52 protein-coding genes, 5 tRNA genes, 1 other RNA gene and 1 riboswitch (2 of these 59 running past the window's edge) are annotated in these 55,170 nt (G+C 66.8%); of the genes, 22 read left to right on the forward strand and 36 right to left on the reverse strand.

Features of this window, described 5'->3' with window-relative positions; translation table 11 throughout:
- Positions 1-663 carry the 3' portion of a hypothetical protein gene (locus tag ACN8ZM_RS05070; protein ID WP_420210700.1) on the forward strand. It extends 222 nt beyond the left edge of the window, so 663 of the gene's 885 nt are visible here — the last part of the coding sequence; its start codon lies off the left edge, out of view; it ends in the stop codon at positions 661-663.
- 11 nt (positions 664-674) lie between these two features.
- On the forward strand, positions 675-983 hold the full coding sequence (locus ACN8ZM_RS05075) for a PAAR domain-containing protein (RefSeq protein ID WP_420210701.1): 309 nt from the start codon (positions 675-677) through the stop codon (positions 981-983).
- Positions 984-1,123: 140 nt separating this feature from the next.
- On the opposite strand, the gene ACN8ZM_RS05080 is transcribed toward ACN8ZM_RS05075, so the two are convergent.
- The 4 genes from ACN8ZM_RS05080 to rph form a co-directional block, all read right to left on the reverse strand.
- A tRNA-Ser gene (locus ACN8ZM_RS05080) sits at positions 1,124-1,211 on the reverse strand.
- Positions 1,212-1,255: 44 nt separating this feature from the next.
- The gene (hemW, locus tag ACN8ZM_RS05085) at positions 1,256-2,470 is read right to left on the reverse strand and encodes a radical SAM family heme chaperone HemW (protein WP_043181762.1); all 1,215 of its coding nucleotides are present in this window, start codon (positions 2,468-2,470) and stop codon (positions 1,256-1,258) included.
- Between the two features lie 34 nt (positions 2,471-2,504).
- Positions 2,505-3,131 carry an RdgB/HAM1 family non-canonical purine NTP pyrophosphatase gene (gene rdgB, locus ACN8ZM_RS05090; RefSeq protein ID WP_027788105.1) on the reverse strand — a complete coding sequence of 209 codons (627 nt, stop codon included), beginning with the start codon at positions 3,129-3,131 and terminating at the stop codon, positions 2,505-2,507.
- 1 nt (position 3,132) lies between these two features.
- Positions 3,133-3,864, reverse strand: a complete 732-nt coding sequence (gene rph / locus ACN8ZM_RS05095; RefSeq protein WP_420210702.1) for a ribonuclease PH — start codon at positions 3,862-3,864, stop codon at positions 3,133-3,135.
- Positions 3,865-4,037: 173 nt separating this feature from the next.
- Between rph and ACN8ZM_RS05100 the strand changes: the two genes are divergently transcribed.
- The 5 genes from ACN8ZM_RS05100 to ACN8ZM_RS05120 all read left to right on the forward strand — a co-directional run bounded on the left by ACN8ZM_RS05100 (position 4,038) and on the right by ACN8ZM_RS05120 (position 8,537).
- Positions 4,038-4,961 carry a YicC/YloC family endoribonuclease gene (locus tag ACN8ZM_RS05100; protein WP_043181767.1) on the forward strand — a complete coding sequence of 308 codons (924 nt, stop codon included), beginning with the start codon at positions 4,038-4,040 and terminating at the stop codon, positions 4,959-4,961.
- Positions 4,962-4,967: 6 nt separating this feature from the next.
- Entirely contained in the window at positions 4,968-5,651 is a 684-nt protein-coding gene (gene gmk, locus ACN8ZM_RS05105; RefSeq protein WP_043181770.1) for a guanylate kinase, read from the forward strand.
- Between the two features lie 58 nt (positions 5,652-5,709).
- Positions 5,710-5,913, forward strand: coding sequence for a DNA-directed RNA polymerase subunit omega (gene rpoZ, locus ACN8ZM_RS05110; RefSeq protein ID WP_006025620.1), 204 nt, complete (start codon positions 5,710-5,712; stop codon positions 5,911-5,913).
- Between the two features lie 63 nt (positions 5,914-5,976).
- Complete coding sequence (locus ACN8ZM_RS05115; RefSeq protein ID WP_043181772.1) at positions 5,977-8,343, forward strand: RelA/SpoT family protein; 2,367 nt, start codon at positions 5,977-5,979, stop codon at positions 8,341-8,343.
- An 11-nt stretch (positions 8,344-8,354) separates the two neighbouring features.
- A complete protein-coding gene (locus ACN8ZM_RS05120; protein WP_143330975.1) occupies positions 8,355-8,537 on the forward strand; it encodes a hypothetical protein in 183 nt (60 codons plus the stop codon).
- Positions 8,538-8,539: 2 nt separating this feature from the next.
- Here the strand turns inward: ACN8ZM_RS05120 and ACN8ZM_RS05125 are convergent.
- From ACN8ZM_RS05125 to ACN8ZM_RS05135, 3 genes are all read right to left on the reverse strand, one after another.
- Positions 8,540-8,616, reverse strand: a tRNA-Arg gene (locus ACN8ZM_RS05125).
- A gap of 61 nt (positions 8,617-8,677) precedes the next feature.
- A tRNA-Arg gene (locus tag ACN8ZM_RS05130) sits at positions 8,678-8,754 on the reverse strand.
- A 67-nt stretch (positions 8,755-8,821) separates the two neighbouring features.
- Positions 8,822-8,898: transfer RNA gene (locus ACN8ZM_RS05135), tRNA-Arg, on the reverse strand.
- 129 nt (positions 8,899-9,027) lie between these two features.
- Here ACN8ZM_RS05135 and greB point away from each other — a divergent pair.
- Positions 9,028-9,591 carry a transcription elongation factor GreB gene (gene greB / locus ACN8ZM_RS05140; protein ID WP_175026342.1) on the forward strand — a complete coding sequence of 188 codons (564 nt, stop codon included), beginning with the start codon at positions 9,028-9,030 and terminating at the stop codon, positions 9,589-9,591.
- Between the two features lie 85 nt (positions 9,592-9,676).
- Here greB and ACN8ZM_RS05145 read toward each other — a convergent pair whose 3' ends face one another.
- Entirely contained in the window at positions 9,677-10,828 is a 1,152-nt protein-coding gene (locus ACN8ZM_RS05145) for a porin (RefSeq protein ID WP_089450104.1), read from the reverse strand.
- Positions 10,829-11,329: 501 nt separating this feature from the next.
- Positions 11,330-11,596 (reverse strand): hypothetical protein, encoded by a 267-nt coding sequence (locus tag ACN8ZM_RS05150; RefSeq protein WP_420210703.1) that lies wholly within the window; start codon positions 11,594-11,596, stop codon positions 11,330-11,332.
- A gap of 393 nt (positions 11,597-11,989) precedes the next feature.
- Here ACN8ZM_RS05150 and ACN8ZM_RS05155 point away from each other — a divergent pair, with 393 nt between their 5' ends.
- Together ACN8ZM_RS05155 and ACN8ZM_RS05160 are read left to right on the forward strand one after the other, a co-directional pair.
- Complete coding sequence (locus ACN8ZM_RS05155; RefSeq protein WP_011351289.1) at positions 11,990-12,193, forward strand: cold-shock protein; 204 nt, start codon at positions 11,990-11,992, stop codon at positions 12,191-12,193.
- A gap of 141 nt (positions 12,194-12,334) precedes the next feature.
- Positions 12,335-13,471: an exonuclease domain-containing protein gene (locus tag ACN8ZM_RS05160; RefSeq protein WP_420210704.1), complete on the forward strand. Its 1,137-nt coding sequence runs from the start codon at positions 12,335-12,337 to the stop codon at positions 13,469-13,471.
- 34 nt (positions 13,472-13,505) lie between these two features.
- Here ACN8ZM_RS05160 and ACN8ZM_RS05165 read toward each other — a convergent pair whose 3' ends face one another.
- Positions 13,506-14,099, reverse strand: a complete 594-nt coding sequence (locus tag ACN8ZM_RS05165) for a chorismate mutase (protein WP_420210705.1) — start codon at positions 14,097-14,099, stop codon at positions 13,506-13,508.
- 223 nt (positions 14,100-14,322) lie between these two features.
- Positions 14,323-14,469 carry a hypothetical protein gene (locus ACN8ZM_RS05170; RefSeq protein WP_006756195.1) on the reverse strand — a complete coding sequence of 49 codons (147 nt, stop codon included), beginning with the start codon at positions 14,467-14,469 and terminating at the stop codon, positions 14,323-14,325.
- 198 nt (positions 14,470-14,667) lie between these two features.
- Between ACN8ZM_RS05170 and ACN8ZM_RS05175 the strand changes: the two genes are divergently transcribed.
- The 4 genes from ACN8ZM_RS05175 to ACN8ZM_RS05190 all read left to right on the forward strand — a co-directional run bounded on the left by ACN8ZM_RS05175 (position 14,668) and on the right by ACN8ZM_RS05190 (position 19,274).
- The gene (locus ACN8ZM_RS05175; RefSeq protein WP_420210706.1) at positions 14,668-15,057 is read left to right on the forward strand and encodes a DUF2946 domain-containing protein; all 390 of its coding nucleotides are present in this window, start codon (positions 14,668-14,670) and stop codon (positions 15,055-15,057) included.
- A gap of 127 nt (positions 15,058-15,184) precedes the next feature.
- Positions 15,185-17,539: a TonB-dependent receptor gene (locus ACN8ZM_RS05180; protein ID WP_420210707.1), complete on the forward strand. Its 2,355-nt coding sequence runs from the start codon at positions 15,185-15,187 to the stop codon at positions 17,537-17,539.
- On the forward strand, positions 17,527-18,795 hold the full coding sequence (locus tag ACN8ZM_RS05185; protein WP_420210708.1) for an exo-alpha-sialidase: 1,269 nt from the start codon (positions 17,527-17,529) through the stop codon (positions 18,793-18,795). The genes ACN8ZM_RS05180 and ACN8ZM_RS05185 overlap by 13 nt, the downstream gene beginning before the upstream one ends.
- Positions 18,792-19,274 (forward strand): TlpA family protein disulfide reductase, encoded by a 483-nt coding sequence (locus ACN8ZM_RS05190; protein ID WP_420210709.1) that lies wholly within the window; start codon positions 18,792-18,794, stop codon positions 19,272-19,274. The genes ACN8ZM_RS05185 and ACN8ZM_RS05190 overlap by 4 nt, the downstream gene beginning before the upstream one ends.
- A gap of 100 nt (positions 19,275-19,374) precedes the next feature.
- Here the strand turns inward: ACN8ZM_RS05190 and ACN8ZM_RS05195 are convergent, their stop codons facing one another.
- From ACN8ZM_RS05195 to pepN, 7 genes are all read right to left on the reverse strand, one after another.
- A complete protein-coding gene (locus tag ACN8ZM_RS05195; RefSeq protein ID WP_043181796.1) occupies positions 19,375-19,629 on the reverse strand; it encodes a GlsB/YeaQ/YmgE family stress response membrane protein in 255 nt (84 codons plus the stop codon).
- Between the two features lie 262 nt (positions 19,630-19,891).
- Entirely contained in the window at positions 19,892-20,104 is a 213-nt protein-coding gene (locus ACN8ZM_RS05200; protein WP_420210710.1) for a hypothetical protein, read from the reverse strand.
- On the reverse strand, positions 20,101-21,834 hold the full coding sequence (locus tag ACN8ZM_RS05205) for an FAD-dependent oxidoreductase (protein ID WP_420210711.1): 1,734 nt from the start codon (positions 21,832-21,834) through the stop codon (positions 20,101-20,103). The genes ACN8ZM_RS05200 and ACN8ZM_RS05205 overlap by 4 nt, the downstream gene beginning before the upstream one ends.
- A gap of 164 nt (positions 21,835-21,998) precedes the next feature.
- On the reverse strand, positions 21,999-22,808 hold the full coding sequence (locus tag ACN8ZM_RS05210; RefSeq protein ID WP_420210712.1) for a helix-turn-helix transcriptional regulator: 810 nt from the start codon (positions 22,806-22,808) through the stop codon (positions 21,999-22,001).
- Between the two features lie 167 nt (positions 22,809-22,975).
- A tRNA-Thr gene (locus tag ACN8ZM_RS05215) sits at positions 22,976-23,051 on the reverse strand.
- Positions 23,052-23,258: 207 nt separating this feature from the next.
- Positions 23,259-24,272: a class 1 fructose-bisphosphatase gene (locus ACN8ZM_RS05220; protein ID WP_043181801.1), complete on the reverse strand. Its 1,014-nt coding sequence runs from the start codon at positions 24,270-24,272 to the stop codon at positions 23,259-23,261.
- Positions 24,273-24,551: 279 nt separating this feature from the next.
- On the reverse strand, positions 24,552-27,245 hold the full coding sequence (gene pepN, locus ACN8ZM_RS05225) for an aminopeptidase N (RefSeq protein ID WP_420210713.1): 2,694 nt from the start codon (positions 27,243-27,245) through the stop codon (positions 24,552-24,554).
- 187 nt (positions 27,246-27,432) lie between these two features.
- Between pepN and ACN8ZM_RS05230 the strand changes: the two genes are divergently transcribed.
- Positions 27,433-28,143: a DUF4136 domain-containing protein gene (locus tag ACN8ZM_RS05230; protein ID WP_043181804.1), complete on the forward strand. Its 711-nt coding sequence runs from the start codon at positions 27,433-27,435 to the stop codon at positions 28,141-28,143.
- 54 nt (positions 28,144-28,197) lie between these two features.
- On the opposite strand, the gene ACN8ZM_RS05235 is transcribed toward ACN8ZM_RS05230, so the two are convergent.
- The 8 genes from ACN8ZM_RS05235 to ACN8ZM_RS05270 form a co-directional block, all read right to left on the reverse strand.
- Complete coding sequence (locus ACN8ZM_RS05235; RefSeq protein WP_043181806.1) at positions 28,198-28,770, reverse strand: TMEM165/GDT1 family protein; 573 nt, start codon at positions 28,768-28,770, stop codon at positions 28,198-28,200.
- 78 nt (positions 28,771-28,848) lie between these two features.
- Positions 28,849-28,986: riboswitch (yybP-ykoY riboswitch) on the reverse strand.
- 159 nt (positions 28,987-29,145) lie between these two features.
- A complete protein-coding gene (gene guaD, locus ACN8ZM_RS05240; protein WP_175026327.1) occupies positions 29,146-30,462 on the reverse strand; it encodes a guanine deaminase in 1,317 nt (438 codons plus the stop codon).
- Positions 30,459-30,806, reverse strand: a complete 348-nt coding sequence (locus ACN8ZM_RS05245; RefSeq protein WP_420210714.1) for a hypothetical protein — start codon at positions 30,804-30,806, stop codon at positions 30,459-30,461. Before ACN8ZM_RS05245 ends, guaD begins: the two co-directional genes overlap by 4 nt.
- Positions 30,807-30,833: 27 nt before the next feature.
- The gene (locus tag ACN8ZM_RS05250) at positions 30,834-31,859 is read right to left on the reverse strand and encodes an adenosine deaminase (RefSeq protein ID WP_089450118.1); all 1,026 of its coding nucleotides are present in this window, start codon (positions 31,857-31,859) and stop codon (positions 30,834-30,836) included.
- Positions 31,860-31,877: 18 nt separating this feature from the next.
- Positions 31,878-32,888 carry a xanthine dehydrogenase accessory protein XdhC gene (gene xdhC, locus ACN8ZM_RS05255; RefSeq protein ID WP_089450119.1) on the reverse strand — a complete coding sequence of 337 codons (1,011 nt, stop codon included), beginning with the start codon at positions 32,886-32,888 and terminating at the stop codon, positions 31,878-31,880.
- Positions 32,889-33,559: 671 nt separating this feature from the next.
- Positions 33,560-34,072, reverse strand: coding sequence for a disulfide bond formation protein B (locus ACN8ZM_RS05260; RefSeq protein ID WP_043181818.1), 513 nt, complete (start codon positions 34,070-34,072; stop codon positions 33,560-33,562).
- 139 nt (positions 34,073-34,211) lie between these two features.
- Positions 34,212-35,588: an amidase gene (locus ACN8ZM_RS05265; RefSeq protein ID WP_205821114.1), complete on the reverse strand. Its 1,377-nt coding sequence runs from the start codon at positions 35,586-35,588 to the stop codon at positions 34,212-34,214.
- A 6-nt stretch (positions 35,589-35,594) separates the two neighbouring features.
- Complete coding sequence (locus ACN8ZM_RS05270) at positions 35,595-36,275, reverse strand: GntR family transcriptional regulator (protein WP_205821113.1); 681 nt, start codon at positions 36,273-36,275, stop codon at positions 35,595-35,597.
- A 280-nt stretch (positions 36,276-36,555) separates the two neighbouring features.
- Here ACN8ZM_RS05270 and ACN8ZM_RS05275 point away from each other — a divergent pair, with 280 nt between their 5' ends.
- Together ACN8ZM_RS05275 and ACN8ZM_RS05280 are read left to right on the forward strand one after the other, a co-directional pair.
- Positions 36,556-37,746 (forward strand): gamma-glutamyl-gamma-aminobutyrate hydrolase family protein, encoded by a 1,191-nt coding sequence (locus ACN8ZM_RS05275; RefSeq protein ID WP_420210715.1) that lies wholly within the window; start codon positions 36,556-36,558, stop codon positions 37,744-37,746.
- A gap of 115 nt (positions 37,747-37,861) precedes the next feature.
- Positions 37,862-38,554, forward strand: coding sequence for a DUF2968 domain-containing protein (locus ACN8ZM_RS05280; RefSeq protein WP_043181828.1), 693 nt, complete (start codon positions 37,862-37,864; stop codon positions 38,552-38,554).
- A 78-nt stretch (positions 38,555-38,632) separates the two neighbouring features.
- On the opposite strand, the gene ACN8ZM_RS05285 is transcribed toward ACN8ZM_RS05280, so the two are convergent.
- On the reverse strand, positions 38,633-39,577 hold the full coding sequence (locus tag ACN8ZM_RS05285) for a hypothetical protein (protein ID WP_420210716.1): 945 nt from the start codon (positions 39,575-39,577) through the stop codon (positions 38,633-38,635).
- 350 nt (positions 39,578-39,927) lie between these two features.
- Here ACN8ZM_RS05285 and ACN8ZM_RS05290 point away from each other — a divergent pair, with 350 nt between their 5' ends.
- Entirely contained in the window at positions 39,928-41,223 is a 1,296-nt protein-coding gene (locus tag ACN8ZM_RS05290) for an MFS transporter (protein ID WP_205821110.1), read from the forward strand.
- Positions 41,224-41,307: 84 nt separating this feature from the next.
- Here the strand turns inward: ACN8ZM_RS05290 and ACN8ZM_RS05295 are convergent, their stop codons facing one another.
- On the reverse strand, positions 41,308-43,149 hold the full coding sequence (locus ACN8ZM_RS05295) for a tetratricopeptide repeat protein (RefSeq protein WP_420210717.1): 1,842 nt from the start codon (positions 43,147-43,149) through the stop codon (positions 41,308-41,310).
- Positions 43,150-43,279: 130 nt separating this feature from the next.
- On the opposite strand from ACN8ZM_RS05295, the gene ACN8ZM_RS05300 reads away from it, so the two are divergent.
- Complete coding sequence (locus ACN8ZM_RS05300; protein ID WP_420210718.1) at positions 43,280-44,923, forward strand: FAD-dependent monooxygenase; 1,644 nt, start codon at positions 43,280-43,282, stop codon at positions 44,921-44,923.
- A gap of 8 nt (positions 44,924-44,931) precedes the next feature.
- On the opposite strand, the gene ACN8ZM_RS05305 is transcribed toward ACN8ZM_RS05300, so the two are convergent.
- The 4 genes from ACN8ZM_RS05305 to ACN8ZM_RS05320 are packed head-to-tail and all read right to left on the reverse strand — an operon-like array spanning position 44,932 to position 50,237.
- On the reverse strand, positions 44,932-45,183 hold the full coding sequence (locus ACN8ZM_RS05305) for a formate dehydrogenase subunit delta (protein ID WP_043181836.1): 252 nt from the start codon (positions 45,181-45,183) through the stop codon (positions 44,932-44,934).
- Positions 45,184-45,190: 7 nt separating this feature from the next.
- The gene (gene fdhF, locus ACN8ZM_RS05310; protein WP_043181838.1) at positions 45,191-48,142 is read right to left on the reverse strand and encodes a formate dehydrogenase subunit alpha; all 2,952 of its coding nucleotides are present in this window, start codon (positions 48,140-48,142) and stop codon (positions 45,191-45,193) included.
- Between the two features lie 17 nt (positions 48,143-48,159).
- Positions 48,160-49,740 (reverse strand): formate dehydrogenase beta subunit, encoded by a 1,581-nt coding sequence (locus ACN8ZM_RS05315; protein WP_420210719.1) that lies wholly within the window; start codon positions 49,738-49,740, stop codon positions 48,160-48,162.
- A complete protein-coding gene (locus ACN8ZM_RS05320) occupies positions 49,737-50,237 on the reverse strand; it encodes an NAD(P)H-dependent oxidoreductase subunit E (protein ID WP_420210720.1) in 501 nt (166 codons plus the stop codon). Before ACN8ZM_RS05320 ends, ACN8ZM_RS05315 begins: the two co-directional genes overlap by 4 nt.
- A gap of 131 nt (positions 50,238-50,368) precedes the next feature.
- Between ACN8ZM_RS05320 and ACN8ZM_RS05325 the strand changes: the two genes are divergently transcribed.
- The 3 genes from ACN8ZM_RS05325 to ACN8ZM_RS05335 all read left to right on the forward strand — a co-directional run bounded on the left by ACN8ZM_RS05325 (position 50,369) and on the right by ACN8ZM_RS05335 (position 52,578).
- Entirely contained in the window at positions 50,369-51,475 is a 1,107-nt protein-coding gene (locus ACN8ZM_RS05325; protein WP_420210721.1) for a substrate-binding domain-containing protein, read from the forward strand.
- Between the two features lie 101 nt (positions 51,476-51,576).
- On the forward strand, positions 51,577-51,846 hold the full coding sequence (locus tag ACN8ZM_RS05330; RefSeq protein ID WP_043181843.1) for a hypothetical protein: 270 nt from the start codon (positions 51,577-51,579) through the stop codon (positions 51,844-51,846).
- Positions 51,847-52,224: 378 nt separating this feature from the next.
- Positions 52,225-52,578: a DUF4148 domain-containing protein gene (locus tag ACN8ZM_RS05335; RefSeq protein WP_043181844.1), complete on the forward strand. Its 354-nt coding sequence runs from the start codon at positions 52,225-52,227 to the stop codon at positions 52,576-52,578.
- A 275-nt stretch (positions 52,579-52,853) separates the two neighbouring features.
- On the opposite strand, the gene ssrA is transcribed toward ACN8ZM_RS05335, so the two are convergent.
- The 4 genes from ssrA to ompA all read right to left on the reverse strand — a co-directional run.
- Positions 52,854-53,223: a transfer-messenger RNA gene (gene ssrA / locus ACN8ZM_RS05340) on the reverse strand.
- 17 nt (positions 53,224-53,240) lie between these two features.
- Positions 53,241-53,957: a phosphoglycolate phosphatase gene (gene gph, locus ACN8ZM_RS05345; protein ID WP_043181845.1), complete on the reverse strand. Its 717-nt coding sequence runs from the start codon at positions 53,955-53,957 to the stop codon at positions 53,241-53,243.
- Positions 53,958-53,970: 13 nt separating this feature from the next.
- Complete coding sequence (ubiG, locus tag ACN8ZM_RS05350) at positions 53,971-54,669, reverse strand: bifunctional 2-polyprenyl-6-hydroxyphenol methylase/3-demethylubiquinol 3-O-methyltransferase UbiG (protein WP_205821105.1); 699 nt, start codon at positions 54,667-54,669, stop codon at positions 53,971-53,973.
- Positions 54,670-54,823: 154 nt separating this feature from the next.
- Positions 54,824-55,170 carry the 3' portion of an outer membrane protein OmpA gene (gene ompA, locus ACN8ZM_RS05355; protein ID WP_006476579.1) on the reverse strand. Its footprint extends 322 nt past the window's final position, so the window shows 347 of its 669 coding nt (coding positions 323-669); its start codon lies beyond the right edge, outside the window; it ends in the stop codon at positions 54,824-54,826.

Here is a 55,170-nt window from a genome sequence, read left to right on the forward strand (position 1 = left end):
TGGATGCGCGGCAATCCCGGCTCGGTGAAGTTCATGCAGGGGACGCATGGCTTCGTGCTGGACAACGTGCTGTCCGCGGTGGGTTCAGCGGACAAGGATGTGCCGGGCGGCATCTACACATGGAATATCAATTTTGGCGTCAGCCCCGAGCAGGCCGACACGCACGAGGCCGCATTGGCGCGCATGACGAAACTGTTTCAGGATCTGCGCGCGAACGGCTGGGTCCGGTACATCGACGTCAGCAATCCGCGCCTGACCGGCAAGCAGGCGTGGGACTACATGAAGACTTATTCGATTTATTCCCTCGATTCCGGTTACACCCCGACGATCGAGGAGTGGAAGGCCGCCGTGAAGGAAATGCCGAGATGGGTGTTTTATGCAGATGGCGCCTATCTGGAGATTTCGCTGTCGGAGAAGAACATGGGCGGCTTTGTCGGGAAGACGACCTATCTTCTGACGGCTCGCATCAGGAACGAGTATGCGTTCTACGGGCTGGGGTATTTCCCCGGGAACGCCGAAAAAATTCGCAACTGGAAGACGCTGTTGCCCGCGGAACTGCAGAAGTACCACGCGAAGCGCATCGCTACCGAGGCCGCCCTGAAGGGGCAGGGCTATACGATCGACACGGCCTACCAGGATCCGCCTATCCAGGCGTTGAAGTGACGTGTCCGCCCATGCGTGACGAGGTGATGCAGGTGATGCGAGCAACAGCAGGCGGGAAGGCGCAGATCGTGGTGGGCGACGCGACCAGTCATGGCGGGCGGGTGATTTCCGGCAGCCCTTCTTCGACATGGGGGCGCGAGGCGATTCCGAGCGCGCGCAAACGCGGCAAGGTGACCTGTCCGATTGGCGCACCTCATGTCTTCGAGATCGCGGAGGGTTGTGCGAACAGTCTGGATTTCGGTGCGCCGGTTGCGCTGGAAGGGCACACGACGACGTGCGGCGCGGTGCTGCTGGCCCAGCCCGGCAGTGCCGAGTCGTGAACGGCCCCGTCGATTGCGCTTGACCACGTACACGAATCGTGTCGACGATGCACCTTGAGCAGCGCAGGCGGATGTCCGTGAACGCCTGATCGCCGTCGGAAATGAAAAACGGGCCGAGCGGCCCGTTTTCTTTGAAGCTCTGGCGGAAGCGGTGAGATTCGAACTCACGGACAGTTTCCCGTCGCCGGTTTTCAAGACCGGTGCCTTAAACCGCTCGGCCACGCTTCCACACGAGGCGGCATTGTAACCGAAATGCCGCCAGGTTCATGCCTTCAATCGTCGCGCAGGAACAATTCCTGCAGGTCGTTGAGGAAACGCTGGCCGAGCGGCGTCGGCGCGATCTGCGCGAAATCGCGCGCGATCAGCCCGCGCCGTTCCGCTTCCTGCAGTGCCGGTTCGATCGTGCTCATCGGCAGGCCCGTGCGTTCGGCGAAGCTGTGCACGGGGAAGCCCTCGACGAGCCGCAGCGTGTTCAGCATGAACTCGAACGGCAGGTCGCGCGCACCGACTTCGCGCTCTTCCTGCACGGCCGTGCCGGCCATCGCCTGCTCGATGAAAGTGGCCGGATGCTTGTAGCGTGCCTGCCGCAGGATCCGGTTCGGGAACGACAGCTTCGTGTGCGCACCCGCACCGATCCCGAGATAGTCGCCGAAGCGCCAGTAGTTCAGGTTGTGCTTGCACTGATGATTCGGCTTCGCATACGCGGACACTTCGTAGCGCCCGTAACCGGCCTCGGCCGTGCGCGCGTGGATCCATTCCTGCATGTCGGCCGATGCGTCGTCGTCGGGCACGACCGGCGGGAACTTCGCGAACAGCGTATTCGGCTCGAGCGTCAGGTGATACAGCGACAGATGCGGCGGCGCGTACGACAGCGCAGTCTCGATGTCGGTACGGCATTCATCGAGCGTCTGGTTCGGCAGCGCGAACATCAGGTCGAGGTTGAAGTTGTCGAAGTTCTTCGCGGCGATCTCGACCGCGGCGCGTGCCTGCGTGGTGTCGTGAATCCGGCCGAGCGCCTTCAGGTGCGTTTCGTTGAAGCTCTGGATGCCGACCGACAGGCGATTCACGCCGCTCGCGCGGAACTGCGCGAACTTCGCGGCCTCGAACGTGCCGGGATTCGCCTCGAGCGTGATCTCGGCATCGGCGTCGAGCGGCAGCAGCGCGCGCACGTCGGACAGCATCCGGTCGAGGCCGGCTGCCGACAGCAGGCTCGGCGTGCCGCCGCCGATGAACACCGTATGCACCTGCCGGCCCCACACGAGCGGCAGCGCCTGCTCGAGATCGGCGCGCAACGCATCGAGATACTCGGTTTCCGGAAACCGTTCGCCCTTCCACTCATGCGAGTTGAAATCGCAGTACGGGCACTTGCGCACGCACCACGGAAAATGCACGTACAGCGCGAGCGGCGGCAGCGACGTGAGCCGCACCTGGCCGGGCGACGTGAAGGTCGCGACGACGCGCGCGCCGGTTTCCGCAGCCTGGCTCATGCGGCCTCCGTGGGCGAACGGGTATCGGGCATGCTCATGCTTCCTCCGCGAGCCGCGCCAGCAGCGCCTTCAGCGCCAGCGCGCGATGGCTGTGCGTGTTCTTCACGGCCGGCTCGAGTTCGGCGGCCGTCGCGCCGAGCGACGGCAGGTAGAAATACGGGTCGTAGCCGAATCCGTGCTCGCCGCGCGGTGTGTCGACGATCTCGCCCGCCCAGCGCCCTTCGGCGAACAGCGGCTCGGGGTCGTCCGCATGGCGCACGAGCGCGAGCACGCAGCAGTAGTATGCGCGCCGGTCGTCGACGCCACGCAACTGCTCGACGAGATATGCGTTGTTCGCTGCGTCACCCTTGTCGCGGCCCGCGCGCTGCGCGTAGCGGGCCGAATAGACGCCCGGCGCACCGCGCAGCACGCGCACGCACAGGCCCGAATCGTCGGCGATCGCCGGCAGCCCGGTGAGCCGCGATGCGTGGCGCGCTTTCGTCAGCGCATTCTCGATGAAGGTGCCGAACGGCTCTTCCGCCTCGGGCACTGCGAGGTCGCCCTGCGGGACGATCTCGATGCCGACCGTCGAGAACAGCGCGGTGAATTCGCGCAGCTTGCCGGCGTTGTTCGACGCGAGAACGATGCGCGACAGCGGCGCGATGGTGTGATCGTCCGGCATGTCAGGCGCCCAGCACGTCTTTCTGGAGCTGCACGAGCTCGGCGATCCCGCCTTGCGCGAGGTCGAGCAGCGCGTTCATCTCGGCGCGCGAGAACGGCGCGCCTTCGGCCGTGCCCTGGACTTCGACGAAGCCGCCGGCGCCCGTCATCACGACGTTCATGTCGGTGTCGCACTGCGAATCTTCCGCGTAATCGAGGTCGAGCACGGGCGCGCCTTCGTACACGCCGACCGAGATCGCGGCGATGTGGTCGGTGATCGGCGAGCGCGTGAGCTTGCCGGCCGCGAGCAGTTTCGACACGGCGTCGTGTGCGGCGACGAACGCGCCGGTGATGCTGGCCGTGCGGGTGCCGCCGTCGGCCTGGATCACGTCGCAGTCGATATGGATCGTGCGCGGGCCGAGCGCCTCGAGGTCGAACACCGCGCGCAGCGCGCGCCCGATCAGGCGCTGAATTTCCTGCGTGCGGCCGGTCTGCTTGCCGCGCGCGGCTTCGCGGTCGCTGCGCGTGTGCGTCGCGCGGGGCAGCATCCCGTACTCGGCGGTCAGCCAGCCTTGCCCGCGGTCGCGCAGGAAGTCGGGCACGCGTTCGGACACGCTGGCGGTGCAGAGCACCTTGGTGTCGCCGAATTCGACCAGTACCGAGCCTTCGGCATGTTTCGTGTAGTGGCGCGTGAGGGCGACCTTGCGCAGTTCGTCGGCGCGGCGGCCGCTCGGGCGGGAAACGGAGGACGTCATGTGGGATTCGCGAAACGGGAGGAAACCCCGATTTTAGCGCTGAACGGCGGGCTTGCCCGGCGGGGTGGTCCGCAAAAATGGGATAATGCGCGCTTCCCGCCCCGCGCTTTCCGATGCGCCGGGCGCCTCGACATATCCCCGCCCGCGAGGGCACCCAGACGGCGAGACGAACCATGATCTACAGCATGACGGGCTACGCGAGCGCAACGCGCGAACTCGCGACGGCCACCGGCAACGGCGGCACCAGCGTGTCGGTCGAACTGCGCACCGTGAACTCGCGCTTCCTCGACCTCAATTTCCGGATGCCGGACGACGTGCGCGCGTGCGAACCCGCGCTGCGCGAAATGCTGATGAACAAGCTGTCGCGCGGCAAGGTCGACATCCGCATCAACCTGCAGCGCGGCGAGCAGAGCATCGGCGCGGGCGCGCTGAACCAGTCGGCGCTCGGCCAGCTCGCCGAGCTCGAGCGTTCGGTGCTCGACACGTTCCCGGGCGTCGGCCGCCTGCGCGCGGGCGAGATCCTGCGCTGGCCCGGCGTGATCGCCGAGAGCGGCGTGTCGGCGGACGCGATCCGCGAGGCGGTGCTCGCGTGCGGCAAGGAAGCGATCGGCGAGCTGGTCGTCGTGCGTTCGCGCGAAGGCGCGCAACTGGCGACGATGCTGCTGTCGAACGTCACCGAGATGGAAGCGATCGTCGCGCGCATCACGCCGCTCGTGCCGGAGCTGATCGCGAAGCACCAGCAGAAGATCGTCGAACGGCTGCAGGAGGCGCTCGGCATCGCGGCGCCTGAAGGCAGCTCGACGATCGTCACGCGCGAGGAAGCCGCGGAGCGCATTCGTCAGGAAGTGACGATGTACGGGATCCGGATCGACATCGCGGAAGAGCTGTCGCGGCTCACCGCGCACCTGAACGAAACGCGTCACGTGATCGAGAAGGGCGGCCGTGTCGGTAAGCGCCTCGACTTCATGATGCAGGAACTGAATCGCGAAGCGAACACGCTCGGCTCGAAGGCGGCGGCGAAGGAACTCGCCGACGCATCGATGGCACTCAAGCTGTTGATCGAGCAGATGCGCGAGCAAGTGCAAAACCTGGAGTAAAGCAACATGACGGAATCTCATCGCGACGCCCACGCGTCGCATTCGCTGCACGGCGGCGTCTATCCCGGCAACCTGTTCATGGTCGTCGCGCCGTCGGGCGCCGGCAAGTCGACGCTCGTGAATGCGTTGCTGTCGAAGGACAACGACATCTGCCTGTCGATCTCGTACACGACACGCAAGCCGCGCCCGGGCGAGCAGGACGGCCGGCACTATCACTTCACGACGGTCGAGGATTTCCGCACGCGTCACGCGACGCACGAATTCCTCGAGAGCGCGGAAGTGCACGGCAACTACTACGGCACGTCGCGCGTCTGGATCGAAGAGCAGATGAAGAACGGCCACGACGTGCTGCTCGAGATCGACTGGCAGGGCGCGCTGCAGGTGAAGAAGCAGTTCCGCAACGCGGTCGGCATCTTCATCCTGCCGCCGTCGCTCGACGCGCTCGAAGAGCGTCTGAAGAAGCGCGGCCAGGACGAACCGAACGTGATCACGCGCCGCCTGCTTGCCGCCGGCAGCGAGATCGCACACGCGTCGGAAGCGGAATACGTGGTGATCAACGAGAATTTCGAGCGTGCGCTTGCCGAGCTCGAATGCATCGTCGCGGCCACGCGCCTGCGCTTTGCTTCGCAGTACGCGCGACACACGGAGCTGTTCATCGAGCTCGGCATCCATCTGCCCCACGCGGAATGACGCGGGGGACGAGGGACATAAGGTAGAATAAGGACTATATTCAGAAGGAATTACCAACATGGCTCGCATTACCGTCGAAGACTGCCTGAAGCAAATCCCGAACCGCTTCGAACTGGCGCTCGCCGCCACCTATCGCGCGCGGCAGCTCGCGCAAGGCCATACGCCGAAGATCGAAAGCCGCGACAAGCCGACCGTCGTCGCGCTGCGCGAAATCGCTGCCGGCCAGGTCGGCGTCGAGATGCTGAAGAAGGTGCCGGTGTAACGCGCATCCGGCCCGTTCCAGCCATGTAATCCACGCGCGCAACGACTCGACCTGGAGGCGAATATGAGCACCACCCCATCGTCCGCCTCCGCGGATTCGACCACCGAAGCCACGGCCCAGTCGCCTGCGCGCCAGTACATCGACGCGGTCCTCGAACAGTCCTTCCGGCATCTGTTCGGGCCGACCGCCACACCGGAGCAGCCTCGCAAGCACGGCGTCGTTTCGATCGCGAAACTGACGGCCGCGCTTGCCGAGTATCTTCCTCCGGAAGAAATCAAAGAGGTCAAGGCGGCGTTCCACTTCAGCGACGAAGCCCACCTCGGTCAATATCGCCAGAGCGGCGAACCCTATATCACCCATCCTGTCGCCGTCGCGGAAATCTGCGCCGGCTGGAAGCTCGACGCGCAGGCCGTCATGGCGGCGCTCCTGCACGACGTGATGGAAGATCAGGGCGTGACCAAGAGCGAGCTGGCCGAACGGTTCGGCCCCAAGGTCGCCGAACTGGTCGACGGCCTGTCGAAGCTCGACAAGATGGAGTTCCGCAGCCGCGAAGAAGCGCAGGCGGAAAACTTCCGCAAGATGCTGCTCGCGATGGCACGCGATGTGCGCGTCATTCTCGTCAAGCTCGCCGACCGCCTGCACAACATGCGCACGCTCGGTGCGGTGCCGATGGAAAAGCGCCGCCGCGTCGCGCGGGAAACGCTCGACATCTACGCGCCGATCGCGCACCGCCTCGGGTTGAACAATACGTATCGCGAGCTGCAGGACATGAGCTTCGCGAACTTCAACCCGCATCGCTACGCGACGCTCGAGAAGGCCGTGAAGGCCGCGCGCGGCAACCGCCGCGAAGTGATCAGCAAGATCCTCGAGGCCGCGCAGCGCGCGATGGCCGACGCGAAGATCGACGCCGAGATCACCGGCCGCGAAAAGACCATCTACAGCGTCTACCGCAAGATGCGCGACAAGCAGCTGTCGTTCTCGCAGGTGCTCGACGTGTACGGCTTTCGCGTCGTCGTCGACAGCCCGCTCGACTGCTACACGTGCATCGGCGCGCTGCACGCGCTGTACAAGCCCGTCCCTGGCAAGTTCAAGGACTACATCGCGATCCCGAAGATCAACGGCTACCAGTCGCTGCACACCACGCTGGTCGGCCCGTTCGGCGCGCCGATCGAGTTCCAGGTGCGCACGCGCAAGATGCACGAGATCGCCGAGGCGGGCGTGGCGGCGCACTGGCTGTACAAGAACGGCAGCGCAGATCTCAGCGACGTGCAGAAGCGCGCGCACCAGTGGCTGAAGTCGCTGCTCGACATCCAGAGCGAAGCCGGCGATTCGAGCGAATTCCTCGAGCACGTGAAGATCGACCTGTTCCCGGATGCGGTCTACGTGTTCACGCCGAAGTCGAAGATCATGGCGCTGCCGCGCGGCGCGACGGCACTCGATTTCGCGTATTCGATCCACAGCGATCTCGGCAACCAGTGCGTGGCCGTGAAGATCAACAACGAGCTGCTGCCGCTGCGCACCGAGCTGAAGAGCGGCGACATCGTCGAGGTGATCACCGCGCCGTACTCGAAACCGAACCCCGCGTGGCTCGGGTTCGTGCGCACGGGCAAGGCGCGTTCGGCGATCCGTCACTATCTGAAGACGATGCGCCTGAACGAGTCGGTGCAGCTCGGCGAGCGTCTCGTCGACCAGAGTTTGAAGGGCTACGGTCTCGCGCTCGCCGACGTCACGCCGGAAGTGTGGGAGAAGCTCGTGCAGTGGACGGGCAACAAGAGCCGTCAGGAAATCTTCGCGGACATCGGCCTCGGCCGTCGCGTGGCAGCGGTGATGGCCAAGCGCATCGAGGTGCTGATGAGCGGCCGCGATGCGGACGACGATCTGCCGAAGTCCGAGCGCCATCCCGCGCACCATGCGCCGCCGGTCGTGATTACTGGCACCGAAGGGATGTCGGTGCAGTTGTCCGCGTGCTGCCGGCCGATTCCGGGCGATGCGATCATGGGCTACATCGGCATTGGCCTGGGGATGGCGATTCATACGACCGATTGCCGCGTGGCGCAGCGGATTCATCGCCGCGATCCGGGCCGCTGGATCGACGTCGAATGGGCGCCGCAGCCGGGCCGCCTGTTCGACGTCGCGGTGAAGGCGCTCGTGAAGAACACGAAGGGCATCTTTGCGCGCGTGGCGGCGGACATCACGTCGGCCGATGCGAACATCGTGCATATCGCGATGGACGAGGATCTGACCCACGAATCGACGGTGCTGCGCTTCGTGATCCAGGTCAGCGACCGCGTGCACCTCGCGAACGTGATGCGGCGCGTGCGCACCAATCCGGACGTGATGCGGATCATGCGCGAGCGTTCGACCGACGACGGCGCGCATGCGCGTCACGACGGCGGTATGCGCATCGAGCGCGAGCGGCAGGATTACTGACGCGTTCTTGCGTGACGAACGATGCGACGGCGGCCATGGGCCGCCGTTTTCATTGGTGCCTGCGGTGCGATGGCGCGAGCCTGACTGATGGCATCTTTCAGAAGCCGATCGGGTGCGGCGGTGTCGTGCCGCTCATGGAGGGAGAAGGGGAGGCAGAAAAGAAAAAGGGCTTTCCCGGAGGAAAGCCCTTTTAAGGTGGCGCGGCTGGCAGGATTCGAACCCACGACCCCTTGGTTCGTAGCCAAGTACTCTATCCAACTGAGCTACAGCCGCACGCAAAACGGTACTACTTCAACTGTCGGAACCTTCTACGATGGGAAGGCCCCCAAAAAGGTGGCGCGGCTGGCAGGATTCGAACCCACGACCCCTTGGTTCGTAGCCAAGTACTCTATCCAACTGAGCTACAGCCGCACGCAAAACAAAACTTCTACTGCTTCGAACTGAAAGGGCCTTCGGATCAGAAGGCCCTCGAAAAAAGTGGCGCGGCTGGCAGGATTCGAACCCACGACCCCTTGGTTCGTAGCCAAGTACTCTATCCAACTGAGCTACAGCCGCACGCAGAAGCGAAATTATAGCAGGGTTGTATAAAAAGGGAAGCCTTATTCGCGAATTGTTCTGCAAGACCTTGCCGGGGCGCCCTTCGTGTACCCTTGGAGCATCAGTCATCCATGTTGAACCCGCATCATGAACAAGGCGTTTGTCAAAGAGTCGGACGGCGACGACGACGATCTCGACCAGGCCCAGCCGGCGATTCCGGCGGGCGCGAAGAACTACATCACGCCGGCCGGCCACAAGCGGCTGAGGGACGAACTGCTGAACCTGATCGACGTCGAGCGTCCCGAGGTCGTGCGGCTCGTGTCCTGGGCCGCATCGAACGGCGACCGGTCGGAGAACGGCGACTACATCTACGGCAAGCGGCGGCTCCGCGAGATCGATCGCCGCATCCGCTTCCTGACGAAACGGCTCGATCTTGCCGAAGTCGTCGATGCGAGCCGGCAGGAGAACGTCGACCAGGTGTTTTTCGGCGCAACGGTCGATTACGAGACGCCGGACGGCGAGGATCACACGATCACGATCGTCGGGATCGACGAGGTCGATCTCGATCACGGCTGCGTCAGCTGGATCTCGCCGGTCGCGCGTGCGCTGATCAAGGCGAAGATCGGCGATACCGTCACGCTGATGACGCCGGCCGGCCCGCAGCCGATCGACGTGCTCGACGTCCGTTACCCGGCACCGGGCAACGCCTGAGCGACGCTCGGGCTCAGCCAAGAAAAGAAAAAGCGCCCCGCTGGGGCGCTTCGTCATCCGGCGTGCGGCGGATGTGCAGGTCCGCTCAGAAGCGATGGCGCAGGCCGGCCGTGACCGCGATCTGCTTGTTGCTCGACGAAGCACCACCGAGGCCGTTGACATAGGCGCCGATGCCCAGGCCGTCCGTGCTGACGCGCTGATACACGCCTTGCACGTACACGTCGGTCCGCTTGGACAGTGCATAGTCGGTCTGCAGGTTGAACTGATTCCAGCCCGGATGACGGCCGTCCAGGAAGCCGGCGGTGTATGTGTACGACCCGGCCAGCGACAAGGCCGGCGTGAGCGCGTAGCGCGCGTTCACTTCATAGTTGTTGAAACGGGCAAACGTGCCGTCGAGACCCAGGCCGTTCGACACGCCCGAGGCACCCGCGGAGATGCCGAGCGCCCGGTTCACGCGCGATTGCGTGAACACGAAGCCGGCCGTTGCCGGGCCGTATGTGTAGTTCAGGCCGCCGCCGAACACGCGCTGACGCTTGCCGACGAACGTGTTGTCGCCTGCTACCGCGCCGCCGCTGTTGGTGACCGCGGCCGACGTGAGGCCCGTGATGTCATTGTTCAACTGCAGGTAGCCAGCGCCGATATTGAAGCCGGCGTAGGTGTACGACACGCCCGCGCTGTACGCGCGATTGTTCGAGAACTGGTTGCTGTTCGAGAAGCCGTACAACGCGCCGAACTTCAGGCCGCCGTAATTGATGCTCGTATACTTGACGGCGTTATTGATCCGGAACGAATTGTTCAGGTTGTCGTTATCGAACGGGTGGGCAAACTGGGTGCCGCCGAATTGCGTACCGGTCAGCGACAGCGGCCCGATGTAGTCGACGACGCTGTCGTATTGGCGACCGAGAGTGACGGCGCCAAACTGGTCATGAGACAAGCCAACGAACGCCTGGCGGCCGAATTCGCGGCCATTCTGGCCGAGCGTGCCGTTGGCGATGTTGAAGCCGTTTTCCAACACGAAGATTGCTTTCAGGCCGCCACCGAGATCTTCCGTGCCGCGCAGGCCCCAGCGGCTGCCGTTGATCTGGCCGCTGCGTTCCGACCATGAGCTGTGGCCACCCTGGTTGTTGGTATAGGTGATGCCTGCGTCGATCAGGCCATAGAGCGTCACGCTGCTCTGAGCATGGGCTGCTGTAACGAAGACACCCGACAACGCGGTGACGATCAGGGTTTTTTTCATGGATCTGTCTCCAAACAGGATGATGTCGATCGAACCTGCTGCGGACTGGCATGTTTTGCTTGACGCTGCGGCCGGTCCGGCAGAGCGGCGGTGCGCTTATCAATAAGCCATCTGCAGTGTACGGAGTGCGTGGAGCGGGGGGCGATCACGCTTTAAGCAATAATATATTTTGGAATCCGCAAAGATTGTCGAGGCAGCGCAAACGACTGCCTATCAAGGGTTTGCGGCGCTGCAGCGAAGAAAAATGGCGATTAGGACTACGGAACGGGCGTTGCGCGATCGCGACAGGTAGTCAGCAGCAGGCGAGGGCGGTCATAGCGCGATTATTGACACATCGGCAATAGAGGTTTGTGTGGAGCATGAATAATGAAAGGTTGTTCTCTCGCTATACTGCGATCTCTGCTTTCCGAAGCAGACTTTTTCGTTGACGGAAAAGATCTCCAAACCTTTGTCGGCGCGACTTCCCAGTCGCGCTTTTTTTTTGCCCCGTCACGCCGCGTGCTATTGCGCGTATGAGCGCCGCTTGCGCTTGGCCGCAGGTGCGGCTTCCTTGGCTTCGTTGGGGGGCGGTGTATAGGTCCAGTCTTCCATCACGTAGTGACGGGCATCGAGTGGCGATGCGAGCAGGTTCTGCCAGTGATCGCCGTGCCAGGTCGTATCGAATTCGGCGTCACATGGCGCTTCGCGCGCAGACTCGGCCAGGGCGCGGGACTTGCGACGTACGCGTCCGAGCCGGCTCGCGAAGCGCTTGATTCCGTCCAGCCACATGACCTTCTCCTTCCTTCCGACGTTAAGTGAGCATCGCAATGTCCCCGCGTTTCCGCAACCCGGAAAAAACCCGAGGATTTTACCGAGTCGATTTGTCCCCGGTAGAAATTTCACGGTCGAGATTATTGATGCTCCGGTCCCGGTAATGTTGACAGGTTTTTGATGCGAATCAATTAATCAAAGGCGATGGTGTACCGATTCCAATGGTATTAGCGCTTTTTTGATAAAACGTTCGTCAAAAATTTTCTTGACGCACCCGGATTGTCCAATTTATAAAGTCAGCACTCCGTCCTCGGGCGGCGTGCTGGTGCGGGTGCTGGCGCAATGTTTCGGGATTTCGGGAAACGGCTATAAAAATAGCTTTTTTGATCTAATCGAGTGGGGAACGAAGACATGGATACCGGTATCGTGAAATGGTTTAACGATGCTAAAGGTTTCGGCTTTATTACGTCGGACAATGGTGGTGAAGATTTGTTTGCGCACTTTTCCGAAATCAAGATGGACGGCTTCAAGACGCTGAAGGAAAACCAGCGTGTTTCGTTCGACGTGAAAGTCGGGCCGAAAGGCAAGCAGGCAGCGAATATCCAGGCGGTCTGACGCGCCACGCATTGCCGATCACGTCCGGCCCCCGCATTGCGGGGGTTTTTTGCTTTTCGGGGGCGGAACATTTCGGTTCGGGCTGGCCGCGAACAGGGATGCCGGTGCATACTCACGGAAGCATCGTTTCCCAGTCTTTTCATGTCTGATTCCCCCCGTCCGTCCGATCCCGCCAGCGAACAGCCGCTCGTTTTCGTCGACCTTGAAACCACGGGCGGCTCGCCCGCCGAACACCGCATCACCGAAATCGGGGTGGTCGAAATCGGCCCGCTCGGCGTGTCGACGTGGACGACGCTCGTCGATCCGGGCCAGTCGATTCCGCCGTTCATCCAGCAACTGACGGGCATTTCGGACGAGATGGTGCGCGACGCGCCGTCGTTTGCGTCGCTGGCGCCGGCGTTGTTCGAGCGGCTCGACGGCAAGCTGTTCGTCGCGCACAACGCGAGTTTCGACCGCGGCTTCCTGCGGGCCGAATTCGAGCGCGCCGGCTTCGCGTTCAATCCTGATGTGCTGTGTACGGTGCGGCTGTCGCGTGCGCTGTTCCCGCGCGAAGCGCGGCACGGGCTCGACGCGTTGATCGAACGCCACGGCCTCGTGCCGGCTGCGCGCCACCGGGCGCTGGCGGATGCCGACCTCCTGTGGCAGTTCTGGCGCCAGTTGCACGATATCGTGCCGCTCGAGCGGCTGCGCGACCAGATCGCGCGCACGACGCGCCACTTCCGTCTGGGTGGCGACCTGACCGAAGCCTGGCTCGATACCGCGCCGGCCGGGTGCGGAGCGTACGCGCTGTTCGGGGAGGGCGACGCGCCGCTGTATGTCGGCCGCAGCGTACGCGTGCGGCAGCGGCTACGTGCACTGCTGACTGGCGAGCGCCGTTCGTCAAAGGAAATGCGGCTTGCGCAGCAGGTGCGCCGGGTCGAATGGCGCGAGACCGGCAACGAGCTGGGGGCGATGCTTGCCGAAGCGCAATGGATCGCCCAGTTGCGTCCATCGTACAACCGTCGCCCCGCGGCCGACGCCCGTGCCGGCGGTGCGCCCTGGCCGTTTGACGGCGCTGTTGCATTCGAGGCGAGCGGCGAGCGCCGCCTGTTTCATGTGATCGATGGCTGGCGCTATCTCGGCGTGGCGGAATCGCTCGACGCGGCCGCACGGCTCGCGGCCGACGGGATGGACGGTGCGTTCGAACCCTTCACCCACCGCCTGCTGCAGACGCATCTCGCACGCGGCCTGCAACTGATTCCGCTCGCCGCGCTCACGCCGGCGGGGCAAGCCGGTTGAATCAAGCGCGGCCGCGCGATCCGCGCCTGCTGCGTCAACCGATCGCGCTTGCGCCGCCGGCCGAGCAGACGTGCGACAGCGCGGTGTCGAGTGCCTGCGTTTGCGTGGAGTCGTAGCGCGTGAGCGTCTTCCAGTTCGCGATGCTGCGCGCGAGCCGCGCCTGACAATCAGGCGCATCGCGCAGCGGTCCAACCTGCGCGAGCCCTGCGAGCATTTTCTGCGTCAGCCGGTCGAGCGCCGGGCGCGTGCTGGTCGCGAGATCGGGCGGCGTGCCTTCCGGCGGCCGCGTCGCACGCCAGGTCGCGAACAGCGCGTTCTGCACATCCTTGCTCGCGGTGATTTGATCCTCGAAGAACGTCCGCGCGAACGCGGGATCGACGCCGGCTTGTGCCGCGCGCTTCTCGACTGAGGCGAGCAGCGCCGCTTCGCGCGGCCGGTCCTCGATTGCCTTGTGATTGGCCCATTTCCATCGAGCGACCGGTTCGGCGAGCGCGAGACGCTGCGACGCGAGTGCAACGAGGTTGGTGAGGGCGGTGTCGTCGCCGTCTGCATTGGCGACACGCGGGGACGAAAAGAGGGCGACGCCGAGCGCGGCGACAGCGAGGCTGGCACGAATGGCTTGCTTCATCGGAACGATCGGGAGAGCCGGGCGGGCCGGACGTGGAAAACCAGAAGAATAGACGAAGACAGTCGCGCGGCGTAGCGCAGCGACCGGAGAATCAGCAGGCGAGCTGATCCGGCACCGTCAGGCTGTTGCGGCCCGGGTGCGAGGCGAATTGCGCGCGATGCGCAGTGATGAACCGCACGATAGCGATGATCGACACGTGGCGGTTACAGAACCGGACAGGCGTTCACTTCGGCGAGTACAGCTTGTGCTGCTCGTCGAAGAATGCCCGCACGTGGTCAGGCAATTCGGCGAGGAATTCCACGCCGACGGGTTCCGGATCCGGGCTCATCACTTGCTCGGGCGGTGGCATGCGAGTTGGTCTTTCGTCCATGGTCATTTCTCCAGCAGGTTCGATGATTATCAACCTCGCGCTTGGATTTATGCCAGTGGCGAATCGTTAGATTTTGTCTCTGTTGTATTAACGGCACATGCGCTCTGACGCGCGCTGCGATGCCGACTATTGCATCGTACGGAATCGGCAACAATCGGGTCGCTTGTTATACTTGCGCGCACTTTTTCCTGGACCGCGATGAAACGAACGACGCGATGGATCGGCCTCGTATGGCTGGCGCTCGTACTGAACGTACTGTCGCCCGTCATCGGCTATGCGCGTCTCGCATCGAGCGGCTCCGGCGAGCTCACGCTCGAATTGTGCAGTGCAGCGGGCGCCCGCCAGGTCGTGCTCGCGCAGGCGGGCGGCAATCACGATACGTCGTCGTTCGACCATGCCGGCATGGCGCACTGCGTGTACTGCCCCGGCTTCGCGGCGAACGTGGCGCTCGGGTCGAGCCCGCCCGCGCTGCCGGGCTTCGTGCGGACGTTCGCCTATCGCGCGGCCGCCCCCGTCGTTCCCGATTGTCCCCGCAAGGGCATCCGTCTCGCGCAGCCCCGCGCCCCGCCTGAAAACGCTCCGATCTGATTGATGTCGTCCGCGCGCCCCCGGTGGCGCGCGTGCCGCCCGCGGCCAGGCCGCGTGCCGCGCCGTCCGTGCGCGGCACGCGCGCTCGTGTCCGGCGGCGTCCGATCACGTTTTCAGGAATTCGCACATGTCCTCCCCCTTCGCCGCGCGGCCGTCGCGCGGCCGGCTCGCGCTCGCATGCGCGGCCGCTTTTGCCTGGCCTGCCGCCCATGCGACGTCAACGGACGATGCACGCGGCGCGACCGCGCACGGTGGTGTCGAGCGTCCCGCCGATGCTGTCGCGCCCGCTTCGGCTGTCGCAACCGTGCCGGCCGGCGACACGCTGAGCGCCGTCAGCGTGACCGCGCAGCGGCAACCGGTCGATCCGGATACGCCGGCCGTCGTCACATCGATCACGCGCGAGCAGATCGAATCGCATACCAACGTCACGACCGAAGACGCGCTGAAATACGCGCCGAACCTGATGGTCCGCAAGCGCTATATCGGCGACCGCAACAGCGTATTCGCCGGCCGCGACTTCAACGAACTGCAGAGCGCACGCGGGCTCGTGTATGCGGACGGTGTGCTGCTGTCGAACCTGCTCGGCTCGAGCTACGCGTACCCGCCACGCTGGTCGCTGATTCCGCCCGACGACATCGCGCGCGTCGACGTGCTCTATGGCCCTTTTTCCGCGCTGTATCCGGGTAACTCGATCGGCTCGACCGTGCTGCTGACGACGCGTCGCCCGGACAAACTCGAGGCGTCGCTGTCGACCCAGTTCTTCACGCAGCGCTATCACGACGGCTACGGAGTGGCAGACAGCTTCGGCGGCAATCACCAGACCGCGCGGATCGCGAACCGCGTCGGCCGGTTCTGGTTCGCGCTGTCGCTCGACCGGCTCGAGAACAACGGTCAGCCGATGCAGTATGCGAGCCCCAATTCGGCGTACAACCCGAAGCTCGGCGCCGCCGTGCCCGTGACGGGCGCCGCGACCGACATCGGGCCCAACGGAAAGCCGCGGACGATCGTCGGTGCGCAGTCGATCGAGCGGACCGAGCAGCTCAACGAAACGGTCCGGATGGGCTATGCGTTCACCGACCACGTCGATGCGACGCTCACGCTCGGGCATTGGGAGAACCATTACCGGCAGCACGGCGAAACCTTCCTGCGCGATGCGGCCGGCAATCCGGTCTACGGCGGCAACGTGTCGATCGGCGGTCAGAACATGACCGTCGCGCCGAACGCATTCGCGCCGCAGCGCGGCGACCAGGAGAACTGGCTGTACGCGCTCGGCCTGAACGGCCGGCTCGATTCCGGCTGGCGCCTGTCGGGCGTCGTGTCCGCGTACGACGTGTCGCGCGACGTGCAGCGCTCGGCGTCAACCGTGCAGGGCGGTGCAGGCACGCAGTTCCAGGGCGACGGCACCGGCTGGCGCACGCTCGACCTGAAGGCCGAGGCGCCGGAAGTGAAGGGCCATACGTTCACGTTCGGTTACCACTACGACAACTACTTCCTGCGCAACGTCACGTACAACACGGCCGACTGGCTGGCCGGGCCGACCACGTCGCTGTCGAGCGTCTATCGCGGCGACACGCGCACGCAGGCGCTGTTCGGCCAGGACGCGTGGCGCTTCGCGCCGGGCTGGCTCGCGACGCTGGGGCTGCGTTACGAGCGCTGGGATGCGTACGGCGGCGCGCTCGGCAATGCCACGGGCACGCTCGGCTATGCGGACCGCAGCGCGAATGCGCTGTCGCCGAAGGTCGCGCTGCAATGGGATGCGACCGACGTCTGGCGCTTCCGGCTGTCGTTCGCGACCGGCACGCGTTTCCCGACGGTCGGCGAACTGTTCCAGGGCACGATCTCGAACAACGCGATCGTCAACAACAACCCGAACCTGCGGCCCGAAAAGGCAATCGACTGGGACTTCACGGCCGAACGCGACGTGGGTGTCGGCGTCGTGCGTGCCAGCGTGTTCCAGAGCGATCTGCGCGATTCGATCTACAGCCAGACGACGGTGTCGGGCGCGACGACGGTGACCAACATCTCGAACGTCGATCGCGTGCGCGTGCGCGGCGTCGAACTCGCGTTCAGCGGCGAGAACGTCGGTTTGAAGGGGCTCGCGATCGACGCGAACGTGTCGGCGAGCAACGCACAGATCCTCGCCGATGCCGCGAATCCAGCGTATGTCGGTTCGCGCTTTCCGCGGATTCCGCGCATGCGTGCAAACCTGCTCGCGTCGTATCGCTTCGACGAGCACTGGCTTGCGAGCGTTGGCGTGCGCTATTCGGGCCGCCAGTTCAACACGCTCGACAACAGCGACGTGAACCCGGACGTCTACGGCGGCACGAGCTCGTTCACGATCGTCGACCTGAAGGCGCGCTACCGCTTCGACCGTCACTGGACCGCGTCGGTCGGCATCGACAACCTGGCGGACCGCCGTTACTACGTGTTCCACCCGTATCCGGGCCGTACTTTCTATGGAGAACTGAAATGGTCGCTGTGAGATCGCTCGCGGCAGGCGGCGCGCTGTGGTTCGCGTTGCTGTCGTCCGCCGGTGCGCACGATGCGCATGACGTGCCGAAGGCGGTCGACCCGCACGCCGCGCACATGAGCATGCAGGCCGCGCCCGCGCAGCAGAAGCAGCCGCTCGCGACCGGCGCCGCGTTCGACGCGCATCACCGGCTGTGGGTCGCGTGGGTCGAGGACGCGCACGTCGTCGTCGCGCATTCCGACGACGCGGGCCGCACGCTGTCCGCGCCAGTGACCGTCAACGCGATGCCGGAGCCGATCTACACGAGCGCCGAGAATCGCCCGAAGATCGCGACGAGTCCGGACGGTCGCGCGGTGTACGTGTCGTGGTCGATGCCGCTCGATGCGCCGTACACCGGCATGGTGCGCTTCGCGCGATCGCTCGACGGCGGCGCGACGTGGAGCGTGCCCGTGACCGTGCATCGCGACCGGCAGGCGATCACGCACCGCTTCGACATGATGGCCGTCGATCCGGCCGGCAACATCGCGATCGCATGGATCGACAAGCGCGATCTCGTGGCGGCGAAAGCGGCGGGGCAGGCGTACGAAGGCGCGGCTGTCTACTACGCGGTATCGCGCGACGGCGGCGCATCGTTCGAAGCCGAACGCAAGGTGACCGACCACACGTGCGAATGCTGTCGCATCGCGATGGCGATCGATCCGGCCGGACGGATCGAGGCCGCGTGGCGCAACGTGTTTCCGGGGCAGATCCGCGATCATGCGCTTGCCGTATTGCCCGTCGAGGCGTCGGAGCCGGTCGTGCCGGTGCGCGCGACGTTCTCGAACTGGCACGTCGAGGCGTGCCCCGAGCACGGACCGGCGCTGGCGATCACGCCGGACGGCACGCGCCATCTCGCCTGGTTCGGCGTCGTCGACGGCCGGGCCGACGTGTTCTATTCGCGCATCGGCGCCGACGGCGAGCCGCGCGGCACGCCGTGGGCATTCGGCGCGAATCCCGCGGTGCCCGGCGAGCAGGTGTCGCATGCGGCGCTCGTCGCGCGCGGCGACGTCGTCTGGCTCGCCTGGAAGGCGTTCGACGGCGACACGATGCAGATCAAGCTGCGCCGGTCGGACGATCGCGGCGAGCACTGGTCGGCGCCGCGCGTGATCGCGTCGACGTCGGGCGCGAGCGACAACCCGCAATTGCTCGACGATGCGGGCCGCCTCTATCTGTCGTGGCGCACGCGTAACGACGGTTATCGGCTGATCGCGGTGGAGGGGGCGAAATGAAGCGGCTGATTGCGTTGCTGGGCATCGTACTCACGAGCGTGCCGGCGTGGGCCGGCGGCGAACTGCAGCCGCTGCGCGCGGCCGACGTCGCGCGCCTGTATGCGACCGCGCACGAGCGGCCGCTGGCGGTCGAGATCTGGTCGCTCGATTGCGGATACTGTCGCGAGAACGCCGCGCACCTGGTCGCGTGGCAGCGCCGTCATCCGGACGTGCAGCTCGCGATGGTCGCGATGGATGCATACGACGACAACGGTGCGGCGATCTCGCAGGCGCTCGCGCAGATGAACTTGCCGCCGCAGGTCGCGCAGTACGCGAACGCGGAGCCGATGCCCGAGCGTCTGCGGGCGGCGCTCGATGCGGGATGGAGAGGGGAGATGCCGCGCACCGTGTGGATCGGGCGCGATGGCGCACGCGAAGCGCGCAGCGGATTGCTGACGGCCGACGTGCTCGACGGCTGGTTGCAGCGCGCCAAGCGCTGAACCGGCCAGCGGCGCGCGGCGCGCGGCGAGCGGCGAGCGGCGAGCGGGCCGCGCGCCGGCCTGATACGAAAACGCGCCCGAAGGCGCGTGGAGAGAATCGTCAGGCCGCTCGCTTGAATAGCCGGATCACGAACAGCAGGATCACCGCGCCGACGACCGCGACGATCACCGAACCGATGAAGCCGCTGCCGACGCTGATGCCGAGCAGCCCGGCGAGCCAGCCGCCGATCACTGCGCCGACGATACCGACGATGATGTCGACGATCAGCCCGAAGCCGCCGCCCTTGACGAGCAAGCCGGCAAGCCAGCCGGCAATCGCGCCGATGATGAGCCACATAATCAAGCCATGAGCCATGGTTGTCCTCTCCTTGAGTTGTGTCGAATGACCGGACGTCGGCAGCGTTGCCGCAAGCTGAATGAAGGCGGCAACGCGACCTGCCGCGCCGCCCACGCAATGTAACGCGATAGACGGGTCGGAATCGTTAAGTAATGTTATGCACCCTTAACCGGATTTTCCAGGGAATTCGTCTGCATACGGGGAGGCTCGTGCGTGGACGATGCGTGATGAAATGAATATGTAATAAATGACCGCCGGTGAAGCCGGTCGGCCAGGGGCGTCATCGTTCGTGCGTCGATGCCTGCGTGCCCGTGTCGGGCAATCCGTCGCTTGCGTCGGCGATCAGCCGGGCGACGGTCGCGGGTTCGCCGATCGCCTCGATCGACAGCAGTGCGAAGCGGGCGAGAAAGAGCGATGCGTCCGCTTCACCGATCCGCGTCATCGTGCGGCACAGGTCGGTGTAGAGGGTGTCGCGTTCGGTATCCGTCATCATGCGGTCTCCTGAGGATCGGTTGACGCGCACGGATGGAGTGCGCGTTCGAGCGCGGCGGCCACGTCGCCGGCGCAAGCGTCGTGCCAGCGGCCGAGGACGTGACCGTCCGGACGCACGAGATAGACGGTGCCGTCGCGCGCGCCATACATGTCGAACAGCCGGCCGTCGTCGTCGTGGCCGCCGCAGGCCGGTTGCCGCGGAGCCGCATGCCGTGCGAGCGTGACGAGCGCGAACGGTATCCGCGCAGCGTGCAGGCGCCGTTCGAGATCGGCGAGTGCCGGACCGGGCACGCCGTCGGACGTGAAGCAGAACGCGGTAAAGCGCGGCGCGACGAGATCGGTCAGGTGGCCGCGACGCATGTCGCTGCCGTGCGCCGAGTACAGCACCAGCGGGCATTCGGCGAGCACCGTGCCGGGCGCGGGGCCGGCGGCAAACGTATCGCGTTCGGCTGCGTTGAGCGACGACGTCGCATAGGCGATGGCCGTCGTCTGGCGCGGATTGATCAGCGAACGCAGCGCCGGATGCCCGACCGCGAGTGACAGCACGGCCTTGCGCATCAGTTCGAACGCAAACGACGGCGGCGCCATGAACTCGGTGCTCTTCGTGCCGTAGCGGAGATTCTCGTGCGTCGCGAACACGCGTTCGTCCGAATAGCTGTCGAGCAACGTGTCCGATGCGAGCCCGCGAGTCACGTACGCGAGTTTCCATGCAAGGTTGTCGGCATCGTCGATACCCGAATTCGCGCCGCGCACGCCGAAGATCGGTACGAGATGCGCGGCATCGCCGCAGAACAGCACGCGGCCGTGCCGGTAGCGTTCGAGCGTCAGCGCGTTCGCCTTGTAGATCGTGATCCAGATCGGCGACCAGTCGCCGCGCTCGCCCATCATGTCGAGCAGGTTCTGCACGCGCGGGATCACGTTCTCCGGTTTCACAGCCGCTTCGGGATCCTCATCGTCGCGCAACTGGTAGTCGATTCGCCACACGTTGTCGGGCTGCTTGTGGACGAGCACCGTCGAACCCGGGTTCGACGACGGATCGAAGTACGCGAGCCGTTCGGTCGGCCGGTCGCTGTCGAGCGCGATGTCGACGATCACGTAGCGGCCCTCGTAGCTCGTGCCCTGGAGCGACAGGCCGAGCGCGTCGCGCATCGTGCTGCGTCCGCCGTCGCACGCAACGACCCAGTCGGCGTCGAGCGCATAGCCACCGAGCGGCGTGTCGACCTGCAGGCGCACGCCGTCCGGCTGCCGGATCACCCCGGTGACCTTCGCCTGCCAGCGAATCTCGATGAGTTCGGCGCGGCGCAGCGCGGCGTCGAGCAGGAATTGCTCGATGTGATACTGCGCGAGATTGATCATCGGCGGCAGCTTCTGGTTGTGGTCCTGCGGCATCGTGAAGTGCAGCACTTCGTCGCGACGGTAGAAGCTGCGTCCGCCGGTCCACGGCAACCCGGTGCGCAGGAAGTCATCGAGCGCGCCGAGCCGCTCGATGATCTCGAGGCTGCGCCGCGAGATGCAGATGGCGCGGCTGCCGTGGCAGACCGCGTCGTCGGCCTCGATCAGCACGCTGCGGATGCCGTGGTTCGCGAGGCCGAGCGCGACGGCCAGGCCGACAGGGCCGCCGCCGACGATCGCCACGCGATGCCGGTGCGTATCGATACCGTCGTTGCAGGCCGGCAGATGCGCGGGATGGCGCGCGGCGACGAACGGGTAGGGCTTGAAGTCGAGATCCATCGTTGGCTTCCAGGGGAGGGCGGTTCGACGTGCACGCGGGCCGCGGCAACGCGTGCAGGCAGTCGAAGCAGTATGGAAGCCGGGCGGACATCCGCTGTCCCCATTCCGGGTACGGCAAGCCGACCGGGATTTACCCCGATTCGGTCATTACCGGCCGGTTCGGTTCAGGGCTGCAGGCAGAGCGCGAACAACTGGCGCTGGCTCGAGATGCCCAGGCGCCGGTACGCGCGTTTCTGGTACGTGACGACGCTCGACGTCTTCACGCCGATCGTCTCGCCGATCTCGTGCGCGGTCTGGCCTTCGAGTACGCCGCGCAGCACGTCGAGTTCGCGCTTGGACAGCGCCGGGCATGCGCTGCGTAGCCGCGCGAGCATCAGTTGCGGGATACCGATCTGCGCCGCACCGGCGAGCGCGTAGTGATGCTTCGCGGCCTGCGCGATCAGCGGCGCGAGCGCTTCGATCTCCGCGATCTCACGCGGCTGGAACGCGCCGCTGCGATGTGCGCGGTACAGGTTGATCGACAGCCAGCTCGCATCGTTGGGCTGCATCAGCAGTGACAGACGGTCGGACACGTCGGGGCCGCGATAGCAAGCCGCGCGATACGCTTCATGATCGATCTCGTCGCCGGCCTGCTGGTGCAGCAGCAAATCGTGGCGGCGCGAGCCGCGATGCGCGCTCGATACGATCTTCTGGTTGCCGTCGAGCGCGTAGAAGTGTCGCGCGTAGGTGTCGGCGACGTCGCGCAGGTAACGGCCGCCGCGATGGTCGGCGACGGATAGCGTGCGCGGGCGGTTGCCGAACTCGTACGCGAAGATCGTGCATTGCGTGACCGACAGCGCATCGTCGAACAGCCTCAGCACTTCGGCCGCGAATGCGTTCGGCTCGCTGCCGCCGATCGCGGCGACGAGGCGCGTCGCACGCGATACATCCAGTTGCCCGGTGAGGTTCGGTCGCTCGAGACGCCAGGTGCGCATGATGCTCGGAAAGGGCAGGGTGATCCGAAGATTGTAATCGGCGGGATGCGGCGCGGGAGTCGGGTGATGCCCGCAAGCGGAGCGGGTGCGGACAAAAGGGCAGCGCACGATTCGGCGCCCGGAATGAGAAAAGGGCTGACAAGCATGCTTGTCAGCCCTTTATAACTTGGTGCCGGAGATAGGAGTCGAACCTACGACCTTCGCATTACGAATGCGCTGCTCTACCAACTGAGCTACACCGGCATCAGAGAAACGAAATTATAAGGTGAAATCTGAAACCTTAGCAATAGGTTTTGCGAATTTTTTTCAGCTTGCTGCTGCTGTTTCGCGAAACTCATCGACTCGGCAAACTTCCCGCTTCGTTTCACTGCGATGTGACCCGTTGGGGTCACATCGAGAGGCGCGATTGTACTAACGTCACGCGATACTGTCTAGTGCTGCAGTGCAAATTTATTGCTTTTCTAGATGGTAGCCCGTCACGCGCTCGACTTCGTTCTTCGAACCGAGGAACACCGGGACGCGCTGGTGCAGGCCCGTCGGCTGCACTTCCATGATGCGCTGCGTGCCATTCGTCGCGGCACCGCCCGCCTGTTCGACGATGAACGACATCGGGTTCGCTTCGTACATCAGGCGCAGCTTGCCCGGACGATCGGGCGTGCGCTTGTCGGCCGGGTACATGAAGATGCCGCCGCGGTTCAGGATCCGATGCACGTCGGCGACCATCGATGCGATCCAGCGCATGTTGAAGTTGTCGCCGCGCGGGCCGTCCTTGCCGGCGTTCAGTTCGTCGACATAGCGCTTGACCGGGTCGTACCAGTGGCGTGCGTTCGATGCATTGATCGCGTATTCGCGCGTGTCGGCCGGGATCTGCATGTTGCTCTGCGTGAGCACCCACGAGCCGACTTCGCGGTCGAGCGTGAAGCAGTTCACGCCGTTGCCGGTCGTCAGCACGAACACCGTTTGCGGGCCGTACACGGCGTAGCCGGCGGCGACCTGTTCCGTGCCGGGCTGCAGGAACGATTCCTCGGTGGCCTGCTTGCCGTCCGGGCAGCGCAGCACCGAGAAGATCGTGCCGATCGATACGTTCACGTCGATGTTCGACGAGCCGTCGAGCGGATCGAACACGAGCAGGTATTCGCCGCGCGGGTAGTTCGCCGGGATCGGGAAGAACGTTTCCATTTCTTCCGACGCCATCGCGGCGAGGTTGCCGCCCCATTCGTTCGCGTCGAGCAGGATCTCGTTCGACAGGATGTCGAGCTTCTTCTGCACTTCGCCCTGGACGTTCTCGCTGCCGGCGGTGCCGAGCGCCTCGCCGAGCGCGCCCTTCGACACGTTGTAGCTGATCGCCTTGCATGCGCGGGCGACGACTTCGATCAGCAGGCGCAGGTCGGCGGGGAGGTTGTTGGTCTCACGTTGCTGTTCGATCAGGAACTTCGACAGCGTGGTGCGGCGGGCAATGGACATGACAGACTCCGAAAGGCCAAAGAATCCTTGAATGGTCGCAATTTTACCCGCCGCGCCTCTCGCGCCGCCGGCTTTTTTCGTCCGGTTACATGGCCGGGCGGCCGAACCGGCCTGGTCTCCGGTGGCGGGGGCGGGCGAGATGCGCTTTGCCGCGGCGGCAGGCGGCGCGGTCGGGCCCCGCGATTGCGCCCGGTTCACGCGGTGCTCACACAATAAAAAAGCCGGTGCCGCGATTGGCGGCACCGGCTGTCTCGCGCGGGCGCGATGCGGGCGATGGCGTTACGCGAGCGCCTTCTCGACGATCTCGCGCACGTCGCGCGATTTCGCACCGGCGGCGACCTGCTCGAGGGCTTCGCGCATCCGGTCGCGCAGCGCCGGCGTGAAGCGGCGCCACAGTTCGAGCGAGCGGGCGAGGCGCGCCGCGACCTGCGGGTTGATCGCGTCGAGCGCGAGCACCTGTTCGGCCCAGAACGCATAACCCGAGCCGTCCGCCGCGTGGAATTGCGCGGGGTTGGCCGCGCAGAAGCTGAAGATCAGCGAACGCGCGCGGTTCGGGTTCTTCAGATTGAACGCGGGGTGCGCGAACAGCTTGCGAACCTTTGCGAGCGTCGGCTGCGCAGCCGTGCCGCGTTGCGCGGCCTGCATCGCGAACCACTTGTCGATCACGAGCGCTTCCTTCTCGAAGCGGCGGTAGAAGTCGTCGAGCGCGTGCTCGGCCGGTTCGTTCGCGCCGGCCGCCGCGGCGGATAGCAGTGCGCCGAGGGCAGCCGCGCGATCGGTCATGTTGTTCGCCGCGTCGTATTGCGCGGTCGCGAGGCGCACGGCATCGGCCGGGTTCTCGAGCTCGGCGAGATACGCGAGCGCGAGGTTCTTCAGCGCGCGGTGGCCGGACGCCTCCGGCGTCGGCTCGTAGGCGCCGGGCGTCTGGTGCTGTTCGTAGGCGGCGAGCCAGTCGGCGCGCAGCGCGGTGGCGAGCTGACGGCGCACGAACTGGCGCGCGCGATGCACGGCGGCCGGATCGGCTTCCGCCATCTGGTCGGCGAGGTAGGTTTCCGACGGCAGCGTCAGCGCGAGTTCGCGGAACGCCGGCGACAGCGTCGCGTCGGTCAGCACGCGGCGGAATGCGGCAACGAAGTTCTCGCCGAGCGTGAGCGGCTCGTTCGCGGCGGCGCGCGCGGCGAGCGTCAGCAGCGCGCGCGTCGCGAGGCGCTGGCCGGCTTCCCAGCGGTTGAACGGATCGCTGTCGTGCGCGAGCAGGAATGCGAGGTCGTCGTCGCTGTAGTCGTACTCGACGATCACCGGCGACGAGAAGTTGCGCAGCAGCGACGGCAGCGGTTGTTCCGGCACGTCGACGAACGTGAAGGTCTGCTCGGTGTCGGTGAAGTCGAGCACGCGCGTCGTGCCTGCGGCGGCGGCTTCGCCGTCGAGACGCAGCGGCAGGTCGCGGCCGTTGCGGCCGATCAGGCCGATCGCGAACGGAATCAGCAGCGGCCCTTGCTGCGTTTCGCGCGCGGCCGGCGACGCGTCGCCGTAACCCTGCGCGAGCGTGACCGTATAGCGGCGCGCGGCCGCGTCGTACGCGGTGCGCACCGACACGCGCGGCGTGCCGGCCTGGCTGTACCAGCGCTCGAACTGCGCGAGGTCGCGCCCGTTCGCGTCGGCCATCGCGTGACGGAAGTCGTCGCAGGTCACGGCGTGCCCGTCGTGGCGCTTGAAGTACAGGTCCATCCCCTTGCGGAAACCGTCACGGCCGAACAGCGTCTGGTACATCCGCACGACTTCCGAACCTTTCTCGTAGACGGTCATCGTGTAGAAGTTGTTGATCTCGACGTAGCTCTCCGGGCGCACCGGGTGCGCCATCGGGCCCGCATCCTCGGCGAACTGCAGCTGGCGCAGCACGCGCACGTCCTCGATGCGCTTGACCGCGCGGGCCGCCGATTCGATGTCGTCGCCCGCGGCCATGTCGGCCGAGAATTCCTGGCCGCGGAACACCGTCAGGCCTTCCTTCAGGCTCAGCTGGAACCAGTCGCGGCAGGTCACGCGGTTGCCGGTCCAGTTGTGGAAGTACTCGTGGCCGACCACCGATTCGATGTTCGCGAAGTCGGTGTCGGTCGCGGTCTCGGGGTTCGCCAGCACGTACTTCGTGTTGAAGATGTTGAGCCCCTTGTTTTCCATCGCCCCCATGTTGAAGTCGCCGACCGCGACGATCATGAAGCGGTCGAGATCGAGCTCGAGGCCGAAGCGCTTCTCGTCCCAGCGGATCGAGTGGATCAGCGAATCCATCGCATGACGCGTCTTGTCGAGATCGGCCGGCTCGACCCACACCTGCAGCAGCTTTTCCTTGCCGGAGCCGGTCGTGATCTTTTCCTCGATCGCGACGAGCTTGCCCGCGACCAGCGCGAACAGGTAGCTCGGCTTGCGGAACGGGTCTTCCCACTTCGCGAAGTGGCGGCCGTCGGGCAGGTCGCCGGAATCGACGAGGTTGCCGTTCGACAGCAGCACCGGGTAGGCGGCCTTGTCGGCGCGCAGCGTCACCGTGTACGACGCCATCACGTCCGGGCGGTCGAGGAAGTAGGTGATGCGGCGGAAACCCTCGGCTTCGCACTGCGTGAAGAAGTTGCCGCTCGACACATAGAGGCCCGACAGCGTCGTATTCTGGTCGGGTGCGCAGGCGCTTTCGAGCGTCAGCTCGAATGCATCGGGGACGTTCTCGACGGTCAGCCCGTGTTCGTGCGCACGCACGGCGTCATGCGGCGCGCCATCCAGCCATGCGCCGAGGAATTCGAGCGCTTCGCCCATCAGCTCCAGGTGCGGCGCGGGCGCGGCGTCCGGATTGCGGCGCACGCGCATCGTATTCCTGACGATCGTACGGGCCGGCGCGAGATCGAATTCGAGCGCGACGGAATCGATGAGGAAGGCCGGCGGCGTGTAGTCGGCGCGGCGGATCACGGTGGAGGAGGCGTTGTCGGACATGGTCGTCGAGATCGGTGGAATGGGGGACGCGCCCGTGGCACGGGCCGGGCGAACCGGGCCATTGTACAAAGGCTTGCGGCCGCGTGCCGGGCGAACTTTTTACCGGTTTCGGGAGTCCGCGTATTATCGGCATCCCGTTGCGGTTCGCGCGGTGCGACGAACGGGTGACGGATCGAAGAGGATCAACATGAAACGCGAATGGATTCAACGCGGTGCGGGCTGGGCGGCGGTGCTGTGCGTGGCGCTGCTGACCGGCTGCACCAGCTACGTGACGACCCAGGTCACGGCCTTCTCCGACTGGAGCGGCAGCGACGCGACACGCACCTATGCGTTCACGCGCACCGATGCGCAGAAGCACAGCATCGAGCAGTCGACCTACGAACCGATCGTGGCGAACGAGCTGTCCACGTATGCGTTCCGGCAGGCGCCGGCCGCGCAGGCCCGCTATCTCGTCGGACTGACGTACGGGGTCGGCAGCGATCTCGTGACGGTGCCGCAGCCGGTCTACTACGACCCGTGGTTCGCCGGCCCGGGGCCGTACTGGCGGGGCGGGCCGTGGGGGCCTTGGGGACCGTGGGGCCCCTGGGGGCCGATGCCGGCCGGCTATGTCGCGCAGACCTATCAGGTGTTCGACTACACGCTCGGCATCCGAATCACCGAGCGCGCGACGGGCAAGGAGGTCTACAACGTGACCGCGCGCACGACCGGCGACAACGGCGCGCTGCTGTATGCCATGCCGTTCCTCGCGCGCAGCGCGCTCGCCGATTTCCCGCTGGCGAACGGCGCGGTCCGCACGGTGCGGCTGCCGGTCGACAAGCGCGGCGGCCCGGCGGCGCCGGCTGCCAACGAGCGAGCGGTGCCTGCGGCGCCCGCTTCAGGCGCAGCCGCCGCGAAGTAGCGCGGCGTCAGTCCCGGCGCGGCCGTCCGGCCGCGCCCGCCATCTTCCTTCCCGTCAGACCCCGATGCCCAGCAGCGCGAGCGCGCCGAGCACGACGAACAGCACGGCCGCAATCCCGTGCACGAGCTTCGTCGGCAGGCGGTGAGCGAAGCGGTCGCCGAGCAGGATCGCCGGCACGTTCGCGAGCATCATCCCGAACGTCGTGCCGGCCACGACACCGATGTAGTCCTGGAAGCGCGCGGCCAGCGCGACGGTCGCGATCTGCGTCTTGTCGCCCATTTCCGCGAGGAAGAACGCGACGAGGGTCGCACCGAACACGCCGAGCCGCGATCGGTTGGCATTGGCTTCGTCGGCATCGAGCTTGTCCGGCACGAGGATCCACAACCCCATCGCGATGAACGAGAACGCGAGCGCCCAGCGCATGATCGACGGCGTGACGAGCGCGCCGAGCCATTCGCCGAGCGCGCCGGCAAAACCGTGGTTCACGAGCGTCGCGACGAGCACGCCAAGAATGATCGGCATCGGCTTGCGATAGCGCGCGGCCAGTACGAGGGAAAGCAGTTGGGTCTTGTCGCCGATTTCAGCGAGCGCGACGGCGCCGGTGGAGATCAGGAAGGCTTGGGACACGGATGGGGTTCCACGGGCCGGTGTTGTGCGTGCGAGCGACGATCCACGGCGCGCCGGGCCCTGATGCGGCGCACTGTGAACCATCGGTCTCGCCAGGCCAACGTGGCTGCGCCCGCCATGGCCATACGGCCAAGTCTGTTGACGGACGCCTCCGTCACGATGCGCGCCGGGGGCGCGGGACATCGAGCGGAGCGGCTACTCCCCAATGAGCGGCGAATTCTAGCACGGCGCGTTGCGCGCGGGAAAGCGATCGGGCGGCGCGGCGCCCGGAGTCGGGGCGGGATCGGGATACGGCAATCCTCGGCGGCCCGGCACGCGCGGCGGCGAATGCCCGCGCGTGCCCGCGTGTGCCGGGACGAGCCCCCGGGCAGGCCGTTACGCGGCAGGGCGGCGTGCCGCGCCGCGCTCGTGGACGAGTTTGCCGGCCGCATAGGTGCGGTACACCGCGCGGTCGTCGCCGAGCAGCGCGAACGCGAACAGCAGCTCCTCGAGCGAATCCGCGCGCTTCGTGCGGCGCGCGAGCAGCGGCGTGGCCTGCGGATCGAGCACGACGAAGTCGGCTTCGGTACGCGGCGCGAGCGTGCCGACCGTATCGGCGAGGTCGAGTGCCTGAGCGGCGCCGGCCGTCGCGAGCCAGAACATCCGCGTCGCGGTCAGGTGGTGGCCCGACAGCCGCGCGACCTTGTGCGCTTCGTTCATCGTCTGCAGCATCGAGAACGACGTGCCGCCGCCGACGTCGGTCGCGAGCGTGACGGGCACGTCGTATTCGCCGGCCTTGTCGAAATCGAACAGCCCGCTGCCGAGGAAGAAGTTCGACGTCGGGCAGTGCGCGACGACGGTGCGCGTCTCGGCCATCCGGCGGCGGTCCTCGTCGTCGAGGTGGATGCAGTGGCCGTACACGGCGCGCGGACGCAGCAGCCCGTAGCGGTCGTAGATGTCGAGATAGCTGCGATGGCCGGGGAACAGCTCGGCCACCCATTTCACCTCGTCGACGTTTTCCGCGACGTGGCTCTGCACGAACACGTCCGGATGGCGGCGCGCGAGTTCGCTGCACGCCTCGAGCTGTGCTTCCGTCGACGTCGGCGCGAAGCGCGGCGTGAGCGCGTACATCTGGCGGCCCTTGCCATGCCAGCGGCCGATCAGCTCGGCGCTGTCGTCATAACCCGATTGCGCGGTATCGCGCAGGAATTCGGGGCAGTTGCGGTCCATCAGCACCTTGCCTGCGATCATCCGCAGGTCGCGCGCGTCGCTCGCCGCGAACAGCGCATCGGCCGACTGCTTGTGCACGGTGCAGTAGACGAGCGCGCTCGTCGTACCGCACGCGAGCAGTTCGTCGACGAAGAAGTCGGCGACTTCGCGTGCGTGCTCGGGATCGCCGAACTGGCGCTCGGTCGGGAACGTGTACTTGTCCAGCCACGGCAGCAGGCCCGGTGCCGGCGACGCGATCATGTCCGTCTGCGGATAGTGGATGTGCGTGTCGATGAAGCCGGGCACGATCAGCTTGTCGCGCAGGTCATGGACGATCGCGTCGCGCGCGAGCGTCGCGGCGAGCTGCGCGTACGGGCCGGCCGCGACGACCTTGCCGTCGTCGACGATCAGGAGGCCGTCGGTCTCGTAGTTCGCGGCCTGGCTCGATTGCGCCGGGTCGCCGTTGAAGGTCAGCAGCTGGGAACGAAAAGCGGTTTGCGTCATGACGAATGGTCCTGCATCAAGGTAAGGCGAACAGAAGAAAACGAGCGACGCCGCACGAGGGCGGGATGGCGCCTGGCGAGCGGGTGCGGCACGCTGCGTGCCGCACGACCGGATGCGATGGCGCGGGCGAACGTGGCGGCCGAAGCCGCCAGCGAGTGGTTGCCGGCGGACCTCGCAGCCATTGCGCTCGCGACCGGTGCGGCGGCGAACGAAACGGCAAACCGCGCCGGCAGGCATGAGCGCGCGGCGGCGAACGGTGCCGTCGCCGCGCAGGCACGCGCGCGACCGCTTCGGCACGAGGCCGAACCGGTGGTCGCGAAGCGGATGCCGTTGCCGTGTTTCATCTGTCTAGCGTTCCTCGATGCCGGCCGTCACGCGGCGTGCCAGTACGCGTCGAGGCGCGCGAACAGCGCGTCGCGCTGCGCCGGTTCGATGAACGACGCCTCGAAGCCGTTGCGGATCACCGCATGGACTTCGGCATCCGTGAGCTGCAGCCCTTCGGCCGTCGCGAAGTAGTTTTCGTTGACGTAGCCGCCGAAATAGGCCGGATCGTCGGAGTTGATCGTCACGGCGACGCCGCGATCGAGCAGCGCCTTCAGCGTGTGCTTCGCCATGTCGTCGAACACGCACAGCTTGAGATTCGACAGCGGGCAGACGGTGAGCGCCGTGCGCGTTTTCGCGAGGCGCTCGACGAGTGCCGCGTCCTCGATGCTGCGCACGCCGTGGTCGATCCGGTCGACCTTCAGCACGTCGAGCGCTTCGTAGATGTATGCGGGCGGGCCTTCCTCGCCTGCGTGCGCGACGAGCTTCAGCCCGAGCGCACGTGCCTTCTCGAACACGCGCGCGAACTTGGTCGGCGGATGGCCGAGCTCGGACGAGTCGAGGCCCACGCCGATCAGGCGATGGCGATAGCGCTCGAACAGCGGCAGCGCGGATTCGAACGTCGCGAGCGCGTCCTCTTCGGACAGGTGGCGCAGGAAGCAGAGAATCAGCTTGCTCGACAGCCCGCGTTGTTCGGCATCGGCGAGTGCGCGCTCGATGCCCGCGACCACCGTCTCGATCGGCACGCCACGCTCGGTGTGCGTCTGCGGATCGAAGAACAGTTCGGTATGGACGACGTTGTCGGCGAGCGCGCGTTCGCAGTACGCGGCCGTCATGTCGTAGAAATCCTGCTCGGTCAGCAGCACGCTCGCGCCGGCGTAATAGATGTCGAGGAACGATTGCAGGTCGGTGAACGCGTACGCGGCGCGCAGCGCGTCGATCGAGTCGTACGCGAGCTTCACGCCGTTGCGCTGCGCGAGCGCAAAAATCAGTTCGGGCTCGAGCGAGCCTTCGATATGGATGTGCAGCTCCGCTTTCGGCGCGCGGGCAATCTTGTCCTTGAATGTCGGGGTCATGGCGTCGTTCTTGGTCGGTCAGTAGGTGGGGGAAGCCTGCGCGGACGCATTCGCGTTTGCCTCGACGGCCTGCAGCAATTGCGCAGCCACCGAGATCGCGATGACTTCGGGCGCCTTGTCGATGATGCCTTCGACACCGATCGGGCAGCGCATCCGCTCGACCTGGGCCGGGTCGATGCCGATGGCTGCGAGGCGATGATCGAACTGCACGCGTTTCGCGTGCGAACCGGTCATCCCGAAGTACGCATAGTCGCCGCGCCGCAGGATGCGCTCGGCCAGCACGAAATCGAGTGCGTGGTCGTGCGTCATCACGACGAAGTAGGACTGCGGCGGTGCTGCGTCGACCGCGTCGGCCGGGGCGGCGGCCGCCTCGATCGCGAGGTTGCCGATGCCGGCGAGCACGTCGGCCGGCGGGAACACCGCATCGGGCCCGTCGATCCAGCGCACGTGGCACGGCAGCGTCGCCAGTATCTTCACGAGCGCGGTGCCGATGTGCCCGGCGCCGAACAGCACGACGGGGAACGCATACGGCGCGATCGTTTCGGTCATCAGCGACACGCCGCCGGTTTCCCACAGCAGGCAGTCGGCACGCGCGGCTTCCGATTCGGGCTCGCTCAACAGCGGCGCGCCCGGCGAGGGGCCGAATGATACGCTACGCACGGTCGCGGCGCCGGCCGCGACACGCTTCGCGAGCGACATGATCCAGCCGAGATCGCCGACGTCGAGCCGCTCGAACGCGAGCACCACGGCGCCGCCGCAGCACTGGCCGAGGCTCGGGCCGAGCGCGAGCCGTTCGAGCCGGCGCGCGTGCGGCACGTGCGCGCCATCCTTCAGCAGGTGCCGTGCGATTTCGATCGCCTTCCATTCCAGATGTCCGCCGCCGATCGTGTGGCGAGCCGTGTCGCGCGTGACGAGCATCTTGGTGCCGGCTTCGCGCGGCGCGGAGCCGTCGGTGTGCGCGACCGTCACGAGCACGGCCGCTTCGCCATGCGCGAGCAGTTGCTGCAGATCGCCGAGCCAGGCTTCCATCAGCACGCTCCGTTCGGGACGACGCGGCACGACACGCGGCGCGGGCTGGCGGGCGTGGTGGCAACGATGACGGACGGGAGCGGGGCGGGCCGGCCGCACGGCCGATGCGGTGCGGCGGCAGCGCGCGGACGGCGCGCGCGGACGGCACCGCCGGATGGGCGGACGCCATGAGGGTGACGGATGCGGATGGTGTGCGTTGTCATGATGAATCCAGTCGACATTGCGGATCGGGCGCGCGTTACGCAGGGGTGGTGAGACCGCCTGGCCTCGCGCACGTAGATCGCCATCCAGTCCCGAAGATAGCACCGCAAGGCGACGGGAACATCGCGGGGCGGTGATCCGGGCTATCAGGAGGCGATCATGTCGATCATAGGCCCGCCGCGCGGGATCGGGGCGCCGACGCATGCACGTCGGGCCGAAACGCACGCGTGGCGGGGCTGGGCGCGGAAGTCGCGCGATGCGCGTTCGCCCGGATTGCCGGGCGGCGGCGGAGTAGGTGTTTACGCGGGGCCGGCCAAGCGGGGCTGCCTAGGCAGGGCCGCCCGGGCGCGGCTGCTCGGGTGCGGCCCGCCGGGTTGGGCCGGCGAGTGCTCCCGGGCCGGGCGGTCACCGGTCGGCGGTGTGCGGCCCGGGCGAGCGGGCCGCGCGCCGGCCGGTGCGAAACCGGCCGGTCAGGCCACGAGCTTGCGGCGATGGCGCCAGAGGCTCGCGACGACGGCGATCAGGATCGCGGCGAAGCCGATCAGCGACCAGCCGGGCAGCAGGATGCCGAAGATCGGCGGATAGACGGTCTCGCACAGCCCGGCGACCTTGAACATGCCGGGGAACCACTGCGCGGGCGGCAGGCTGTCGACGATCGGCTGCAGCGTGTCGAAGCCGCAGCTGAAGCCCGGATTCATCTGGATCGACAGATGCCGGGCGGCCGTGCCGACACCGCCGGCCGCGGCGATCGCGATCAGCAGCTCGAGCACCCAGACGCCGCGCCAGTTGCGGATCCCGGCGGCCAGGAACGCGAAGATTCCGATCGCGCAGAAGAAGTAGCGCTGGATGATGCACAGCGGGCACGGATCTTCGTTCTTCACGTACTGCAGGTAAAGCGCACCGGCCAGCAGGGCGATGCACACCCATCCGAGCAGCATCAGCAGGCGGCGTTCGCGGCGGATGGCGAGCGTGTAGTCGTTCATGTCGGCGGGGTTCCTCGTGGGTCGGTCCGGAAAACAATCGCGCGATTTTAGCGCGAACGGTCTGGCACGAAACTGACAGCGCGCGTGCGGCAACCTGCCGCACCGCGCGCGCTGTCCGCCGGCGGTCGATTGGCTGCGGTCAGCGGATCGTGTTCAGCACGGCCTCGACCGCCTGGCCGATCGCGAGCAGCGCGTCGTCGCGATGCGGTGCGGCCGCGAGCATCAGCCCGACCGGCGCGGCATCGCGCGGATGGCAGGGCAGCGACAGCGCGCACGCGTCGAGGAAGTTGAACGCGCTCGGGTTGCGCAGGATCAGCGCGTTGGTGCGCGTGAACGCGGCGTCGTCCGCTTCGAGTTCGGCGATGCGCGGCGGCACGACCGGCACCGTCGGCGAGACGAGCGCATCGAAGCGCGACCAGACCGTGTGCGCGGCTTCGTCGAGCATCGCCGTGCGCGCGGCGAGCAGGTCGAGATAGTCGGCCGCGCTCGCGGGTTCGCCCTTCAGGATCCGCGTGAGCACGCGCGGGTCGTACTGGTCGCGGTGCTTGTCGAGCAGCGGGCGATGCCACGCATAGGCCTCGATCGGCGAGAAGCCGAAGCGGTTGATGTCCGGCAACCGGTCGAGCGCCGGGAAGCGTACTTCCGTGACGATCGCGCCGGCGGCTTCGAGATGCTTGAGCGCGGCGTCGAGCGCGGCTGCGACGTCGGCATCGACGCCATCGGTCACGTAGTTCGTCAGCACGCCGAGCCGCACGCCTTCGAGCGGCCGGGCGGCCGGCACGTGCGGTTCGAGGCCCGCGAGCATCCGGTCGACGAGCGCGCAGCAGGCGACCGTCAGGCCGATCGGGCCGAACGAGTCGAGCGTCGTCGACAGCGGCACGCCGCCTTGCGTCGGGATCCGGCTCGCGGTCGGCTTGAAGCCCGTCAGCCCGCACAGCGCGGCCGGAATGCGGATCGAGCCGCCCGTATCGGTGCCGAGCGCGACCGCGGCCATCCCGTCGGCGACCGATGCGGCCGCGCCGGACGACGAGCCGCCGGAAATCCGCGCGTCGCCCGGCACGTCGCGGTGGTACGGCGAGCGCGGATGGCCGAAGTGCGGATTCAGTCCGAGCCCCGAGAATGCGAACTCGCTCATGTTGGTGCGGCCGACCAGCACCGCGCCCGCCCGCTTGAGCCGCGCGACGGCGACCGCATCGGTTTGTGCGGCCGGTGCGCCGTCGAGCACGCGCGAACCGGCGCGCGTCACCTGGCCGGCAACGTCGAACAGGTCCTTGACCGACACGGGAATGCCCGCGAGCGGCGACAGCACGGTGCCCGCGGCGCGCAGCCGGTCGTGCGCGTCGGCGGCTGCGCGCGCGTTGTCGGCATCGACTTCGGTGAAGACGACCGCGCCCTGGCCCGACGGATCGGCGATCCGGTCGAGCGCGGTGTCGACGAGCGCGCGGCTCGTGGTCCGGCCGGCGGCGAGGTCGGCGGCGAGCTGGGCGAGCGGGGGGAAGGGCGTGAAAGTGGTCATGGCGGCTCAGGGACGAAGATGTTGAAGAAGCGTGGAGCGGAACGAATCGATATGGCTTTCGACGGCTTCACGCGCGCCGGCGGCGTCGCGCGCGGACAGCCGATCGAACAGTTCGCGATGCTCGTGCTGGACGTCGGCGAGATGGTGAGGTTCGGACAGCGTGACGAACCAGAAGCGCAGCGAGCGCTCGTGCAGCGCGCGCAGGATCTCGGCGAGGACCGCATTGCGCGCAGCCGCGGCGATCGCCTGGTGGAACGCGCGGTCGAGTTCCATCATGCCCTCGACGTCGTGCGTGTCGACGCAGGCCTGTCCGTCGTCGAGCAGCGCGGCCAGGCGGGCGAGATCGTCGGGCGTGGCATGGCGCGCGGCGAGTTCCGCGCAGTGCGCCTCGTTGATGCGCCGCACGTCGATCACCGCGACGATGTCGTCGAGCGACAGCGGCTGCACCATCAATCCCTTGCGCGGCATCACGGACAGCAGCCCTTCGAGCACGAGCCGATGGACGGCCTGATGCACCGGCGTGCGGCCGATCCCGGTGCGCGCGACGAGGTCGGCTTCGTTGAGGGCGGCGCCGGGCTTCAGGCGCATCGTGATGATGTCGCGCTGGATCAGCGCGTACGCGCGGTCGGCGAGGCTGGCCGCCGGTGCGGCGGGCCGGTCGCGGGTGACGTCGGTCAGGGCATTCATGCGGGAGGCGGCGCGGTGGCCGGGCGGGGCGCGATCATGGCGCGGGAGACCGGGAAGCGTGAGCGATGTCTGGATATTATTGTGATATATCACTGGTGTCCAGTACCGACCACACGGCATTGGCGTCACGCGCACGTGAACGGGGACGCGCCCCGGCGCGGTTTGCCGCCAACTTGCAACAATATCGACAGGATGTTGCAGGTTTGCCGCTCGATCGTGCGCTGAAGCATAATGAATCCTCGTTTATCCATACGCGTGAGCGACGTACCAGACCATCGTCATGAACGAAAACACGCCTTCCCCGGCCGGTCTGCCCGGCACCTCCTCCGTTTCTTCCGATTCTCCTCGTACCGATCCGGCGAAAGCGCCCGATGCGCCGGCCGCCCAGGCCGCCGCGCAGCACGTCGCTGCGGACGGCGCGTCGCCGGTGACGGCTGCGTCCGAGCCGGGTGCGCCCGGTGCCAAGGGTGCCGCCATCGATGGCGCTGCCGCTGCCGTGCCGCCGAAGCATGGCACGCCACCGCCGGGGTTCGGTGCACAACCCGACTTCGACACGCCGCGCCCGCCGCCCGCGAGCGCGCAGAATGCGCCGCCGGCCTATCTGAAGCAGAGCGACACGCCGTGGTCGGTGTTCGGCCGGATCGTGGCGGCGCGTGCGCGCCGGCTGTTCGACCGTGCCGGTCAGCGCATCACGCAGCGCACGCTGCGCATCGGCGTGTCCGCGCGGATCTTCCATCCGGAACCGGGTGCGAAGGGGCTGCGCGGCAAGACGCTGCAGTATCTCGAGGAATCGATCGCCCACTGGGTGATGTCGCGCGACGTGCTCGTGTTCATGATTCCGACCGTCGGCCACCAGGGCATGATTCACCCGAGCAACATCCGCCTGCGCGATTACGCGAAGCATCTCGACGGCCTGCTGCTGCAGGGTGGCGCGGACGTATCCCCGCAAACCTACGCCGCATCCGACGCTCGCCCTGAATGGCCGGGCGATCGCGTGCGCGACATGTACGAACTCGAGCTGCTGCACGAGTTCGTCGAATCCGGCAAACCCGTCCTCGGTGTGTGCCGCGGCTGCCAGTTGATCAACGTCGCGTTCGGCGGCTCGCTGTACCAGGACATCGCCACCGATGTGCCGACCGCGAATGCGCACGTGAGCGAGCATTACGACCAGCATCGTCACGCGATCCGCTTCCCGGATTCGTCGACGCTCGCGAGCATGTTCCCCGGGCGCAGCGAAGCGATCGTCAACTCGATCCACCATCAGGCGATTCGCGATCTCGGCCGCGATCTGAACATCGAGGCCGTGTCGGCCGGCGACGGGATCATCGAAGGCATTCGCCATCGGCGTTCGCCGTTCGTCGTCGGCGTGCAGTGGCACCCCGAGTTCCATCGGGCCGGCGGTTCGGAGCTGCTCGACTGCACGCCGCTGCTCGATGCGTTCCTGCGCGCGGCGCGTGAAACCCGCCTGTAGCAAGCGACATTCTCCGCGTCGCAAGAGGACCGGCCGCATCCCGATAAATTCGAGATGCGGCCGTTTCGTTTTGAACGATAATCGCGAGTCCCGATTCGTTCGCCGGAGTCTGACGTTGGCTTTCCGAAATTTTTCCCCTGCACGATGCGCAACGTGGATCGTTGCGCTGGCTGCCTGCGCACAAGCGGGCACGGCCTGGTCCGCCGATGCGACCGCGCCCGCCGCCGGCACGCGTCCGGCAGTCACGAGCCTGCGCGGTGACGTGGCGGCAACCAGCGTGGCTGAGACGGATACGTCCGCGCAAGGCAACGTCGCCGAGCTGACGCAGATGTTGCACGATGGCCGGATCGTCGAGATGCGTACGACCTACAACGGCAGCTACGGCGCGAGCCTGATGTTCGATCCGCGCGAGATGACGTACTACGTCGCGCTGTTCCAGGACAAGCACCTGTGGCGCGTGATCCGGTCGCAGGAGAAGAGCCGCGCGGAGATGGTGTATGCGAACTTCGTTCAGCAGACCGTACAACTTGCCGATATCGAGATCCGCCGAACCGAGCTGGAGGCGCAGAAGGCGTTTCTCGAGCGCGTGATTGCGCTGCAGGCGAATCGTGCGCAGCAGTTGCAGGCCGACCTGAGCGTTGCGCGCAGCCAGCAGGCCGAAGTTGCGCAGCGGCAGCGGTCGGCGCAGGAGCAGACACAGGCGCTGCAGGTCGAGAAGCGGGCCGCGCAGCTGCAGCTGCGTGATCTGCAGGAGCAGGTGCGACAGCTCGAGAAGCAGACCGAGACGGGGCTGCCCGCGCACAAGTAACGATTCGTCAGACGGACGCAGAGAGACGAGCAAAACCCGGCGAAGCGAGCTTCGCCGGGTTTTTTTATGACGCGGCCGTCAGCGCGTGAACGCGTCCGGCGTATCGGTCAGGCGGCGATGGGACAGTTGCGTCGTCCAGTCGAAATTGACTGGAGGGAGCGTGCGTTGCGCGGGCTGGCTGCGCAGCGCGCCTGCCATCGCAATCAGCCTGAGCGGATCGTCGAGCGTGCCGCGCGAATTGGCGACAGCGCGTGGCGCGGTTGCGACTCGATCGCGTGCCCGGGTGTCGACCGTGTTGCGCCGTATCGGCGGATGCGCAGCGAGCCGCGGCATGGTCGTGGGCCGGGCCGGTGTCGCCGTCGTGCGCTTACCGTTCGAACGAGGCAGCGATGCAGTGGTCGTGTGCGGCACGCTGGACGTTGCCCTCGGACGAAGCGACGCCGGACGACGCGTGACGGGGGGATAGGCCGGCGGCGATGCGGCCGTTGTCGCGACGGGCTCGGCCATCTTGTGCTGCGGTGGCGCGCTCGTCGACGGACGCGTCTGAACCGTGGCGATCCGCACGGTGTCGGACGACGACGTAGCGTGATCCGGTACGCCGCCTGCCGTTTGAATCGCGTAGGCAGGCGCGAACTCCACAGGCTGTTCATGTGCGGCAATCAGCCAGCCGATGATGCCGAGCGCGCCGATGCTCCAGCAGATCGCGTACCGTGCACGCCGGTCGCGAAAACCGCCGGCGGCATGGCGGGAGTGCCGATCCGCAGCGGCAGGCAGTACAACCGACGATCCGACGTGAGCCGGGGCCGACGCGGCGACGGGCAGCGGCTGCCAGTGGCACGTGCGGTGCGGTCGGTCTACGTCGATGCAGGTCGTCGTCAGTGTCGCGACGCAGTGCTTGCCGGGCTGCGCGCCGGGTGCGTCGCGAAAGATCCAGTCGCGGCCGAACGACGGCACGCGATCGAGCGGAGCGACGCGTGGGAGGGCGAGCACGCCTGCAACGGGGACGAGGTGCGATGGGGTCATAGGGCGGTGCGCCACGCGACACGGGCAACCGTGCCGGTGCGGCGCGGAACTGTCGTTGCAAATCGAGACATTGTGGTCAGCCGGCGAAGGCCGGTCGATCAGATCAATCCGATTTTTGCTTCCGTTTCGGGACGACTCGTACTAGGAGAACTCTGAGAAGGCAACGGCAGGGGCGACACAAGGCAAATGTCGGGTTGACGTGGCATGATGCGCGAACCATGCCGGTGCGCGCGTCGCTGCGCGGCGCGCCGCCGGCGGGCAGCGATGTCCGTGCGCGCCGGCCCGGCGCTGCGTGCGTCGTCGGATCCATGCGGCGCGGATTCGCGCCATCCGAGCTGAGCGAGAAATCCATGTCCACCGCGTCACACGCCATCGCGCAGGAATCGAAATTCCGCACCGTGTTCCGGGTCGTCAGCGGCAACTTCCTGGAAATGTACGACTTCATGGTCTACGGCTATTACGCGTCGGCCATCGCCAAAACCTACTTTCCGAGCGGTAATGCATTCGCGTCGCTGATGCTGTCGCTGTCGGTGTTCGGCGCGGGCTTCCTGATGCGGCCGGTCGGCGCGATCGTGCTCGGTGCGTACATCGACCACCATGGCCGCCGCAAGGGGCTGATCCTGACGCTCGGGCTGATGGCGCTCGGCACGCTCACGGTGGCCGCGATACCCGGCTATGCGACGATCGGCGTGCTCGCGCCTGCGCTCGTGCTGCTCGGCCGGCTGCTGCAGGGCTTTTCGGCGGGCGTCGAACTCGGCGGCGTGTCGGTCTATCTGTCGGAGATCGCGACGAAGGGGCACAAGGGGTTCTATACGTCGTGGCAATCGGGCAGCCAGCAGGTGGCCGTCGTGTTCGCCGCGTTCGTGGGCGTGCTGCTGAACCGTCTGCTGCCGGCCGAGGAGATGACCGCGTGGGGCTGGCGCATTCCGTTCCTGATCGGCTGCCTGATCGTGCCGTTCCTGTTCCTGATCCGTCGTTCGCTGAAGGAGACCGACGAGTTCCTCGCGAAGCGTCATCGTCCGACGATGGGCGAGATCATGCGTTCGATGCTCGACAACTGGGGCGTCGTGGTTGCAGGCATGGGGATGGTGATCATGACGACGGTGTCGTTCTACATGATCACCGCCTATACGCCGACGTTCGGCAAGGAAGTGCTGCACCTGTCGTCGCTCGACGCACTCGTCGTGACCGTCTGCGTGGGGATCTCCAATCTCGTGTGGCTGCCGCTGTCCGGTGCGTTGTCCGACCGCATCGGGCGCCGCCCGGTGCTGATCACGTTCACCGTGCTGACGCTGCTGTCGGCGTACCCGGCCGTGCTGTGGCTCGTCGGCGATCCGTCGTTCCTGCGGCTGCTCGCGGTCGAGCTGTGGCTGTCGTTCCTGTACGCGTCGTATAACGGGGCGATGGTCGTCGCGCTGACCGAAGTGATGCCGGCCGATGTGCGCACGGCCGGTTTCTCGCTCGCATACAGCCTGGCGACGACGATCGGCGGTTTCACGCCCGCGATCTCGACGCTGCTGATTCATCAGACCGGGAACAAGGCGGCGCCGGGGCTGTGGTTGAGCGTCGCCGCGATTTGCGGGCTGGTCGCGACGCTCGTGCTGTATCGCACGCCGGAGGCGCGCAACCAGTACAAGGCGGCCTGAGCGCCACCCGTCCATCGCGTGGCGCCGGCCGCAGGCATCGCATTGAAAAAGGGAGCGCGCCGCGCTCCCTTTTTTCGTCTGCGTTCAGGCTTCGCGCAGCATGCCGGCAACTGCGGCCGCCACGTCGAGCCATTGTCCAGGCGCGGGCTGGCGGGCGAGCCGGGCCTGCGGATACCACGGGCAGTCGTCGCCAGTGAACCAGCGCCAGTCCGGCGCGAACGGTAGCATGACCCACAGCGGCTTGCCGAGCGCGCCGGCGAGGTGCGCGACTGCCGTATCGATCGTGACGACGCCGTCGAGCCGCTCGACCAGCGCAGCCGTGTCGGCAAAGTCGTTCAGCCGGCCGTCGAGCCGATGCACGCGTGGATGCGCGTCGACGCGCGCGCGTTCGTCGTCGTCGAGTGCGGGCTGCAGCACGATCCAGTCGATGTCCGGCAGCGCGAGCAGCGGTGCAAGTGCGTCGAACGGCATCGAGCGGTTTTCCTGCGCCTGCCGGCGCCCCGACCACGCGAGGCCGAACTTGCGTTTCGACTGCCCGCCGAGCGAGCCGCGAAAGCGCCTGCCGGTGCCGTCGGGGGCATCGAGGTAGCGCGAGCCCGCGACGATGTCCTCCTCCGTCTGAAGCCCGAGCAGGAACGGCAGGCTCATCAGCGTGCATGCGATATCCGCGGCAGGCGCTTTCGCGCTGCCCTGTGCGACGAGCGTCACGCGCCAGCGCGACGCGGCCGGCGCCAGCAGCGTCACGAGTTCCGGCTGGACTTCGAGCACGACGCGCGCGCAGCGCGCGCGAGCGAGCGGCACGAAGCGGACGAACTGCAGCGTGTCGCCGAAGCCCTGTTCCGCACGGATCAGCAGCGTGCGCGACGCAATCGGCTCGCCCTGCCAGCGCGGCAGCGTGCCGAGCGGCGTCGCGCCCGGCGTGTCGTGGCGCGCTTCATAGGCAGGCAGACCGCGCGTGAAGTCGCCGAGCGTGAGCAGCGTGACCGCACGGTGCAGCCGGGCCAGCGTGAGATCGGGCGCGACGCGCAGCGCCTGGTCGAATGCGCGCAGCGCCATCTCGTGCGCACCGAGCGCGTGATGTGCGTTGCCGAGGTTCAGCCAGGCCAGGCTGAACGATGGATCGAGACCGACCGCACGCTCGTAGTAGGGCAGCGCGTCGCGGTGGCGGGCCTGCGCGCTCAGTGCGTTCGCGAGCCCGAACAGCGCGAGCGGAAACGGCGGATGCAGCGCGAGCGCGGCTTCGAACGCGGCGGCCGCCTCGGCATGCCGGCCGACCGCATCGAGCGTGTTGCCGAGATTGAAGTGCGCGGCGACGAAGCGTGGCTGAGCGGCGATCGCGGCCTGGAAGTGCGCGATCGCGTCGTCGGCGCGGCCCATCGCGTTCAGCGCCATCGCGAGGTTGTTGTGCGCCCCCGCATGCCCGGGCCGCAGCTCGAGCGCACGATGGAACGCGGCGAGCGCGTCGTCGTGGCGGCCGAGCGCGTTCAGCGCGTTGCCGAGATTATTGTGGATCGACGCATCGTCGGGCGTGAGCCGGAGCGCGCGGCCGAACGCATCGATCGCATCGTCGTGACGCTGCAGCGCCGCATACGCGTTGCCGAGGTTGTAGTGCGCAAGCGGAAATTCGGGCGCGAGCGTCAGCGCATTGCGAAAGCGGTCGACGGCTTCGTCGAGCCGGCCGAGCGCCTTCAGCGCGTTGCCGAGATTGAGCTGCAGCGCGGCATCGTCCGGACGCAGCGCGACAGCGCGGCCGACGAGATCGGCCGCCTCTGCGTGCTGGCCCTGCTGGTGCCGCAGCACGCCGAACAGATGCAGCGCGTCGGCGTCGGCGGGGTTGGAGGCGAGCGCGTTGCGATAGCCGTGCTCGGCCTCGGCGAGGCGGCCCGCGCGGTGTGCGGCATACGCCCGTTCGAATGCGGAATCCATGACGCGAAAACTGACGGAAAGCGCGTATTTTCCCACACCGCGCGGCGGTGCCGCTCGTTTGCCGATCGGCATATGGCCCCGTCACCGGGAGCGGCGTAGACTTGCAGGATCGCGTGTCATCGAGGTTCTCATGGCTGACACACTGCCCGATATCCGGCCCGTGCTGATCGTCGGCGCGGGTCCGACCGGCCTTGCCGCGGCGATGAGCCTCGCGCGAGCCCGCGTGCCGGTGCGTATCATCGATCGGCTCGCCGCGCCTGCGCCGCACTCGCGCGCGATCGGCATCCAGGCGCGCACGCTCGAACTGCTGGAGCAGCATCGCGCGGTCGAGCCGTTTCTCGCGCTCGGCCATCGCGCGCATGCGGCCGCGCTCCATGCCGACGGCCGCGTGATCGCACGGCTCGATTTCGATCCGCTGCAAACGCGTTATCCATACCTGCTGTTTCTCGACCAGGCCGTCACCGAGCGCCTGCTCGCCGAGCACCTGACCCGGCTCGGCGTGACGGTCGAGCGCGGCGCGACGCTGACCGCGTGCGAAGCGGGCGGCGCGTCGCTCGACGTGTCGATCCGCCGCGCCGACGGCCGCGACGAATCGTTCGCCCCGTCATACCTGATCGCGGCCGATGGCGCGCACAGCACGGTCAGGCATCTGCTCGGCCTGGGCTTCACCGGGCATGCGTTCGAACAGACTTTCCTGCTGGCCGATTTCGCGGCGATACCCGACTGGCCGGACGAGGAGATCCACCTGTTCACGACGCCCGAGGGTATCGCCGGCCTGTTTCCGATGGGAGGCGGCCGTTACCGGCTGGTGGCCGACCGGCCGCCCGGCAGCGACGCGTCGCCCGATGCGCCGACCCCGTCGCTCGCGGAATGCGACGCGATCGTGCGTGCCCGTGCCGGTGCGTCGATTTCGCCGAGCGATCTCGCGTGGTCGTCCTATTTTCACCTGCACAGCCGGATGATCGACCGGCTGCGTCACGGCCGCGTGTTTTTCGCGGGCGACGCCGCGCACGTGCACAGCCCGGCTGGCGCGCAGGGCATGAACACCGGTATCCAGGAAGCCTTCAATCTCGGCTGGAAGCTCGCGCGCGTGCTCGGCGCGGGCACGCCCGAGCGGCTGCTCGACACGTATCACGCGGAACGTCATCCGATCGAGCGCGACGTGTTGCGGCAGACCGGTTTCGTCACGCAGATCGTCGAAGCCGAGCGCGGCGCGATGAAGCTGCTGCGCGATCACGTCGTGCCGGTGCTGGCTTCGTTCGGGCCGATGCGCGATGCGGTACGGCGCACGGTCAGCGAACTCGGCGTGCAGTACCGGAAGAGTCCGCTCACGCTCGAGCGCGTGCTCGACGGCGGGCCGCGCGCGGGCGAGCGGGCACCCGACGCACGCGTGCGCGTGCTCGACGGGCCGCTCGGCCAGGCGCCCGGAACGGCGCGGCTATACGACCTGCACGATCCGGCGAGCTTCACGTTGCTGCTGCTGGAAGAGCCGGCGAACGCCGACGCCGGCACGGTGCTGCCGATACCGGCCGATGCGCAGGCGCTCGTGCAGGGGCTCGAACGGATCATGCCGGATGCGGTGCGATTCTGGCGCATCACCGATGCCGAAGGCGGTGATGGCGCGCTTGTGCAGGAATACGGCCGCTCTCGGCCGTCGTTTTACCTGCTGCGGCCCGACGGTTATGTCGCCGCGCGCGGACGCACGGCGACCGACGCGAACGCGCTGCTGCGCCACTGCGAAAGCTGGTTCGCGGGCATGTCGCGATCCGCGTAGCGGTGCGGTCAGGCGCTCGCCGCGGCAGGCACGAGCGACGCGCGATGCACGGCAATCGCATCGCGCACGATCGGCGCCGCGCGTTGCGCGGCCTCGCCCGACGGGTCGTCGAGCGCCGCCAGGAACGCGCGGCGCATCCGCGGTTCCCAGAAGCGCCGGATGTGGTCGGCGATGCCGGTCAGCGCTTCATCTCGATCGGGCATCGATTCGAAGAATGCGCCGATCTGGTTGGCCATGTCGATCAGGTGTCGGTGGTCCATCGTGTCCTCACTTGCCTGTCGTCACGGTTGCGGTCGCGGCTGCGCGGCGCTCGAGCAGGTCGAGCTGTTCCGCGTTGAAGCGCGCGTACGCCTGCTGCCAGTCGGACGGTTGCGCGACAGGCAGCACCTGCACGGCCGTCACCTTGTACTCGGGGCAGTTCGTCGCCCAGTCCGAGCTGTCCGTCGTGATCACGTTCGCACCCGATTCGGGGAAGTGGAACGTCGTGTACACGACACCCGGCTGCATGCGTTCGGTCACGAGCGCACGCAGTACCGTCTGCCCCGCACGCGATTCGATACCGACCCAGTCGCCGCTGCGGATGCCGCGATCCTGCGCGTCGTGCGGATGGATCTCGAGGCGGTCCTCCTCGTGCCACTGCACGTTCTCGGTGCGGCGGGTCTGCGCGCCGACGTTGTACTGCGACAGGATGCGGCCCGTCGTCAGAATCAGCGGATAGCGCTGCGTGACCTTCTCCGGCGACGCAATGAACTGCGTGATCACGAACTTGCCCTTGCCGCGTACGAATGCGTCGATGTGCATCGTCGGCGTGCCTTCCGGTGCGTGCTCGTTGCACGGCCACTGGATGCTGCCGAGCGCGTCGAGCTTCGCGTACGACACGCCCGAGAAGGTCGGCGTGAGCCGCGCGATTTCGTCCATGATGTCCGACGGATGCGCATAGTCCATCTCGTAGCCGAGCGCGCGCGACAGCATCAGCGTGACTTCCCAGTCCGCGTAGCCTGCGAGCGGCGGCATCACCTTGCGCACGCGCGAGATGCGGCGTTCCGCGTTCGTGAACGTGCCGTCCTTCTCGAGGAACGACGAGCCGGGCAGCAGCACATGCGCGTACTTCGCGGTCTCGTTCAGGAAGATGTCCTGCACGACGATGCATTCCATCGCCGACAGTGCGGCCGCGACGTGCTGCGTATTCGGGTCGGACTGGACGATGTCCTCGCCCTGGCAGTAAAGCCCCTTGAAGCTGCCGTCGAGCGCCGCGTCGAACATGTTCGGGATGCGCAGCCCCGGTTCCGGTTGCAGTTTCGCCGACCACGCTGCCTCGAACTGCGTGCGCACGATCTCGTCGCCGATGTGCCGGTAGCCGGGCAGCTCGTGCGGGAACGAGCCCATGTCGCACGAGCCCTGCACGTTGTTCTGGCCGCGCAGCGGATTGACGCCGACGCCTTCGCGGCCGATGTTGCCGGTCGCCATCGCGAGGTTCGCGATGCCCATCACCGTGGTCGAGCCCTGCGCGTGTTCGGTCACGCCCAGCCCGTAATAGATCGCGGCATTGCCGCCCGTCGCATAGAGGCGCGCGGCTTCGCGTACCCGCTCGGCCGGCACGCCCGTCACGTCGGCGGTTGCCTCGGGCGAGTTGTCGGCACGCGACACGAAGTCGCGCCATTGCTCGAATGCGCGCGTCTCGCAGCGCTCGGCGACGAACGCGTCGGCGACGAGCCCTTCGGTGACGATCACGTGCGCGAGCGCGTTGACGATCGCGACGTTGGTGCCGGGGCGCAACTGCAGGTGGTGGGTGGCCTTCACGTGCGGGCCGTCGACGACGTCGATGCGGCGCGGGTCGATCACGATCAGCTTCGCGCCTTCACGCACGCGCCGCTTCAGCCGCGAGCCGAACACCGGGTGGCCGTCGGTGGGGTTCGCGCCCATCACGACGATCACGTCGGCCTGGCCGACCGACGCGAAGGTCTGCGTGCCGGCCGATTCGCCGAGCGTCGTCTTGAGGCCATAGCCCGTCGGCGAGTGGCACACGCGTGCGCAGGTGTCGACGTTGTTGTTGCCGAACGCGGCGCGCACCAGCTTCTGCACGAGGTAGGTTTCCTCGTTCGTGCAACGCGACGACGTGATGCCGCCGATCGAGTCGCGGCCGTACTTCTGCTGCAGCTTGCGGAATTGCGTTGCCGCATAGGTGAGCGCTTCGTCCCAGCTGACTTCGCGCCACGGGTCGGTGATCTTCTCGCGGATCATCGGCTTCGTGATGCGGTCCTTGTGCGTGGCATAGCCCCACGCGAAGCGTCCCTTCACGCACGCGTGGCCCTCGTTCGCGAGGCCGTTCTTGTGCGGCGTCATGCGCACGACCTGCGTGCCCTTCATCTCGGCCTTGAACGAGCAGCCGACGCCGCAGTACGCGCAGGTCGTGACGACCGAGTGTTCGGCCTGGCCGAGTTGCACGACGGATTTTTCCTGCAGCGTCGCGGTCGGGCACGCGGCGACGCACGCGCCGCACGACACGCACTCCGATGCCATGAACGATTCGCTTTCGCCCGCGGCGACGCGCGATTCGAAGCCGCGTGAGGCGATCGTCAGTGCGAACGTGCCCTGCGTTTCCTCGCACGCGCGCACGCAGCGGTTGCAGACGATGCATTTCGACGGGTCGTACGTGAAGTACGGATTCGACTCGTCCTTTTTGTCGCGCAGATGATTCGCGCCGTCGAAGCCGTAACGCACCTCGCGCAGCCCGACGACGCCTGCCATGTCCTGCAGTTCGCAGTCGCCGTTGGCGGGGCAGGTGAGGCAATCGAGCGGATGGTCGGAGATGTACAGCTCCATCACGTTGCGACGCAGCGACTGCAGGCGGTCCGATTGCGTGCGCACCTTCATGCCCGCTTCGGCAGGCGTCGTGCACGACGCCGGATAACCGCGCCGGCCTTCGATTTCGACGAGGCACAGCCGGCACGAGCCGAACGGTTCGAGCGAATCGGTCGCGCAGAGTTTCGGGACGTTGACGCCGGCTTCGATCGCCGCGCGCATCACCGACGTGCCGGCCGGCACCGTGACCGGCTGGCCGTCGATTTCGAGCGTGACGTCGGTATCGGCATGCCGTTGCGGCGTGCCGTAGTCGGTATCGTCGAACGGGTCGCTGGCACGCGCCTGCGCGGCGCTCTTGCACGCGCATTGGCCCGAGCCGCAGCCGCCTTGGCGGACGTTGTTCGTGTCGAGGGACATGCAGGGCTCCTTCTGGGTCAGGCCGCAGCCTTGACCGGACCCGCCGCGGCATCCTTGCCGGCGGCGAGCCCGAAATCTTCGGGGAAATGGTCGAGCGCGGACAGCACCGGATACGGCGTCATGCCGCCCATTGCGCACAGCGAACCGGCCAGCATCGTGTCGCACAGGTCGCGCAGCAGCGTGACCTGCCGCTCCGACGTGTCGCCGTGGCGGATGCGCGCGATCGTCTCGACGCCGCGCGTCGAACCGATCCGGCACGGCGTGCACTTGCCGCACGATTCGATCGCGCAGAACTTCATCGCGTATTCGGCGAGTTCGGCGAGGTTCGACGTGTCGTCGTGCAGCACGATGCCGCCGTGGCCGACGACCGCACCGATCGCCGTATACGCTTCGTAGTCGAGCGGCACGTCCCACTGGTGATCGGGCAGGTAGGTGCCGAGCGGGCCGCCGACCTGGGCAGCACGCGCGGGCCGGCCGCTTGCCGTGCCGCCGCCGAAGTCGAACAGCAGCTCGCGCAGCGTCACGCCGAACGCGAGCTCGACGAGGCCGCCGTGGCGGATGTTGCCCGCGAGCTGGAACGGCAGCGTGCCGCGCGAGCGGCCCATCCCGTAGTCGCGATAGAACGCCGCGCCGCGCGCGAAGATCACGGGCGCCGTCGCGAGCGTGATCACGTTGTTGATGACGGTCGGCTGGCCGTACAGGCCGGCGAGCGCGGGCAGCGGCGGTTTCGCACGCACGACGCCGCGCTTGCCTTCGAGCGATTCGAGCAGCGCCGTTTCCTCGCCGCACACGTACGAGCCCGCGCCTTTCGCGACGTGCAGCTCGAACGCATGCGCGGAGCCGAGCACGTGCTCGCCGAGCCAGCCGGCTTCGCGTGCGCGGGCGATCGCGGCTTCGAGCGTGGCGATCGCGTGCGGGTATTCGCTGCGCACGTAGATGTAGCCGACCGTTGCGCCCGTCGCGATCCCCGCGATGATCATCCCTTCGATCAGGCAGTACGGATCGCATTCCATGATCAGGCGATCGGAGAAAGTGCCCGAGTCGCCTTCGTCCGCGTTGCAGACGATGTATTTCTGCCGGGCGCTCGCCTGCCGGACCGTACGCCACTTGATGCCGGCCGGGAACGCTGCACCACCTCGACCGCGCAGCCCCGATTCGATCAGCGTTTCGCACGCGGCATCGCCGTCGAGCGCGAGTGCGTTCTTCAGGCCGGCGAGGCCTTCGTATTTCAGGTAGTCGTCGATCGACAGCGGATCGGTCAGGCCGATGCGCGCGAACGTGAGGCGTTGCTGGCGCGCGAGATAGGGCAATGCGTCGACGAGGCCGACGCCGCTCGGATGCGCGCCGCCGTCGAGCCAGCCGGCATCGAACAGCGCCGGCACGTCGGCGGCCGACAGGTTTGCGTAGCCGACGCGGCCGGCGGTCGTGCCGACCTCGACGAGCGGTTCGAGCCACAGCAGCCCGCGCGAGCCGTTGCGGATCAGTTCGATCGCAACACCGCGCCGCTCGGCTTCCGCGACGATCGCGGCCGCGAGCGAGTCGGCGCCGAGCGCCAGCGCGGACGAATCGCGCGGGACGTAGATGCGGGTCGTCGTCATGCGGCCTCCGGAGCGTGGGCGACCGCGTCGGCCAGCAGCGCGTCGAATTTCTCCGGCGTGACCTTCGCATGCAGCACGCCGTTGACCGTCAGCGACGGCGATTGCGCGCACAGCCCAAGGCAGTACACCGATTCGAGGGCGACTTCACCGGGCGCATGCGAATCCGCGGCGGCGTCGTGCGCCGCGTCGAACCGGCACCCCGTGCGCGCTTCCGCATGCGCGGCGAGCGATTCGCAGCCCATGCTGCGGCACGCTTCGGCGCGGCACATCTGGATCGTCACGCGCGCGGGCGGCGCGGTGCGGAAGTGGTGGTAGTAAGTCAGGACGCCGTGCACTTCCGCGCGCGACAGGTTAAGCGCCTTCGCGAGCGGCGCAACGCAGCCCGGCGGCACGTAGCCCGCGTCGTCCTGGATCGCGTGCAGGATCGCGACCAGCGACTGGCCGGCGCGCGCGTGGCGCTCGACGAGCGCGTCGGGCGCGTGGGAGTTCGGGGACATCGGTTATGCTCCTCCAAAGTCTCATATGCGCATGGACTTCATATAGTGCGCATTGCGGCTTCGTTCTGATTGATTTTGACCAACGATAAGCGGAAGCTTTTGCGGTCGCAATAGGAAATCGGAGTGCATAATTGATTCGAATCGAATGCGACGCGTATCTGACCGTACGCGACACGGAAGGCCGCACCGCCAGCCTGTCGGATGTCGCGCCGCTGCTGGAACTCGTGGCCGACACGGGCAGCATTGCGCAGGCCGCGCAAGCGAAAGGGCTGTCCTACCGGCACGCGTGGGGCATGCTGCGCGCGCTGGAGGCGTGCATCGGCGGAGAACTGATCGAAACCGCGCGCGGCAAGGGCTCGACGCTGTCGGCGCTCGGGCAGGCGGTCGTCGATGCGCAGCGCCTTGCGCGCAGCCGGCTCGACGGGAACCTGCGTACGCTGGCGGCCGAAGTGGCGAGCGACCTGAATCGTCGGCTCGCGCAGCGTGATGGCGCCGTGCGCATCCACGCGTCGCACGGCTACGCGGTCGCGACGCTCGTATCGGCGCTCGTCGATGCGCAGGCGGCTGTCGACATCAAGTACCGCGAGAGCGTCGAGGCCGTGCAGGCGCTTGCCCGCGGCGAGTGCGACCTGGCTGGCTTCCATCTGCCGCGTGGCGCGTTTCGCGCGCAGTGCGCACAGATCTACCGGCCGTGGCTCGACGATACGCGCCATGTGCTGATCCACCTGACACGGCGTCAGCAGGGGCTGTTCGTTCCGCGCGGCAACCCGAAGCAGGTTCGTGGGCTCGCGGATCTCGCGCGCAATGACATCCGCTTCGTCAACCGCCAGCCGGGGTCGGGCACGCGCATGCTGCTGGATCTCGCGCTGCGGGCGATCGGCATCGATCCCGAGCGTATCGACGGCTATGCGTCCGCCGAACTCACCCATTCGGCGATCGCGGCATTCGTCGCGAGCGGGATGGCCGATCTAGGCTTCGGCGTCGAGCCTGCCGCCCATCATTTCGGCCTCGATTTCATCCCGGTCGTCGACGAGGACTATTACTTCGCGTGCGAACGCGCGCAGCTCGACGCGCGGCCGCTTGCCGGCGTACTGGCGCTGTTGCGCGACGTGCGTTTCATCGAGCGCGTCGCGCATCTCGACGGCTACGATCCGGCCGCGTGCGGATCGCTGACGAGCATCGTGGCGGGGCTGGCCGGCGGCGAGGGCGCGGGCTTGCCGGACGGCAATTCCCGGTAACGCGGGCGCGATCGAACCGCGATGCAGCAGTGGGGGATTTGCGCTACGCTTGCCGCTTGATCAACGTTCCAACAAGCACGCCGTTCAAGCGTCATCCCGCCATGAAATTTTCCGTTCCCCTCGCCGCGGCAGCGTTGACCGCGGGGCTGCTGGTCACTGTTTCGCCGTTTGCGCTCGCGCAGAATTCTCCTGGTGTGCCCGGCGGTATCCTGAGCGAACAGTTTCGCCTGAACGAACATCCGCAGATGCCGTTCGCGGCGTCGGCGCCGTCGCAGAAATACCAGAGCGGCAAGAAGTCGGCCTTACGTCGCAAGGGCGACTTGGGCGATCCGAGCGGCTGCAACCTGAAGTGTCCGATGGATAGCCGGTAACACGGCGGACGGGTGCGCCCGCACGGAGGTCATGCTGCACCGGTTCGCTGGCGCGCGTTGCGCCTGTGCACCGGCCTGACCGGCTGACCGGCAACTGCAGGATCCTGTACACATTCGATTCTGTCCGAGCCCCGCGAAGCGTTGCCGCTTCGCGGGGCTTTTTGCTTTCCGGCGAATCTTCATGCGATTCGATGTCGGGCGATGTCCGCGTGTGCGCATCGCTGGCCTGGCGGGGAATTTAGGGTTAACCCGTAAATCAGGAAGGATGTCTTCCTGAAACCTGCCTTATTCTTAAGCATCCGCCTACATAAACTTCGGGTTGTCAGCGATGAACAAGGTGTTCACCGCGAACACAGACAAATCTGGAGGTAGGTCATCATGAAGTCGCTCGTTCAAGCTGTTGTCGTTGCTGCCGCTCTCGTTGCCCCGGTCGTGTCGTTCGCCCAGTCGGGTTCGACGATCACCCGCGCACAGGTTCGCGCTGAACTGGTCCAGCTGCAGCAGGCAGGTTACAACACCGCTCGCGGCGAAGATCCGCATTACCCGGAAGCGATCCAGGCTGCAACGGCGCGTGTTGCAGAGCAGCAGCGCGCTGCGCTGGCGCAGGCGCAAGGCGCCGACGCCAGCGGTTACGGTGCACAGGCGCAGGGCGCGTCGGCATCGGGTTCGCGTGCAATGGGCGTGCGCCCGGCCACCGCTGAAGAAATGAAGTCGCTGTATCGCGGCAGCTAAGCCGCGTATCGCCCGGTGTGCGTGAATGCCGGGTGCGACGACACGTCGCGCCCGGCGCCGCAGCACCCGGGCTGGCCGCTGCCGGGCGCGATCGATGATTGCGCAGGCGCGGCAGGACATCCGTCACCTCCTGTCGCCGGAAGTCCGGCGGCATTCCGCCCGGCCCATCCGTGGCTGGGCGCTTTTTCGGCAGGAGAGGGACGCATGCGTTTCGCCGGCAACAAAAAACCCCGCAGACTTGCGTCATGCGGGGTTCGTGCGGCGAACGCGGAATTTGGTGGAGGCGGCGGGAATCGAACCCGCGTCCAGAAGCGCTCTACGACTAGTTCTACATGTTTAGTTCAGTCATTTGATTTAACCGCAGCGACGCGGACGAACACGCTGCACTACGGCGATTCGCTAAGTTTTCGACCCTGGCGTCGCGACGCCGACAGAGCTTAACTGACGTAAATGACCTCTGGCGGTATTGCTACCGGTCTTGCGACACTAGCCCGTCAGTGAACTAGGCAGAGGACGGCGGCCCTTAGGCTGCCAGTGCGAACGTATCGTCGTTTGCAGTTACGATTTTCCCATTGATTAACGAGGTGACGGGTCCTCGACATGCCCTAGCCGCTTCACAACCCCTGTCGAAACCAGGTCGCCCCCGCGGATAAGATCAAACATTATAGCCCAACATCGCGCAGCAGTTCGCGTAGTTGCTGCGTCGTGTCGACGAGATGCTGCGCTTGCCAGTCGGATGGCGCGGCGCCGTCGCCGCAGTAGCCGTACGCGGCCGCGACCGTCGCCATGCCGGCGGCGCTGCCGGCCTGAATGTCGCGCAGGTCGTCGCCGACGTAGACGATGCGCGCAGGCGCGAGCGTCAACTGGTCGGCCGCATGCAGCAGCGGGGCCGGGTGCGGCTTCGGGTGCGGCGTTGTGTCGCCCCCGACGACGCAGGCGGCGCGCGGCGCGAGACCGAGCAGGTCGACGAGCGGCGCCGTGAGCCGCATCGCCTTGTTCGTGACGATGCCCCAGCGCACGCCACGCGCGTCGAGCTCGTCGAGCACGTCGCCAATGCCCGGGAACAGCGTCGTATGCACGCACAGATCCGTCGCGTAGTTGGCCAGGAACTCGTCGCGCATCGCTTCGTAGCCGGGCGTGTGCGGATCGATGCCGAACGCGCCGCCGAGCAGGCCGCGTGCGCCGGCCGAGGCCAGCGGCCGCAGCACGTCGAGCGGTGTTTCCGGCAGGTCGCGCACGCGTTGCATCTTGTTGACGGCAGCCGCGAGATCGGGCGCCGTATCGGCGAGCGTACCGTCCAGGTCGAACAGCACGGCATCGCAGTGCAGCAGGCGCGGTTCGTCGAGTGCAGCCCGCGCGGTCGAGAGAGGAGTCGTCATGCCGGTTGGAAGGTCACGCGCCGCGGCGGCACGCGACGAGGTAGTTGATGTCCGCGTCGTTCGACAGCGCGAAGCGCTTGCCGATCGGGTGATACGTGATGCCCTTGATCTCCACGATGTGCAGATCCGTCGCGCGTATGAAGCCGGCCAGTTCCGACGGGCGGATGAAGCGCGCGTAGTCGTGCGTGCCCTTGGGCAGCATTTGCGCGATGTACTCCGCGCCGATCACGGCGAACAGGTAGGCCTTCAAGTTGCGGTTCAGCGTCGAGAAGAACACCCAGCCACCCGGTTTCACGAGCGTCGCGCACGCGGCGACGATATCGCCGGGCGACGGTACGTGCTCGAGCATCTCCATGCACGTGACGACATCGTAGGCGCCCGGTTCGCGCGCGGCGATCGCTTCGGCGGCGATGGCCTCGTAGTCGACCGTGATGCCGCTTTCGAGGCTGTGCAGGTCGGCGACGCCAAGCGCTTCAGTCGACAGGTCGATGCCTTTCACCTGTGCGCCGAGTCCGGCCATCGATTCGGACAGGATGCCGCCGCCGCAACCGATGTCGAGTGCGCGCTTGCCGGCGAGGTGCGCATGCGCATCGATCCAACCGAGCCGGACCGGGTTCAGGTCGTGCAGCGGCTTGAATTCGGCATTCGGATCCCACCACCGATGGGCGAGGTCGCTGAATTTCTGGAGTTCGTGCGGATCGGCGTTGGTCATGTCGGCAAACGGGCTACGGGAGGAGGGCGGTGCTGCGGTTCGTCAGCCCCGAGTATATAAGAAGCGGACGAGCGGCGAAGCGGCGAGCGCCTGGGCAGGCATCAAAGAAAAAGCCCCGCCGGGGCGGGGCTTTGAGGCAGTCGAAAACCGCGGCTTAGTTTGCCGGAACGGTCGTCTTCTGCACTTGCTGCGTACCAACCACTTCGACTTCCACGCGGCGATCCGGTGCGAGGCAGGCGATGAGTTGCTTGCGGTTCTTCTGGTTGCAGCCAGTCGTAACCGGGTTGCGCTTGCCCTTGCCTTCCGTGTAGATCTTGTTGGCCGGCACACCCTTGCTGACCAGGTACGACTTCACGGCTTGCGCACGGCGCAGCGACAGACGGTCGTTGTACTTGTCCGAACCGATGCGGTCCGTGTAGCCCGTTGCGACGACCACTTCCGTGTTCATGCCTTCGATCTTCGAAGCCAGTTCGTCCAGCTTTTGCTTGCCCAGCGGCTTGA

Origin of the sequence: Burkholderia aenigmatica (assembly GCF_048627025.1) — a bacterium.
In the GTDB taxonomy this organism is placed as follows: domain Bacteria; phylum Pseudomonadota; class Gammaproteobacteria; order Burkholderiales; family Burkholderiaceae; genus Burkholderia; species Burkholderia aenigmatica.

Coding starts and splice junctions, on each gene's coding strand:
- ACN8ZM_RS05075 (WP_420210701.1), top strand. CDS start 675: ATGCGTGACGAGGTGATGCAGGTGATGCGAGCAACAGCAGGCGGGAAG.
- hemW (WP_043181762.1), bottom strand. CDS start 2,470: ATGAGCCAGGCTGCGGAAACCGGCGCGCGCGTCGTCGCGACCTTCACG.
- rdgB (WP_027788105.1), bottom strand. CDS start 3,131: ATGCCGGACGATCACACCATCGCGCCGCTGTCGCGCATCGTTCTCGCG.
- rph (WP_420210702.1), bottom strand. CDS start 3,864: ATGACGTCCTCCGTTTCCCGCCCGAGCGGCCGCCGCGCCGACGAACTG.
- ACN8ZM_RS05100 (WP_043181767.1), top strand. CDS start 4,038: ATGATCTACAGCATGACGGGCTACGCGAGCGCAACGCGCGAACTCGCG.
- gmk (WP_043181770.1), top strand. CDS start 4,968: ATGACGGAATCTCATCGCGACGCCCACGCGTCGCATTCGCTGCACGGC.
- rpoZ (WP_006025620.1), top strand. CDS start 5,710: ATGGCTCGCATTACCGTCGAAGACTGCCTGAAGCAAATCCCGAACCGC.
- ACN8ZM_RS05115 (WP_043181772.1), top strand. CDS start 5,977: ATGAGCACCACCCCATCGTCCGCCTCCGCGGATTCGACCACCGAAGCC.
- greB (WP_175026342.1), top strand. CDS start 9,028: ATGAACAAGGCGTTTGTCAAAGAGTCGGACGGCGACGACGACGATCTC.
- ACN8ZM_RS05145 (WP_089450104.1), bottom strand. CDS start 10,828: ATGAAAAAAACCCTGATCGTCACCGCGTTGTCGGGTGTCTTCGTTACA.
- ACN8ZM_RS05150 (WP_420210703.1), bottom strand. CDS start 11,596: ATGTGGCTGGACGGAATCAAGCGCTTCGCGAGCCGGCTCGGACGCGTA.
- ACN8ZM_RS05155 (WP_011351289.1), top strand. CDS start 11,990: ATGGATACCGGTATCGTGAAATGGTTTAACGATGCTAAAGGTTTCGGC.
- ACN8ZM_RS05160 (WP_420210704.1), top strand. CDS start 12,335: ATGTCTGATTCCCCCCGTCCGTCCGATCCCGCCAGCGAACAGCCGCTC.
- ACN8ZM_RS05165 (WP_420210705.1), bottom strand. CDS start 14,099: ATGAAGCAAGCCATTCGTGCCAGCCTCGCTGTCGCCGCGCTCGGCGTC.
- ACN8ZM_RS05170 (WP_006756195.1), bottom strand. CDS start 14,469: ATGGACGAAAGACCAACTCGCATGCCACCGCCCGAGCAAGTGATGAGC.
- ACN8ZM_RS05175 (WP_420210706.1), top strand. CDS start 14,668: ATGAAACGAACGACGCGATGGATCGGCCTCGTATGGCTGGCGCTCGTA.
- ACN8ZM_RS05180 (WP_420210707.1), top strand. CDS start 15,185: ATGTCCTCCCCCTTCGCCGCGCGGCCGTCGCGCGGCCGGCTCGCGCTC.
- ACN8ZM_RS05185 (WP_420210708.1), top strand. CDS start 17,527: ATGGTCGCTGTGAGATCGCTCGCGGCAGGCGGCGCGCTGTGGTTCGCG.
- ACN8ZM_RS05190 (WP_420210709.1), top strand. CDS start 18,792: ATGAAGCGGCTGATTGCGTTGCTGGGCATCGTACTCACGAGCGTGCCG.
- ACN8ZM_RS05195 (WP_043181796.1), bottom strand. CDS start 19,629: ATGGCTCATGGCTTGATTATGTGGCTCATCATCGGCGCGATTGCCGGC.
- ACN8ZM_RS05200 (WP_420210710.1), bottom strand. CDS start 20,104: ATGATGACGGATACCGAACGCGACACCCTCTACACCGACCTGTGCCGC.
- ACN8ZM_RS05205 (WP_420210711.1), bottom strand. CDS start 21,834: ATGGATCTCGACTTCAAGCCCTACCCGTTCGTCGCCGCGCGCCATCCC.
- ACN8ZM_RS05210 (WP_420210712.1), bottom strand. CDS start 22,808: ATGCGCACCTGGCGTCTCGAGCGACCGAACCTCACCGGGCAACTGGAT.
- ACN8ZM_RS05220 (WP_043181801.1), bottom strand. CDS start 24,272: ATGTCCATTGCCCGCCGCACCACGCTGTCGAAGTTCCTGATCGAACAG.
- pepN (WP_420210713.1), bottom strand. CDS start 27,245: ATGTCCGACAACGCCTCCTCCACCGTGATCCGCCGCGCCGACTACACG.
- ACN8ZM_RS05230 (WP_043181804.1), top strand. CDS start 27,433: ATGAAACGCGAATGGATTCAACGCGGTGCGGGCTGGGCGGCGGTGCTG.
- guaD (WP_175026327.1), bottom strand. CDS start 30,462: ATGACGCAAACCGCTTTTCGTTCCCAGCTGCTGACCTTCAACGGCGAC.
- ACN8ZM_RS05245 (WP_420210714.1), bottom strand. CDS start 30,806: ATGAAACACGGCAACGGCATCCGCTTCGCGACCACCGGTTCGGCCTCG.
- ACN8ZM_RS05250 (WP_089450118.1), bottom strand. CDS start 31,859: ATGACCCCGACATTCAAGGACAAGATTGCCCGCGCGCCGAAAGCGGAG.
- xdhC (WP_089450119.1), bottom strand. CDS start 32,888: ATGGAAGCCTGGCTCGGCGATCTGCAGCAACTGCTCGCGCATGGCGAA.
- ACN8ZM_RS05260 (WP_043181818.1), bottom strand. CDS start 34,072: ATGAACGACTACACGCTCGCCATCCGCCGCGAACGCCGCCTGCTGATG.
- ACN8ZM_RS05265 (WP_205821114.1), bottom strand. CDS start 35,588: ATGACCACTTTCACGCCCTTCCCCCCGCTCGCCCAGCTCGCCGCCGAC.
- ACN8ZM_RS05270 (WP_205821113.1), bottom strand. CDS start 36,275: ATGAATGCCCTGACCGACGTCACCCGCGACCGGCCCGCCGCACCGGCG.
- ACN8ZM_RS05275 (WP_420210715.1), top strand. CDS start 36,556: ATGAACGAAAACACGCCTTCCCCGGCCGGTCTGCCCGGCACCTCCTCC.
- ACN8ZM_RS05285 (WP_420210716.1), bottom strand. CDS start 39,577: ATGACCCCATCGCACCTCGTCCCCGTTGCAGGCGTGCTCGCCCTCCCA.
- ACN8ZM_RS05290 (WP_205821110.1), top strand. CDS start 39,928: ATGTCCACCGCGTCACACGCCATCGCGCAGGAATCGAAATTCCGCACC.
- ACN8ZM_RS05295 (WP_420210717.1), bottom strand. CDS start 43,149: ATGGATTCCGCATTCGAACGGGCGTATGCCGCACACCGCGCGGGCCGC.
- ACN8ZM_RS05300 (WP_420210718.1), top strand. CDS start 43,280: ATGGCTGACACACTGCCCGATATCCGGCCCGTGCTGATCGTCGGCGCG.
- ACN8ZM_RS05305 (WP_043181836.1), bottom strand. CDS start 45,183: ATGGACCACCGACACCTGATCGACATGGCCAACCAGATCGGCGCATTC.
- fdhF (WP_043181838.1), bottom strand. CDS start 48,142: ATGTCCCTCGACACGAACAACGTCCGCCAAGGCGGCTGCGGCTCGGGC.
- ACN8ZM_RS05315 (WP_420210719.1), bottom strand. CDS start 49,740: ATGACGACGACCCGCATCTACGTCCCGCGCGATTCGTCCGCGCTGGCG.
- ACN8ZM_RS05320 (WP_420210720.1), bottom strand. CDS start 50,237: ATGTCCCCGAACTCCCACGCGCCCGACGCGCTCGTCGAGCGCCACGCG.
- ACN8ZM_RS05330 (WP_043181843.1), top strand. CDS start 51,577: ATGAAATTTTCCGTTCCCCTCGCCGCGGCAGCGTTGACCGCGGGGCTG.
- ACN8ZM_RS05335 (WP_043181844.1), top strand. CDS start 52,225: ATGAAGTCGCTCGTTCAAGCTGTTGTCGTTGCTGCCGCTCTCGTTGCC.
- gph (WP_043181845.1), bottom strand. CDS start 53,957: ATGACGACTCCTCTCTCGACCGCGCGGGCTGCACTCGACGAACCGCGC.
- ubiG (WP_205821105.1), bottom strand. CDS start 54,669: ATGACCAACGCCGATCCGCACGAACTCCAGAAATTCAGCGACCTCGCC.